Genomic DNA, 54,795 nt, shown 5'->3' with positions numbered 1-54,795 from the left:
CGCACACGGGCCGAGCATCACCGAAATCTGCGGGATCACCCCCGAAGACCGGGTGTTGCGCTGGAAAATGCCGCCGTACCCGGCGAGCGCCGTCACGCCCTCCTGAATCCGCGCGCCAGCACCGTCGTTCAGCGACACCAGCGGCGCACCCGCCGAAGCGGCAAGATCCATCACCTTGTGGATTTTCTGCGCGTGCGCCTCGCCAAGCGCCCCGCCGAAAATGCGGAAATCGTGCGCATACACGAAAACCGTGCGCCCGTACACCGTCCCCCAGCCGCACACCACGCCGTCCGAATACGGCTTCCGGTGTTCGAGGCCGAAGGCGGTCGCCCGGTGCCGGCGCAGGGACTCGATCTCGGTGAACGAGCCCGGGTCGAGGAGCAGTTCGATGCGCTCGTGCGCGGTCAGCTTGCCGCGGTCGTGCTGCCGGGCGGTCGCGGCTTCGTCCGGACCGCGCCGCGCGGCGTCCTTGATCTCCCGCAGTTCCTCGAGTTTGCTGTCGAATCCGACCGCCAATGCCTCAGACATGCGCACGCCCCTTGTCGACAAGCCGATCGGTCAGATACCGGAGGATCACGTCCTGGTGGCGGGTCAGGAAAAAGTGCCCGCCGGCGAGCGGGACCAGCTCGAAGCCCGCCGAAGTGTGCTCGCCCCACGACCGGACCTCGTCGACCGAGGCGACCGGGTCGTCGGTGCCGGTGAACGCGACCACCGGGGCCGTCAGCGGCGTGCCCGGCTGGTACCGGTAGGTCTCCACGGCGCGATAGTCGTTGCGCACCACGGGAAGGATCATCCGCACGACGTCGTCGTCGCCGAGCAGGTCCATTTCGGTGCCGCTCAACCGGCGCAGCTCGTCGATCACGCCGTCGTCGGTGCGGGTGTGCACGTTCTCGTCCCGGTGCCGCGACGGCGCGCGGCGGCCGGACACGAAGAGCGTGTCCACCGCGGTGCCCGCGGCCTCCAGCCGCCGGGTCACCTCGAAGGCGATCATCGCGCCCATGCTGTGGCCGAACAGCGCCAGCGGCAGGTCGTCGCGGCCGCGCAGCAGGCCGGCGATCCGGTCGGCCAGCGCGTCGATGGTGGTGAGGAACGGCTCGTGCCGCCGGTCCTGACGGCCCGGGTACTGCACCGCCAGCACCTCGATGTCCGGCGTCAGCGCCCGCGAAACCGGGAAGTAGAACGGGGCCGAACCTCCGGCGTGCGGCAGGCACACCAGCCTTGCCTTCGCCTCGGGCGACGTGTGGAAGCGGCGAAACCAGCTGTCCTCGTCGGAGTTCGCGCTACCCGTCATGTCGTCCCACCGCCTTTCCGACGTCTGCGCCGGGACGACCCGGCCACGGATCCTTCTTCGCCGACCCACGGTAACCGCGCCCACCAGGCGCAACGACCCCTAACTCCCCCTAGATCCACAATGGACACCACGTACCCGCCGAGACAGGAAGGATCCCCGCACTCAGCCCGTATTCGTCCTCGTGCCCAGCTCGCCTGCACCGCCACCGCGTGCGCGAACACGGGCCGGTCGCCCCCCTGCCGGCTACCGCCGCGGCGGCATCACCACTCCGGAGTGCGATAAACCCCGAACACCATGTCCCGGGCGAACCGGAACCCCAGCTTCTCGTACAGCCGGATCGCGCCGGTGTTCGTCGCGGCGGCGTGCAGGAGCGGCCGTTCCCCGCGCTCCCGGATCACCGCGGCCACCGCCAGCACCAGCCGGGCCGCCAGCCCCTGTCCTTGAAACGCCGGGTCGGTGCACACCGCGCTGATCTCCGTCCAGCCCGGCGGATGCATCCGCTCGCCCGCCATCGCCACCAGCGCGCCGTCGCGGCGGATGCCCAGGTAGGCGCCAAGGGCGATCGTCCGGGGCAGGAAGGGGCCGGGTTTCGTCCGGGCCACCAGGTCGAGCATCTCCGGGACGTCCGCCTCGGTCAGCCGCACCGCTTCCGGGTCGGCGGCCGCGGGAGCCGCCGAGCCGTCCATCTGGACGCCGGCCATTTCGGCTTCCACCGTCCAGCCCGCGGGCGGCGGAATCCGGACGCCGCCGACCACGAGTGCCGACGCCCCAGGACCGACGAGGTCGGCGATGTCGTGCCACACGCGTTCGTCCGGCTGGTCCGGCACGGCCAGAAACGGAGAAATGTCCGCCTGATACCGCAGGACCTGCCCCTTCTGCTCCGCGAAGGACGCGTCCGGGCCGCTCAGCGCGGCCCAGGCGGGGTTGTCGAGCGGGGACGTGCGCATTCTCGCCTGCCATTCCGATCCGGGGTGCCTGATCAAGAATGCGTGCGCCGAACCGCGCCCGGCCACCTTCTCCCACATGCTGAGCGTTCGACCGAGGACCGCAGCTGTCCGCAATAGACCCTAACGTCGTCGGCATCACCGACGAAGGGACCGCAATGAGCACCGTCGACCGCAACCAGCCGCTCGGCACTCCGACCTGGATCGACCTCACCGTGCCGGACCTGGACCGCGCGCAACGCTTCTACGGCACCGTCCTCGGCTGGACCTTCGACGGCGACCACTGCCTGCTCCGTGACCTCCCCGTCGCCGGCCTGCGCCAAGCCGCCGCCCCCCGGCCAGCGTGGACGGTCTACCTCGCCACCGACGACTGCGACGCCACCGCCAAAGCTGTCATCGCCGCAGGTGGCAAGGTCCTCGACCAGCCCCGCGACGAGGGCGACCACGCCCGCGTCGCCGTCGCGGAAGACCCGACCGGCGCGCGGTTCGGGATCTGGCAGGGCCGCAAGCTCCCCGGTGCCCGGCTCGTCAACGAAGCCAGCGCCCTGATGCGCAACGACCTCGTCACACCCGCTCCCCAGCCGGCGCGCGACTTCTACTGCACCGTCTTCGCCTTCACCCTCGACGGCAACGACGACCTGCCCGGCGTCGACTTCACCTTCCTCCGCCGCCCGGACGGCCACGAGATCGGCGGCATCATGGGCGACCCGACGGCCCCGGCTTCGGCGTGGGGCACCCTCTTCCTGTCCACCGACGCGGACGCGGCCGGTGCCCGGGCAGCCGAACTGGGCGGCGAGATCGTCGAAGCGCAGGACAGCCCGTACGGGCGCATGGTGACCATCCGCGATCCGTTCGGCGCGGAGTTCGTCCTGGGCTCCTGAACCGTGGCTCCTGAACCGTTGCCCTGAGCGGGCTTCCTGGCTAAACAGGACAGGTGGACCTCGAAACCCTCCCCGGCGCGACCCTGCACCCGGCGACCCCGGACGACGCCGCCGAACTGATGGTGCTCCAGCGGTGTTGCTGGGTGCAGGAAGCCCTGCTCAACAACACCCTGGAGCACCCCGCGCTGACCGAGGACCTCGCCGAGGTCCGCAAGTCGATCGAGAACTGGCAGAGCTGGGTCGTCCGGCAAGGGCACCGGCTCGTCGGCGCGGTCCGCGCCCGCACCGTCGACAGCTACAGCTGGGAAATCGGCCGCCTGATGGTCGCGCCGGATCTGGCCGGGCGCGGCCTCGGGCGGTTCCTCCTTGAGCACGCCGAGCGCCACGCACCCCCGGAGACGAAGCAGTACGTCCTCTTCACCGGCGCGTCCAGCGAACGCAACATCGCCCTCTACGAGCGGGCCGGTTACCGCCGCACGCCGATGCCGTTCGAAGCGACCGGGCTGCTCCGGCTGGCGATCTACCTGGTGAAACCGGCCTGACGAGAGTTCACAGCTCGTCGAAGACCAGCACGGTGTGCGTCGAGAGCACGTCCGGCATGGACTGCAACCGCTCGAACACCAGGTCCCGCAAGCTGTCCGCGTCGCGGGTCCGCACGAACAGGATCAGGTCGTTGTCCCCGGACACCAGGCCGCCGTGTTCGATCTCCGGGATGTGCTTCAGCTCCGCGCTCACCGTGCGCCACGAGTTCTGCGTGACCTTCAAGTACACGTACGCCGCCAGGCCCTGCCCCATCCGGCGCGGATCGGTCACGGCCGCGTAGCCGGTGATCACTCCCTCGCGGTGCAGCCGCTCCACGCGGGTGTAGCAACCGGCCCGCGAAATGTGCGCGCGTTCGGCGAGGGCGCGCATCGAAGCCCGGCCGTCTTTCTTCAGCTCGGCGATGAGTTTCAGGTCGACCTCGTCCAGCGCCGCTGCCATTTGTCCACCCGGCTGGGACATCCGCGCCACCTCGCAAGCCAATCGTCCAACCCAGACTCCACAACCGAGCCATCATTCCACAGTTCCCGCACAAGTCTGGATCCCTGATCGCCATACAGTGAGTATCAGGGTCTACTCGTCTTCGTCGATGGGAGCTGTCGGTGACCACCACGGAACGCACTGCTGCGTCCTACTTCCTGCCCAGCGACGAGCCGCTCGGCCTCGTGACCGCCGACGGCACGCCGGTGCCTGACCCTGCGCTCGCGATGCCCGCGGACGACGTCCTCCTCCGCCTCTACCGCGGCATGATTTCCGGACGCCGTTTCGACACCCAGGCCACCGCGCTCACCAAGCAGGGCCGTCTCGCCGTGTACCCGTCCGCGCGCGGGCAGGAGGCCGCCGAGATCGGCTCGATCCTCGCGCTTCGCCCGCAGGACTGGCTTTTCCCCACCTACCGCGACTCGATGGCCGTCGTCGCACGCGGCGTCGATCCGGTCGAAGTCCTTACGCTGCTTCGCGGGGACTGGCACTGCGGCTACGACCCGTACCGCGCCAACGTCGCACCGCAGTGCACGCCGCTCGCCACCAACACGCTGCACGCGGTCGGCTTCGCGCACGCTGCGCGCGTGAAGGGCGAGGACACGGTCTCGCTCGTTCTCGTCGGTGACGGTGCCACCAGCGAAGGCGACACGCACGAAGCGTTGAACTTCGCCGCTGTCTGGAAGGCACCGGTGGTCTTCCTCGTACAGAACAACGGCTACGCCATCAGCGTCCCGCTTGAGAAGCAGACTGCTGCGCCTTCGCTCGCGTACAAGGGTGTCGGCTACGGCATGCCGTCCGTGCTCGTTGACGGCAATGACGCGGCTGCCGTACACGCTGTCGTCGAGCAGGCGGTCGAGCGCGCCGCAGCGGGCGAAGGGCCGACGCTGATCGAAGCTCTCACCTACCGCATGGAGTCGCACACCAACGCCGACGACGCGACGCGCTACCGCGACAAGGCCGAAGTCGAGCAGTGGCTCACGCGCGACCCGATCAGCCGCCTCAAGCAGTACCTCACCGACCGTGGCCTCCTCGACGACAAGGCGCAGCAGGAGATCGACGCGCGCGCCGAAGAGGAAGCCGCCGCGTTGCGCGAGCGAATGAACGTCGACACCCAGCTCGACCCGGCGGATCTCTTCCGGCACGTGTACGCCGAACCGACCGCCGCCCTACGGCAGCAGGCCGCCGAACTGGCGAACGAGAACACTGAGGACCAGGCATGACCGCCACCCTGGACACAACGCTGTCCCTCGCCGGCGCGCTCAACCGCGCCCTCGCCGACGCACTCGCCGAGGACGAGCGCGTACTCGTCTTCGGCGAAGACGTCGGCACGCTCGGCGGAGTCTTCCGCGTCACCGACGGACTGGCCGCCCGCTTCGGCGACGCTCGCGTCTTCGACTCGCCGCTGGCCGAATCGGGCATCGTCGGCACCGCGATCGGGATGGCGATGAACGGCCTGCGCCCGGTGATCGAAATGCAGTTCGACGCGTTCGCCTACCCCGCGTTCGAGCAGATCACCAGCCACCTCGCCAAGCTTCGCAACCGAACCAAGGGCCAGGTCGAACTGCCCGTGGTGATCCGCGTGCCCTACGGCGGCGGCATCGGCGGTGTCGAGCACCACTGCGATTCGTCCGAGGTCTACTACACGCACACGGCCGGCCTGCGCGTCGTCACCCCGGCCACGCCGGACGACGCCTACACCCTGCTGCGCCAAGCGATCGACAGCCCGGACCCGGTCATTTTCCTGGAGCCCAAGCGCCGGTACTGGGAAAAGGGAACCGTTGACCCGCAACGTCATTCCCCCGGGCTCGACAAAGCAGTGATTCGCCGCGAGGGCAGCGACGTCACCCTCATTTCCTACGGCGGCGCGCTCGGCACCACCCTCGAAGCTGCCGAAGCCGCCGCCGAAGAGGGCTACAGCGCCGAAGTGATCGATCTGCGCAGCCTCGCGCCATTCGATCTGGAAACGGTCGCCGCGTCCGTTCGGCGCACCGGCCGCGCGGTCGTGGTGCACGAGGCGAGCCGATTCTGCGGTTACGGCGCCGAGGTCGCCGCGCAGTTGTCCGAGACCTGTTTCCATTACCTGGAAGCGCCGGTCCTGCGCGTCGCCGGATTCGACATTCCCTATCCGGCACCGAATCTGGAACAGCACCACCTGCCGGGCGTCGACCGGATCCTGGACGCGATCGAGCGGCTCCAGTGGGACGACGCGGCACCGCTCGACGGGGAGAAGTGATGGCTGTCTTCAAACTGCCTGACCTCGGCGAAGGCCTGACCGAGGCGGAAATCGTCGCGTGGCACGTCGCGGTCGGCGACACCGTCACCGTCGACCAGACGGTCGTCGAGGTCGAGACCGCGAAGGCGAGCGTCGAGGTTCCGGTGCCGTTCGCGGGCCGGGTCGCGACGCTGCACGGAGCGGCCGGCGAGGTGCTGACCGTCGGCAGCCCGTTGATCACTGTGGACAGTGCCGCGGACTTCACCGAACCCGGCGTCGTGACGCCGGAAGGCAGCGGAAACGTCCTGATCGGCTATGGCACCAGCCAAACCGGCACCCGGCGCACGAGGCGACCACGCGGCAGCAAGGCACCCGCAGCACCCCCGACGCCAGCACCAAAGTCCACTTCGGACCGCATCCGCGTAGTCTCGCCTCTCGTCCGCCGCCTTGCCCGAGAGTCCGGAGTGGACCTCCACACGCTGACCGGCACCGGCACGGACGGCATCGTGAGCCGCGCCGACGTCGAACGCGCGATCACCACGCCAACCACTCCCGCGGCAACCCCCGACGAGCAGCGGATCCCGTTGCGCGGCCTGCGCAAAACCGTCGCCGACAAACTCGCCCGCTCCCGCCGCGAAATCCCCGAGGCGACCGTCTGGGTGGACGTCGACGCGACCGAACTGCTGCAGCTGCGCACCGCGCTCAACAGCGATCCGCACGCCCCGAAGATCAGCCTGCTCGCGCTCATCGCCCGGTTCGCCGTCGCGGGCCTGCGCCGCTTCCCCGAGCTGAACGCGCATCTGGACGGCGACGAGATCGTCATCCCGTCCGCGGTCCACCTCGGCTTCGCCGCGCAGACCGACCGCGGCCTGGTCGTCCCCGTGGTCCGGAACGCGCATCAGCAGACCCTGGAAGGCCTGTCCGCCGCGCTCGCCGACCGCACCGGCCAAGCCCGCGCCGGGCAGCTCGCGCCGGCCGATCTCACCGGCGGCACATTCACCGTGAACAACTACGGCGTGTTCGGAGTGGACGGTTCGGCCGCCATCATCAACTACCCGGAGGTGGCGATCCTCGGCGTCGGCCGCATCATCGACCGGCCGTGGATTGTGGACGGACAGGTCACCGCCCGCAAGATCACCGAGCTGACGCTGGCGTTCGACCACCGCGTCTGCGACGGCGGCACCGCGGGCGGATTCCTCCGCTTCGTCGCCGACTGCATGGAAAACCCGGTGCGGCTGCTGCGCACCCTGTGAGGACGGTCAGGCTGGCAGCTCTGCCAGCCTTTCCGTTTTCGCCCACACGTTCCGCTTCAACACGATCCGGAACACGGCTCGCCAGGTCGCCAGCACGCCGAGCAGCAAGAAGGCCGGATAACACAAGCCAGCCAGCAACGCCCGATGCAAGGGCTCGTCACGCAACCGGACAAAGTAGACGATCGCCCACATGATTCCGGGCAGCAGCAACGCGGCCAGCCACCACACCACCGCCTGCGACAGGTTCCCCGTCTCCGCGACCAAGCCGCCGAACGAGTTCCCGGTCAGCACTGCCACCGGCACGATCACCAGCAATGCCACCGCGATCAAAGACAGCGGAACGGTCAGCCACGGCACCACGAGGTAGACAAGGAAGTCGAACAACCCGGTCCCGGCAATGAATCGCGAGGTCGCGAGACTGCGCAAATGCCGCGAACACTGGAGATTCCCTTGCGCCCAGCGAGTTCGCTGCCGCAACAGCCGACGCGTGTCCTCCAGCCCCTGCTGGGTCACCCAAGCCCGCTGCGTGTACCGGATCCGCACCCCGGCGAGATGCAGCCGCAGCCCCAATTCAAGATCCTCGACCAGACAGTCGCTCCACGGCGACGGCCCGAACTTCCGCAGCACCGACAGCCGGGTGAACTGCCCATTCCCGCCCATCCCTACGCTGCCGAGGACGTCGCGCAATGACTGCGACGCATCCGCGATCGCCCCGAACTCCAAGTCCTGCAACAGCGCCAGCAACCGGTGTCTATTGTGGATTCGCACCCGGCACTGCACCGCCCCGACCCCGCGGCTGCGCAGCATCGCCGCGACCTCGGTCAGCAGCCCGGCACTACCGCGCCCATCACCGTCAATAATGCCGACCACCGTCTGCGAAACAGTGCCCTCGCGCGCCGCAATAGCGTCGATGTACCGATAGCCCGCGTTCAGCGCCTCACCCTTGCCTTGTCGCGCATTCGGCAAGTCACGACGCAAAACATGCAACCGGTCGTCAGCGATGCCCGCGACAATCTCCGGCGTCGCGTCGTCGGACCCGTCGTCGATGACCAGCACCCGCACCGGAGTTTCCGCGCTGCCCAGCCGCAGGGCGTTCCGCACCGTGTTGGCGATGACGCGCTCTTCGTTCAGCGCCGGAATGACAATCCAGAACCGCAGAAGGCTCGGCGAACGTTCCGGCGCAGGCCGAGGCGCGCGCCAGGCGAAGGCCGCCAGCACCAGGTTGTGCACCGGCCACCAGCACAGCAGCAGCACGAACCACCACGGCTGCGTCATGCCGCGTGCCGGCCCCGGGATCCGCTGGTGCGCAGCCGGACCGAACGGACCGTCAACGCCATCGCCACGAATCCGACGACGGACAAGACAAACCACAGCACCCCGTGCAACGGCGCGACACCGATCGCGGCAGCGGACACGACCGCGGGAGCGACCCGGGTGACAGACATTTCTTTTCCTTCCAGAAGAAACTCAAGCAGCAACGGCAGCCGGGGACACGAAGCGGTAGCCGAGCCCCTCGATGCCTTCGACCACCTTCCGAAGGTCGCCGATGCCAAGAAACGGGTGATAGAAGAAGCTGACGACGCTGTCGGTCACCACGCGATGGGTTTTCGCGTCGGCCAGGATGTCGTCGGCGGTACGCGCGGCGTGCTGGTTGAACTGGGCCGGAGCCACGTTTCCGACGTTCTCCGGCACCACGACGGTCCCGTAGACGTCACGGACCGGATACGGGAAGAACTGGCCGTACACCTCGCGATAGGACACGTCAGTCCGTCCACATTGGCCGCCGTCGCACTGTCCGGCGTAGTAGCTTCCCCGGTCGTACCGCAGCGGGAAGACCCGGCCAGTCTCCTGATAGTCCACAGCGGACCCGCCGTAGTGCGGAAACTCGAACGCCTCCGGCCGCGGCAGCCCGACCCGGTCGAACTCGGCGAGACCGGTCGCGATCCGGCCGCGGAACCACTCCGGCGAATCCTCCGGAACCGGACCGCCGAGCCGCACATTGTCCTTGTGGTCCACAGTCGCGCGATAAAACTCGTAGTCAGCCCCGCTGGTCGCCGAGTACGGATTGTCCGCCTCGCCGTACTGGTGGCTATACCCGTGCATCACCAAGGTCCCGCCGCGCGCGACCGCATCCCGCAGCGCCGCAACGAGTTCCGGGCTGTCCACCAGCCGCGCGAACGTCGGCTTCCCACCATTCGCCGACCCGCGCGGATCCGCGTAGTACGGGTACACCGCCAGCGAGAACGGCACCCCATGACCACTGAGGTAGTCGGTCATCGCCCGCACTTCCGCAGCCGGCGTACGCGGGCCGATGTCCTCGATCCGCACTAACGCACGCCGACGTTCCGGCGCATCGGGCGCGAGCACGCCGAGAAGAATGTCCGCGGCCGCCAGATAGCGGTCGCCTGCACCGACATAGGAATACGGCACTTCCGCCAGGTAGGTGAAAGATCCACTGTGGACCGCCCACGGAGACGCCACCCCGTCCGCGGACTTCGCCTGCGCCAGCACCTTCGCCTTCGGCGAGGTCACCCGCACTCCCACGACGTCGATCCCCGCGTTCGGGTCACGCCGCAGATCCGTGTCCCGATAGGACACCGTCGTAACCTTTTCCTCCCGGAACGGAGCCCACGTCCAGCCCCATTTTCCGGCCAGCGCCGGCGTACGGTCGAACAGCTGCCAGATATTGCTGCCGATCCACGCCACCGGCAGCCGGGTCCGGCTCACGTCGTCCAGCAGGGCGGGCGGAAGTTGCGCGTCGTAGACCGTTCCGACGTAGACGACCGCCTGGTACTCGTTCAGCTCGCCACGCCGGTAGTCGGCGGCAGGCAGCATTCGCCAAGCGGTGGAACGGGAAACCAGGTTCGCCGTCTGGATCGCGTTGGCCTGCGCCTCCTCGGCGACCTGCGTCGCGGGCGGGCTCGGCCGCAGCCGCCGCCCGTCGTCGAACAGCACCAGCGTGCGCCGATCGTCGCGGCCGCCAGGCCCGGCCATTCCGATTTTCGGTTGCCGCAGAACCGGTTCGGCCGGAGCGGCCGCCGCAGAGCCGGCACCGTCGTCCGAGACGACCACGACGATCCCGCCCACCAAACTGACCACCGCGACGACAATGATCCCGAGCCGCAACCACGCCGGGAACCGTGGGTTCACTGCCCGGCCTCAGCCAGCTCCGGCGCGAACGGTTCCGGCGCTTCCGCCGCCAGACCGAGCATCCAGGCCACCGCCTGCTCAGTGCGTTCCGCGGCGCGGCCGTCGCCGAACGGATTGGTGCGCGCGTTCATCGCCGTTCGCTGCGCCGCATCGGTCAGCAGTTTCGACGCAGTTTCCACAATCAAGTCCGCGTCCGTGCCGACCAGCATCGCGCAACCGGCGTTGACGGCCTCCATCCGTTCCGTCGTGTCCCGCAGCACCAGCACCGGAACCTTGAACGTCGGAGCTTCCTCTTGAATACCACCGGAATCGGACAGCACGAGCGAACTCGCCGCGATCGCCGCCGCGGTCTGCTCGTAAGGCAGCGCCGGGGTCAGCACCACCCGCGAGTTGCCGGCGAGCGCCGCAGTGACCGCCTGCTGCACAGCCGGATTCGGGTGCATCGGCAGCAGAACGCGAACGTCCGGATGACGCGCCAGCAGAATGTCCACAGCGGACAGAATGCGCATCAGCGGCATGCCCCAGGACTCCCGCCGGTGCGCGGTCACCAGAACCAACCGGCACTCGCCTCGCGTCGCCGACTCGACCACATCGGCGACCGCACTGTCGGCAAAGGACACTGGCCGGTCCGTCACCCGGGAAATCGCGTCCACCACAGTATTCCCGGTAACCAGCAGGACACTGTCATCGATGTTCTCCGCACGCAGGTTCTGCGCGGCCACCGGCGTCGGGGCCAGGTGCAAGCTAGCCGTCTGCGTAACGAGCCGCCGGTTCAGCTCCTCCGGGAACGGCGACTGCAGATCGAACGACCGCAGCCCGGCTTCCAAGTGCACCACGGGAATCCTGCGCCAGAACGCGACCAGCGCACCGGCCACAGTGGACGTCGTATCGCCCTGCACCAGCACCGCCGCGGGCGGGCGCTGCGCGGCGAACGCGTCCAGCCCGGTGACGAGCTGCGCCATCAGTTCCGGCTGCCCGCCGTCGGTCCGGTTCAGCGTGAGCCGCAGGTCCGGGGTCAGCGAGAACGCCGCGAGCACCTGGTCGACCAGCTCCGGATGCTGCCCGGTCGCGACGAGCACCGGCTCCAGCCGGCCAGACCGGCGCATCTCCTGCACGACCGGCGCCATTTTGATCGCCTCCGGCCGGGTACCGGCAATCAGCCAGACCACCGGTGCGTCACCCCGGGTCATCACGGAACTCCATTTCCACGAGAGCGGACAACGATCCGGAAACCGCGTCTGGATCGCTCCGACCACGCTAACTACGGCATCCGGAATCAACCTCACCCTCGCGGGTCAAACTCACCGTCAGTAGTCGCCGTCACAAGCCGTCAGAAAGGCACCAAACCGCCGCCCACCAAGCTTTTAAGCATCTGCTTACATTGCCGAACCTCGATACACCAGACAAACCGAGCACGTACGGTAATCAAGCTGGATCGGTTAAGTCACGAGACCAGAAAAAGGGCACCCGAAATCTCGGATGCCCTTTTCCGCTTCCCCGGTCAAACCGCCGGTATGGCCGCCCACGATCCTGCTCACATAGTGGTCCAGACCACCGTCCTAATGCTCCCCCGGCACGTATTCGCCGGGCACCATCCGCGTCGTGACCGCGAACCGGTTCCACGCGTTGATCACCGTGATCGTCGCGATCAACTGAGCCAGCTCGGCCTCCTCGAAGTGCTCCGCAGTGCGCGCGAAGACGTCGTCGGGCACGAAGCCGTCGGTGAGCACAGTGACCGCTTCGGTCAGCTCCAGCGCGGCGACCTCCTTCGCCGTGTAGAAGTGCTTCGAGTCCCGCCAGGCGGGGAGCTGGATGACGCGCTCGGCAGTTTCGCCAGCGGCCAGCGCGTCCTTCGAGTGCATGTCGATGCAGAAGGCGCAGTGGTTGATCTGCGAAGCCCGGATCCAGACCAGCTGCCGCAGGACCGGGTCGAGGCCGTGCCGGGTCGCGGCGTCGAAGCGGATCATCGCCTTGTACGCCTCGGGCGCCAGCTCCGCCATCTTGAGCCGGAGCGGCTGTACCGGAAGTCGTGCTGTCGTGGTCATGCCGTCGACCCTACGAGCGATTGGCACTCTGTTATGGTCCATTTCCGTGCGCGCGGAGTGGGCCAGTTCGCTGAGTGAAGACCTCCACCTCGACCTGCGCGGGCCTCGGCTGCGCGACGGCCTGATGGAGGCGCTGCGGGACGCGATCCGCACCGGCCGCCTGACCCCAGGGGCGAAACTGCCGTCCAGCCGCACCCTCGGCGCGGATCTCGGAATCGCCCGGAACACCGTGGCGCAGGCGTACGCGGAACTCGTGACCGAAGGCTGGCTCACCGCGAGGCAGGGTGCCGCGACCCGGGTCGCCCCGCGCGCCGAAACCGCGCCCGCACCGACCGTGCCGAAGCCCGCGCCGCGCCACCGGATCGTGCACGACCTGCGCCCCGGCCAGCCGGATCTGTCCGCGTTCCCCCGCGCGGACTGGCTGAAAGCCGCGCGCCGGGCACTGACCGGCGCGCCCCACGACGCGTTCGGCTACGGCGGTCCGTTAGGCCGCCCCGAGCTGCGCGAAGCCGTAGCCGCGTACCTCGCCCGCACCCGCGGCGTACGCGCACACCCGGACCAGATCATGATCTGCGCTGGCACGTCACACAGTCTCGTCGTGCTCGGCGAAGTACTGAAGCAACGGAACACTGCGGCGGTCGCAGTCGAGTCGTACGGTCTGCAGGTCCATCGCGCACATCTCGCCAAAGTCGGCTTCGGCACCCCGCAGCTGCCGGTGGACGCCGACGGCGCGATGGTCGAGCAGCTCAACGACCTGCCCGACGTCGGCGCAGTGCTACTGACGCCGTCGCACCAGTTCCCCACCGGCGTCGCGCTGCATCCGGACCGCCGGGCCGCCGTAGTGGACTGGGCGCGCCGGACCGGCGGCCTGGTGCTGGAAGACGACTACGACGGCGAGTTCCGCTACGACCGCAGCCCGGTCGGCGCGATACAGGGGTTGGACCCGGACCACGTGATTTACCTTGGCACCACAAGCAAAGCGCTCGCCCCAGGCCTGCGCGTCGGCTGGATGGTGCTGCCGCCGAGGATCGCCAGGGCGGCCGCCGAAGCGAAGGGCGACCGCGACCCGTACTCCGGCGTGCTCGACCAGCTCACCATGGCCGAGTTCATCACTTCCGGCAGCTACGACCGCCACATCCGCGCGATGCGGCTGCACTACCGCCGCCGGCGCGACCAGCTCGTCGCGGCACTGGCCGAACACGCGCCGAACACGCGGGTGACCGGGCTGTCCGCCGGACTGCAGGTACTGGTGGACGTTCCACGCGGCGAGGAAAGCGCTGTGGTGCAAGGGTCCGCGTGGCAGGGCCTGTCGATGCACGGGCTCAGCGCGTTCCGGCATCCCGACGCGCCCGCGGACCGCGACGCGCTGGTGATCGGCTACAGCACTCCGTCGGCCAGCGCGTGGTCGGGCGCACTGGCCGCGTTGTGCCGGGTACTGCCCTAGCCCGGGCACCGATTTCCGCGAGTTTGCCGCCTCGTGGAGCGGGTAGCCGAAGAGGGAGAAGGGAGGACGCATCGTGAACGACAAGGTCGAGAACAAGGCTGACGAGCTCAAGGGCCGCGCGAAGGAAGCCGTGGGCAACGCCACGGACAACGAGCAGTGGCAGGCCGAAGGCAAGGCCGAGCAGGGCACGAGCCACCTCAAGCAGGCCGCCGAAAAGGTCAAGGACGCGTTCAAGAGCACCAAGGACTGAGCCGCGCGTCGCCGCGAAGCCCGGGGCATCCGTGCCCCGGGCTTCTTCTCGCTCCGTAAACTTGCGCACTGCGCAAACATTGCGCGGCACGCAAGCGGCGCCCTATGCTGGTCCCATGACCGAACGACCCAACCTCCGAGACCGCCGCCGCCACGAGACCCGGGTCGACATCTCCTGGGCAGCGGTCCGGCTCACGGTCGAACGCGGTCTGTCGAACGTGACCATCGAGGAAATCGCCCGCGAGGCGGGAGTTTCGCCGCGCACCGTCAACAACTACTTCTCCAGCAAAGCCGAGGCGATCGTCGCGCGGCACCAGGACCGGGCTCGCGGGATCGCTGATCACCTCCGCGCGCGCCCGGCGGAGGAACCGCTGTGGACCGCGCTCCGGGAGGCCTCGCTCCGGCAGCTCGACGTCGACCGCGGCGACGCTCCCGAGGGCGCCCCGGATCCACAATGGACGGCCGGGGTCCGGGTCATGATCGCGGAACCCGCGCTGGCGGGCGAATTCCTCAAGGCCAACGCCGCCGCCGAAGAAGCACTGGCGGAGGCGATCGCGGAACGTCTCGGCGCGGAGGCCAGCGACCTCCGCGTCCAGCTCATCGCCACCACCGCCGGCGGCGTGCTGCGCGCAGTCATCCAGGAGTGGCTGCACGCCTCGCCGCCGAAGGACCTGGCCGACGTCGTGCACGAGGCGTTCGACACGCTCGCCGACGTGCTTCCCTGATCCCGCAAGGAGATCCCCGTGTCCGAAATCGTCATCGCGGGCGCCGGGCCGAACGGCCTGATGCTCGCCGCCGAACTCTGCCTCGCCGGAGTCCGCCCGATCGTCCTGGAACGGCTCGCCGAACCCGACGGAGTACGCCGCGCCAACGGTCTCGTCGGCCAGGTCGTGCCGCTGCTGCACCGCCGCGGCCTGTTCGAGAAGCTCGCGGACGCGCCCGAACCCGTTCCGGCTCCCCGGTTCGTCTTCGGCGCGTTCCCGATCGAATTCGCCGATCTGCCCAGAAACCCGATGTACCTCCTGCCGAAACCGCAGCACGAACTCGAGCAGACCCTCATCGAGCACGTCCGCGCGCTCGGCGCCGAACTCCGCCGGGGCCACGAGATCACCGGATTCACCCAGGACGAGAACTCGGTGACCGTACTGGTGCAAGGGCCGGACGGGCCCTACGAAGTCGCCGCCGAATACCTGGTCGGCGCGGACGGCGGACGCAGCACCGTGCGCAAGCTCGCCGGGATCGACTTCCCCGGCGTCACCTGGGACGAGTCGGTGTCCCGCAGCGCGAACGTCCGGCTCCCGGAGTCCTTCGTCGATCCCGAGACCGGTGGCCTGAAGCTGGAGACCGGGGTCCTCCCGCCGTTCCAGCACCACCGCACGGAAACCGGGGTGTTCGTGTTCGCGCCGTTCGACCCGGAGAATCCGGCGCTGTCGGCCAGCGAACCCGGCGGAGCCGCCGATTTCGCCGAAGACGAGCCGCTGACCATCGCCGAATTGCGCGCGAGCGTACAGCGGGTGCTGGGCGTCGACCTGCCGCTCGAACCGCCGTCCGGTCCCGGTCCGTTCCTGCTGCGCAGGCTGACCGGCGGCAACACCAGGATCGCCGAGACGTACCGGCGGGGCCGGGTGCTGCTGGTCGGCGACGCCGCCCACGTGCATTCCGCGATCGGCGGCCCGGGGCTGAACCTGGGCCTGCAGGACGCGGCGAACCTCGCGTGGAAGCTCGCCGCGGAGGTGCGGAGCTGGGCTCCGCCAGGGTTGCTCGACACCTACGAAGCCGAACGCCGCCCGGTGAGCGAGCGCGTCGTCATGCACACCCAGGCGCAGAGCGCACTCGTCGCGCCCGGCCCGGAAGTCACCGCGCTGCGCGAATTCTTCACCGAACTGCTGTCCTATCCGGATGCGCGCCAGCACATCGCCGACCTGATGTCCGGCGCGGACCTCCACTACGGCACCGACCCGAGCACCGGCCGCTGGGCCCCCGACCTGCCGCTCGCCGACCCGGGCCCGCTCACCGCCGCGTACCGGGCCGCACGCCCGGTGCTGCTGGACCTGACCCCGGACGCCGTGCTCGCCGACGCGGCCGCGCCATGGCACGACCGTGTGACCACGGTGTCCGCCACGCCGACTGGCGACGCACCAACTGCCCTGCTCATCCGCCCGGACGGCTACGTCGCCTGGTCCTCCACCGACGCCCAACCGGACGTCGAGACGCTCCGCGCCGCGCTCACGCAGTGGTTCGGCGCGCCAGTCAGGTCAGCCGTGTCGTCGCCACGTTGATGCGTGCCCCGGCCGGCAGCGTGCCGTCCGGGGCCACCAGCGGCCGGGAAGCCACCCGGAACGCAGTCCGCAGCCCCATCAGCTGCGTCTCGTCGAGCGCGTCGATCTGGTAGTAGGTGTCGTGACAGGTCTGCCACACCGAATCCGGCGGGCCGGACAGGTCCACCAGCAGCTCGTGCCATTCGACCGGTGCGAATCCGGCCGGGCCGAGCAGCGCGTCGAGGCCTTCGCGGGTGCGGCTGCGCGGATCGCCAGACGTCGGCACCTGCCGGTCCTCGGCCACCACCGCGAAAAGCGGCCGGGCGACCTTCAGGAACACCTCCAGGGCGTCGGTCCCGCCGCCGCCCACGCCGATCACGAAGGTGCCGCCGGGCCGCAGCACGCGGGCGGTCTCGGCGATCACCTTTTCGACGTCGGACATGAGCATCAACGCCATGAGCGACACGACCGCGTCGTAGCTGTCGTCCGCGAACGGCAGCTCTTGCGCACGGCCTGGCCGCAAGTCCGCGTCGGTGAGCCCGGCCCGGCCGCGCGCGACTTCCAGTTGCTTGGCGGAAAGGTCGATGCCGGCGAGCTTTCCGGTACCGCGACCGGCGAGCACGGCCAGCAGCGCGCCGTCCCCGCAGCCGAGGTCGAGCACGCTGCGCGGCTGGCCAACGTGACCGGCGAACGCCTCGTACACCGAGCGCCCGTCGACCCGGCCCCGCTCGGCCAGTTCGGACGCTGCAGCCGGGTTCCGGTCGTGAAAATCGCGCAGGAACTCTTCGGCGGGCGTCATCATGCCCGTGACGGTAGCGCGAACAGTCACTTCAGCAGCTCAGTTTTGGCCAGGTTGACGCACAGCCCCGCCGGAAGCCGGCCGTCCGCGGTGCGCAACTGCTCGGTTTCGGCGAGGAATGCCGAGCGCAGCCGGGCCAGCTGAACGTCGTCCAGGGTGTCGGTCGAGTAATACGATTCACAGCACAACGTCCACACCTCGTCCGGCGCGGCAGTCAGGTCGATCTCGTACGGCTCCCAGGAAACCGGCGCGAACCCGGCCGGAGCGAGCACCTCGTCGATCCCCTCGCGGTTCGACGTGCGCCGTTCGGCGGTGTAAGTGGCCCGCCGCTCCTCCGGCACCTCCCGGAACAACGGCCGGGCCAGCTCCAGGAACACCGGAGTCGCGCCGGTCGATTCGGGACCGCCGACGACCACCGCGAACGCCCCGTGCGGAGCCAGCACCCGCGCCACCTCGGCGGCGACTGCCTCCGCGTCTTCCATGAGCATGAACGCCATATGCGACACGACCGCGTCGTAGCTGTCGTCCGCGAACGGCAGTTCCTGCGCTCGTCCATGATGAAGCTCCGCCCCGGCCAGCTCCGGACGCTGCCGGGCAAGGGCGAGCTGCCCCGACGACAGATCGACACCAGCGAGCTTTTCCGCGCCGCGCCGCGCGCACACGGCCAGCAGCGCACCGTCTCCGCAACCGAGATCAAGCACCCGGCGCGCGGGCGCGACCCGATCGGCGAGCACCTCGTAGCTCGTCCGGCCGTCCCCGGTCACCCGGCCGGACTCGATCAGCACGGACATCGCGTCCGGTTTGCGATCGTGGTACTCGCGCAGGTAATTCTCCGCGGCAGAGGTCATGCTCCGACGGTAGCGAATTCCTGGTACCCCTGTGGCATGGACGAAGAAGCTCTGCTCGGCATCGACGTCGGCACGACCGCGGTGAAAGTCGCGGCGTTCGCGCCGGACGGCCGGGAACTCGCGGCGCACTCCGCGCCGTACCCGATCCGCCGGCCGCGGCCCGGCTGGGCCGAACAGGACCCCGAGGAGTGGTGGCGCGCAACGGACCTCGCGCTCCGCACCGTCCTTTCCGGACTTCCCGCCGGCGCGGTGCGCGCGGCCGGGATCGTCAGCCAGGTCAACACCCATCTCCTCGTCGACCGCGAACTGCGGCCGCTCACCCCGGCGGTGATCTGGCAGGACCAGCGCTGCGCGGAGATCGCCGCGGAACTCGACGCGCGCTTCTCCCCCGACGACAAAAAACGCATCTGGGGCGGGCCGATCGTGCTCGATGCGTCGTTCGCCGGCGCACGCGCCGCGTGGTTCGCGCGCGAGCAACCGGAATTGTGGTCCCGCGCACGATGGATGCTGAGCCCCAAGGACTTCATCGGCGCGCGGCTCACCGGACGGGTCGCGACCGACCTGCTGTCCGGCGTACGCATCGCGGGCGCTTCCGGCTACCTGCCCGAAGCGGTCGCGCTCGTGGACGGGCTCGGCGACCGCCTGCCGGACCTGCTCGCTCCGGAGGACCTCCTCGGCCACGCTGCAATCTTGGGCGACGCTCCGGTCGTCGTCGGCACCATGGACGCGTTCGGAGCCGTTTTCGGCACCCGCACAACGGAACCCGGCCGCGCGATGGTCACCTGCGGGACGTCCTTGGTAGTCGCGGCCGCCTCACACCGCAGCGAATCGGTACGAGGCCTGGTCACTTTCCCGCCGCGCGGCGACGTCGTCGTGCACGCCGGGCCAACGCAAGCCGCCGGCGACGCGGTGCGCTGGTGGAGCCGAGCGTCCGGACTGTCCGTGCCAGAAGTGTTCGCGTCCGCCGCGGAAGGCAAGCCCGGCGTGGTGTTCCTGCCGCACCTGCAAGGCGAACGCGCGCCGCTGTGGGATCCGGACCTACGCGGCAGCTTCCTCGGCCTGACCTCGTCCACAAGCACCGCCGACCTGTCACGCGCCGTGCTGACCGGCGTCGCGTTTTCCGCCCGGCACGTGCTCGAAACCGTCGAAGAAGCCTGTGGCGCACGCCTTCCGTCAGTGACGTTCTCCGGCGGCGGAGCGCGCAGCGACCTCTGGACGCAACTGCACGCCGACGTTCTGTCCCGGCCCGTCGAACGCCTCCGCGTACTCGACAGCGCCGCACTCGGAGCCGCCCTCCTCGGCGCAGTCGGCGCAGGACGGTACCCAGCCGTCGAAACCGCAGCAGCCTCGACAGTCGCCGTGGAACGGACCTTCACTCCCGAGACCGACTTGACCGGCCTGTACGAGGCGTATCGCGCCGCCCACGAAGGGCTCGCGAGAGTGCACGAACGGCTGGCTCGATGGTGATCTAATGGCCAGCATGGAAACCCTCCGCTACGGCAGCGAGCCCAGCCAGTTCGTCGAACTCCACGGCGCCCCGGGCGGGCGGGGCACCGCGATCCTGCTGCACGGCGGCTGGTGGCGCGCCCGGCACGACCTGCACCAGCTCGACCCGATGGCGGCCGACCTCGTCGCCGCGGGCTGGTACGTGGCGAACCTGGAGTACCGGCGCGTCGACGGCGACACCGGCGGCTGGCCGCAAACCCTGGACGACGTCCTGGCCGCGATCGCCGCCGTCGACCGCCCGGCCGAGCTGCCGGCTGTCGCGATCGGACACTCCGCGGGCGGGCACCTGGCGCTGCTGGCCGGACGGGAACTCTCCGGCGTCATCGCGCTGGCCCCGATCACCGACGTCCCGCGCGCCCGAGCCGAAAACCTGGGCGAAGGCGCCGCCGGCCTGTTCCTGACCGGCGACGACCCCGCCGCGTCCCCGATCCGCCAACTGCCGATCGGCAGCCCGCAGCTGGTCGTGCAAGGCGACGCCGACGTCCGGGTCCCGGTCGAGCACGCCCGCGACTACGTAGCCGCGGCGAAGGCGGCCGGCGACGACGTGGAGTACGTCGAACTCCCCGGCGTCGACCACTTCCGCCTGATCGACCCGGCCGACGACCCATGGCAGCCCGCCCGCGCCTGGCTCGACCGGCGGTTCAGCTGACGTCCGCCTCGACAAACCGGTGCCCGGCGGTGTTCTCGATGACCACCGCCGTCACCTGCGCCGGGTCGACGACCGCCGTGCCGTAGAGGTACGCACCGTCGCGCGCCGCCCGCTCGGACACCATCCAGCCGCCCGCGACCTGGCGCTGCCCGTCCTTGCCGAGCACCACGAGCAGGCATTTCTCCCCGGCCGGAATGCCAGTCACCGAGCCGTCGACGCGCACCCACCCCGATTGCGGAACGATGTTCGCGGTCAGCCGGGCCTGCCCGCTGGCCCCGGAAACCACCTTCGTGCCAGGCACCGCACTCGTCGACGGCGGCGCGGTCGGTACCGCCACCGCAGGCCCGGACCAGCTCCGCCCCACCAGCACCCCGACGCCCACCGCGGCCGCGGCCACCACGACCGCGACGGCGACCGCCATCGACCGCCCCCGCCCAGCCCGGGCCCGCGACTCCGCGCGCACCCGGTCCACCGTCCGCTGCATCACCAGGTCCGCCCCCACCGGCGGCCCGTCCAGCAACGCCTCCGGCGGCAGCTCGCCGAGGAAACTCTGCACCTCCCGCAGCGACGCGGCCTCCGCCCGGCAGCGCTCGCACCCGTCCAGATGCGCCTCGACGTCGCTCTGCTCGCCCGAGGAGAGCTGACCGGACAGGTACCCCGCCAGGTCGACGTGTTCGTCGGCAGTGTTCATCCGGCCACTCCTTCCGCTCGCCGGAACTCTTCCCGCAACGCCCGCAACCCGTAATACGAGCGGGACTTGACCGTGCCCGGCGGAATCCCGAGCCGCTCAGCCGCCTCGGCGACGCTGCGTCCCTGCAGATACATCTGTTCAAGCACCTCGCGATGCTCCGGGGAAAGCCCGTCCAGCGCGGCGAGCACCACCATCGAGTCGACGACCTGATCGGCATGATCCCGCTCGACCGGCCCGCCCGCCGGCGCCTCCGCCACCTCATGCGGCCGGGCTTCCTTCGCCCGGACCCGGTCGATCACGAGATTCCGCACCACCGTGAGCAACCACCCGCGCACCGACCCGCGCCCGTTGACCAGGCTGTCCGGACTCCGCCACGCCCGGACGAGCGCCTCCTGCACCACGTCCTCCGCCGCCGCGCGATCGCCGAGCAACCGGGTGGCGTAGGCGAGCATCGCCCGCCCGTGCTCCTCGAAAAGCGCGCGAACGAGCGCCTCGTCCGCAACCGCCCGCCGGTGACGGGCCCTGAACCCGGCCATGCCCCGATCATCCTCCCGACCGGACCCGATTGTCCCGCGCGGGGTACGGCCGCGTGCCCCTCCCGTGCGGGGCGCGGGCCGCCCGCCCCTCCTGCGCGGGGTACGGGCCGCGTGCCCCGATCGATACCCGCCCACCAGCGTGGTTCGGCCGACACGATCGGGGAACGGACCCCCTGCGGGCCCGGGAGCTGGGCTAAGTTCGAAATTGATCCAGCCGGAAGGCTTGCTCACCAGGTCGGCGCACGCCGGTGCCGTGCACTGGGATCACCGCCCCGGCCGCCCGACCGCCCTGGAGCCGCCGGGAGCGCTGCGCACACCGCCCTCCCGGCGGCTCCGGGGCACCCAGGGACTTGCCGGTTCTTGCTGCTTACCTCCGCTGAGCCGCCGACCGGCTCCCTCGCCAGCCGGGCTCTGGGACCGCAACGGACGGCCGTGCCCGCACGGATTCCGCTGAGGCCGAGACAGCCATTGCTCCGGAACCGCGCCCGGAACGTCCGCGGAGGAAGCGCCGCCGCCAGCCGAAACGGCGGGAAACCCGGCCACCACACAAACCGTCCGCAACCACGTTGACCGAGTGCCGACACCGGCAAGTCAGCACCGCACCTCGACGCGAAACCCGGCCCCAGAGCCAGGGCACGCCTGCCTCCGCCCTTGCCACGTCCGCAACCGGCGGCCAGCCTGAATCCCGGCCCACCGGCACCGCACCTGACCCCGGCCTCGCCACCCATCGCGAGACCCCCACAGCGTTCACAACCGCGGCCCCCAGAGCCAGGGCACCCAATTCCCGCAGCGCCCCACCGAGTCCATAAAGGACTCAAGCGGCGGCGACCCCCAGGTCGGTCAGCACCACCGGGCTCGCCGGTGCGCCCCGGCGGCGGGCGATCCGCACCAGGCCCCGGCGGCGCAGGCGGTCCATCGCCACCGTTTCCCACAGCGGGACCCGTCCGCCGACCGACCACAGGTAGCACTCCGCGGCCCCGACGAATCCGTTGTGGACCACCACCATCCCGCGCCGCACGTCGTCCAGTGCGTGTACGTCCTCCTCGACGAGCACCATGACCGGCTCCCTCCGTCCCCTTCATGGTGAAACTTCGGGGGCCCCGGGCACATCCGGGAATCCACCTCAGGGGTCCCCTGGAGAAACGGGGTCGCCACCGCCTCTCGGGTCTGGCAGGATCGGGCAGTGTGCGGCCGCCGGCGATCGCGTGCGACGAATCCGGGGCGGAGGGCGTGAACCTGATCGGCGCGAACACCGCGGTGTTCGCGCATGCCGCCGTCCGGCTGGAACCCGCGGCCGCCGCCGAATGCGTTGCGCGGCTTCGGGAACTCATCGGTTCCCCCGCGCTCGAGTACAAGGCCAACCATCTCCTGCGCGCCAAGAACCGCGCCGCGCTGGAGTGGCTGCTCACCGAACCGCTCGCGGACGCCGCCAGCGTGCTGCTCGTCGACAAAGCCCTCTTCCTCGCGGGCAAAATCGTCGATCTGCTGGTCGACCAGACCCCCTATCCGGAATGCCTGCGCCGCCGTCCGGACGCCCGCGCTCGCGCCCTGCACCGCGACGGCCCGCGCGTCCACGGCACCCGCCGCTGGAACGAGTTCCTGCGCTCGTTCACCGGACTGCTGCGCACCTCGAACCGCCGCCTTCCCGCGACGACTCCCGACGAGTTCTTCGCCCAGACAGACGTCCTCGGCGATCTGGTCGCGGCCCGACCGCACCTCACCGCGCTGCGCGACGAACTCCTCGCCGACCCCGCTCTCGTCCCGCCGCTCGACCCGCTGATGCCCGCCCTCGCCGACACGATCGCGTTCTGGCGTCCGGAAAACGTCATCCACGACGAGCAGCCGTCCCTCACCCCGGCCCGGCTCGCGCAACTGCTCGACCCGGCACCTCAGTGGCGATTCGTCGACTCGAAGTCCGAACCGCGGGTCCAGGCAGCCGATTTCCTGGCCGGCGTCGCCCGGCGGCTGACCGAGGAAACCCTGCACGGCGGCGGGGACGCGGAACTCGTCAAACTGCTGCGGCCGTATGTGCTGCCGTCGTCAGTCTGGATCGGGGAGCCAGCGGACTAGCCCGGCGAGAGCATCACCAGTCCCGCGGATTGACGACGTGCACGGCCGCTTCCTCAGCCGATGCCGCGCCGCCGTCGATGCCGATGTCCGAGGCGTACAACTCGTCTTCGGTGTCCGGCCCGAAGCCCGCGTTGGTGGCCACCAGGCGGCCCGCGCGGCGGTCGCCGACCTCGTCGTCGACCAGTTCGCCGTCGGTGTCGTCCGTGTCGCCGAGGCCGTCGCCGTCAGTCGCGCGGATATCCGGGAGTTCCCGCGCCAGCCGGCCCGACCAGCTTTCCCCGGCGGCCTCCTCGGCGGCTGTGGTGCCCCAGTCGCGAGTCGCGAGTGGACGTTCCGGCGGCGAGTAGCCCTCGTCGTAGGGGTCGGTGTCCTCAAGCGTGTCCTCGGGATCCAGCACGCCGGTGTCGGCGTTGTCCTCGATGTCGTCGTCCACTGCTCCTCCTTCCCGCGTGCCCAGGTTACTGCCGCCCGCTAGCCTGTGCGCTCACACCGGGTGGAGGAACGATGACTCAGTGGAGCGGTCCCACGCTGATCGCCGTGTTCGCCGGATTCGGGCTGGCGTTCGTTTTGGTGGTGCCGTATGTGGCGGTCAGCTATCGCAAACGCGGCGAACTCGGCTTGCTGCGCGCCATCGCCGCGCCAGCCTTCCTCGTGTACTGCTTCGCGCTCGTCACCTACACGTTGCTGCCACTGCCCGACATCGACGGCGCGTACTGCGCGGCGCACGAATCGCTGCGGCATCCGGTCTGGAACCCGCTCCAGTTCTTGGACGACATGAAGCAGTTCAACACCGGACTGCTGGACAACCCCGCGCTGCGCCAGGTGTTGTTCAACGTCGCGTTCTTCGTGCCGTGGGGCCTGTTCGTGCGGCGATTGTTCGAGCGGAGCATTGGATTCGCCATCGTCAGCGGGTTCTTCGTGTCGCTCGCCATCGAGACGACCCAGCTGACCGGCGTGTGGTTCCTGATGGAATGCCCGTACCGGCTATTCGACACCGGCGACCTGCTGGCCAACACCACCGGCGCGGCGGTCGGCGCACTCCTCGCGCCCGTGCTGCGCCGCTCGGGCCGGCTGCGTCCGGCCGACGAACCGCGTCCAGTCCTCGCCCGGCGGCGGCTGCTCGGCATGGTGCTCGATCTGATCGCGGTCACGCTGCTGGGCGTCGTGCTGAGCATGATCGCGCTCGCGGTCCAGTACGTCACGAAGGGCACGCTGCAGAACAACACGCTGATCGACGAGGTCCTCGGCCGCTGGGTGCCGACCGCGGTCCTGCTGCTGCTCGTGCCGCTGGCGGGCAACGGCGCGACGCCTGGCCAGCGCGCGGTCATGCTGACGGTCGTGCGCGCGGACGGGCGTCCGCCGTCGGTGCTGCAGTCGCTCGTCCGGTTCCTCATCGGTTCGGGCGGCTACTTCATCCTGGTCGGGCTGGATTCCGGGTGGACGTCGCTGTGGCTGCTGGCGCATCTGGTGTTCATGATCTTCACCCGGGGACATCGCGGCCTGACCGGGCTGGTGTGCCGGTTGTCCGTCGTCGACACCAGGGCCGCGGTTCGCGAGCCGGTTGCCCCGCCAGGGTGATGTCGTTTTTTCGCGAGGTTTAGCCGGTGCGCCGGGGCAGACTGGTCGGCGTGTATGAGGACACCGAACGCTGCGTCCGCGCGGTGCAGTCCAAGGACGACCGGTTCGACGGGTGGTTTTTCACCGCGGTGCTGACCACGGGGATCTACTGCCGGCCGAGTTGCCCCGTGGTGCCGCCCAAAGTCGAGAACATGCGCTTCTACCCAAGCGCCGCCGCCGCGCAAGCCGCCGGATTCCGCGCCTGCAAACGCTGCCGCCCCGACGCGTCACCCGGTTCGCCGCTATGGAACGAACGAGCCGACGTCGTCGCGCGCGCCATGCGCCTGATCGGCGACGGGGTCGTCGACCGCGAAGGCGTGCAGGGGCTCGCCGCTCGGCTGGGCTACAGCGTGCGGCAGGTGGAACGCCAGGTGCAGGCCGAACTGGGCGCGGGCCCGCTCGCACTCGCCCGGGCTCAGCGCGCCGAGACCGCCCGGCTGCTGATCGAAACCACCAGGATGCCGATGAGCGACATCGCGCACGCCGCAGGCTTCTCCAGCATCCGGACGTTCAACGAGACCGTGCGGGCAGTCTTCGCGCTGACCCCGAGCGAGCTGCGCTCCCGCGTACGCGGCGGGAAGCGGAGCAAGTCGCCGGGCGTCCTTTCGCTGCGGCTGCCGTTCCGCCGACCGCTGTGTCCGGACAACCTGTTCGGCCACCTGATCGCCACCGCGGTCCCAGGCGTCGAGGAATGGCGCGACGGCGCCTACCGCCGCACCCTGCGACTGCCGCACGGCCACGGCGTGGTGTCGCTCCGCCCGGAGCCAGACCACGTCGCGTGCCGCCTGAGCCTCACCGACCTACGCGACCTCGCCGCCGCGATCAGCCGTTGCCGCTGGCTGCTGGACCTGGACGCCGACCCGGTAGCGGTCGACGAGCAGCTCGCCGCGGACCCGACCCTCGCTCCCCTGGTCGCTGCCGCCCCGGGCAGGCGCGTCCCGCGCACGACCGACTCAGCCGAGTTCGCCGTCCGCGCCGTCCTCGGCCAGCAGGTCTCGACCGCAGCCGCCCGCACCCACGCCGCGCGACTGGTTCTGGCGCACGGCACCCCGATCGAGGACCGGGAAGGCGGCTTGACGCACCTCTTCCCGTCGTCCGAGGCGTTGGCGGACCTGGACCCCGAAACCCTGGCCATGCCGAAGACCCGCCGCGCCACCCTCCTGGGCCTGGTGTCGGCGCTGACCTCCGGCGACGTCGACCTCACCGCCGGCGGCGATTGGGTCCACGCCCGCGCACAACTGGCCGCGCTGCCCGGCTTCGGCCCGTGGACGGTCGAGAGCATCGCCATGCGCGCCCTCGGCGACCCAGACGCTTTCGTCGCGACCGACCTCGGCGTGAAGATCGCCGCCGAAACCCTAGGCCTGCCAACGAGTCCAGCAGCCCTGATCGCACACGCCAGCCGGTGGCAGCCGTGGCGCGCGTACGCGGTCCAGCACCTCTGGGCAACCGGCGACCACCCGATCAACCGGATTCCCGCGGTGGAGGAATCGGCATGACCGTGGTGCACACCGTCATCGACAGCCCAGAGGGCCCACTGACCCTCATGGCCCGCGACGGCGGCCTGGCCGGCCTGTACATCGGCGACGAGCAATACCGCCCGCCCCGCGCCGCCTTCGGCGACCGAGACGACCGCCCGTTCGGCGCGGCGACGCGTCAGCTGAACGAGTACTTCGCCGGTGAGCGGGTCGAGTTCGACCTTCCGTTAGCTTTCAGTGGCACTCCTTTCCAAGAAACGGTGTGGCGGGCGCTCCTGCAGATCCCGTACGGCGAGACGACGACCTATCGAGAGCTGGCGGAATCCATCGGCCGCCCGACAGCGTCCCGCGCGGTCGGCTTGGCGAACGGCCGGAACCCGATCGGCATCGTGGTGCCCTGCCACCGAGTGCTGGGCAGCGACGGCTCGCTGACCGGCTACGCGGCGGGGATCGACTGCAAACGGCGGCTGCTGGAATTGGAACGTGGTGGGCGGGTGGTTGCGGGGTGAGCCGGGTCGGGCGGGTCGGCTGAACGACGGCTGGTGTGGGCTGGGCGGCTGGTCACGGGGCGAACCGATCCCGGACTGGGCGGCTGGCATTGGCGGGCCAGTTTGGGCAGGTCGGCTGCCCAGTGACTGGAGTGGGCGGTTCGGGTGTGCGGGCGGTTGGTCACAGAGCAAGAGGACAGGCCAGCTTGACCGGCCCGGCCGCCCGAACCGCCCTCACTCGCCCAATGCCCCTCGGCTCATCCCGTACCGCCGCCCCATCCGTACCCGACAGCAGCCTCACCCCAGACCCAGCAACGGCCTAGTTGAACCAGCCGTTCACCGTCCCAAAGTCCAGTGCTCCAGTCACCTCCCCGTACGTCCCCTGCTTCAGCACCTCGGCCGCAGCATGATGAGCCAGCGAGTACGCCGCCTGGGCAATCGACGTCCCCACGCTCACCCGGCGCACCCCGGCCGCACCCAGGTCCGAGACGGGAGGCGCGCCCGGTCCGGCCATGGCGCTCACCGGGATCGGCGAGGACTTCGCTAGTTCCGCCAACACCTCGACGTCGACCAAACCCGGCACGAAAACACTGTCCGCTCCGGCTTCGGCGTAGACGCGGGCTCGGGTCAGGACGTCGGCGAAGCGGCCGGCGGGTTCTCCGATGCCGAAGAGGTACACGTCGGTCCGGGCGTTGATCCACAGGTCCCCCAGACCGGCCGACGCGGCGGCGGCGCGGGCTGCGGTGAAGCGTTCTGCCTGTTCGTCTGGGGTGAAGAGGGCACCGGCGCGGGAGTCTTCCAGGTTCACGCCTACCGCACCGGCTTCGACGACTCCGGTCACGGTTTCGGCGACGGCGGACGGGGCGAGGCCGTAGCCGCCTTCCACGTCGGCCGTCACCGGGATTTCTACTGCTGCGGCGATCTGGGCGATCACCGCGAGCATTTCCGCGCGGGTGAGGTGCTGGCCGTCGCCTTTGCCCAGCGCCCAGGAGACGCCTCCGCTGGTGGTGGCGATCGCCGGCGCACCGGCGCGTTCGATGGCGACGGCGCTGCCCGCGTCCCAGGCGTTCGGCAGCACCAAGACGTCGGCCGCGTGCAGTTCGCGGAAGAGTTTTGCCTTGTCCTGCAACGAGTTCATGAGGTTCTCCCCAGTGCGGGCCCCGGGCGGGGCGACTGGGACGGAACGTATCAGCGGCCACCGACAAAAACCGGAGCCAAGGAGATCAGGGGAGGTCGAAACCCAGTTCGCGGGCGGCGTCGGCGGGGGTCGGCTGGGTCCAGCGGCGGGCGACGGCCTCGTGGGTGGACAGCGAGCGCAATTCGGCTTGGTCCAGGTACAGGATGCCGTGCAGATGATCGGTCTCGTGCTGGACGATTCGTGCTGGCCAGCCGGACAATTCCTCGTCCAGCGCGGCACCGGTTTCGTCGGCGCCGCGAAGCCGGATCCGGAGGGCTCGCGCGACTACGGCCTGCCAGCCGTGCACGCTCAGGCAGCCCTCGAAGAACGCGGCGGTTTCGTCGCCCACTCGGGTATACGTGGGGTTCACCAGCACGCGGAACGGAAGCGGGGCGATTCCGCGGGTGGCGAGGGTGGACTCGGCGACGCCGGGGCGTTCGCGGGCACCGTCCTCGACCACGGCGATCCGGACGGACAGGCCGATCTGCGGCGCGGCGAGGCCGACTCCGGGTGCCGCGTGCATGGTCTCCTTCATGCCCTCGATCAGCCCGGACAGCAGCTCATCGCTCAACTCGCCCTCGTACGGACGCGCGGCGGCGCGCAGCACTGGGTCGCCTGCCTGCACGATCGGCCACGGCAACGGCTGGGCGAGCAGCTTTTCGACCTGTTCGGCGAGCACCGGCGGACCCCTCTCCAAGGGCAACGGGACAAGCGGCATGATCGCACCCGCGCGGAGCACGACACTCGCCCGGGGATCAGGCAAGCTGGCAGCCGTGGCCTACGACGTGAACGCGATCCGCAAGCATTTCCCCGCGCTCGAGGGCGGCGCCGCCTACTTCGACGGACCTGGCGGCTCCCAGGTACCGGACGTAGTCGGCGAAGCAGTGTCCTCGACCCTCTGCGCCGCTATCGCGAACCGCGGCACCGTGACAGCGGCGGAGCGCCGCGCGGACGGCGTCGTGCGCGAAGCCCGCCAAGCCGTCGCTGACTTGCTCGGCGCGCGCCCTGAAGGCGTCGTATTCGGCCGCAGCATGACCCAGGTGACGTACGACTTCTCTCGCACGCTCGCGAAGAACTGGGGACCAGGCGACGAGGTCGTAGTCACCCGCCTGGACCACGACGCCAACGTCCGGCCGTGGGTACAGGCTGCCGAAGCGCGCGGTGCGACTGTCCGGTGGGCGGACTTCGATCCCGCGACCGGCGAGCTGCCGACGTCAGCGGTCACCTCGCTGCTCACTGACCGGACGCGGCTGGTCGCGGTCACTGCGGCGTCGAACCTGCTCGGCACACGGCCGGACATCCCGGCGATTACCGACGCGGTGCGCGAAGCGGGCGCGCTCAGCTACGTGGACGGCGTGCATCTGACGCCGCACTCGCCGGTCGACATCACGGCTTTGGGCGCGGACTTCTACGCCTGCTCGCCGTACAAGTTCCTCGGCCCGCACCTCGGTCTCCTCGCGGCCGCGCCGGACCTTCTGGAGACACTGCAGCCGGACAAGCTGCTGCCGTCGAGCAACGCCGTTCCTGAGCGCTTCGAGCTGGGTACGTTGCCGTACGAACTGCTCGCGGGCACCACAGCGGCTATCGACTTCCTCGCCGGACTCGTGCCGAGCGAAGGCAGCCGCCGCGAACGTTTGCGTACGTCGCTTACGGCGCTCGAAGCGCACGAAGACGCACTGCTGCAGCGGTTGGAGGACGGGCTCGCCGCCCTGCCGCGCGTCGTGCGCTACGGCTCGCCGACGCGGCACCGTACGCCGACAGTGCTGTTCTCAGTCAACGGACTCACCCCGCAGGCGGTGTACGAACGCCTCGGTGCGCAAGGGATCAACGCGCCTGCTTCGACGTTCTACGCCATCGAATGCGCACGGCATCTCGGCCTTGGCGACGCTGGTGCCGTACGTGCTGGCATCGCGCCGTACACGACTGCAGCGGAGGTCGATCTGCTGCTCGCTGCTGTTGCGGAGCTGTGAATGAGCATCGAAACGACTGTCGACGGACGGGTCACCACCATCACCATCAACCGTCCGGAGAAGCGGAACGCGCTCACGAAGGCGATGTACGTCGCCCTCGCCGACGCCTTCGACGCTGTCCGCACACCTATCGCCGTACTGAGCGGAGCTGGCGGCGCGTTCACCGCCGGCAACGACCTTGGCGACTTCCTCGCGCACGAAGCCGGTGACAGTACGAAGACTCCTGCGAGAGTCTTTCAAGAGGCGTTGCTCGCAACGCAGGCTGTGGTGGTCGCGTCAGTCGACGGTCCGGCTGTCGGCATCGGCGCGACCCTTCTGCTGCACTGCGACCTCGTCTACGCCACCGAGCGCAGCTACCTGCAGTTTCCGTTCGCCCCGTTGGGCTTGGTGCCGGAGTTCGGCAGCAGTTACGCGCTACCGCGCCGCGTCGGTCCACAGCGCGCGACGGAACTACTGCTGTTCGGAGAACGGCTCCCTGCGGTCGAAGCGGCGCAACTCGGGTTGGTCAACGAAGTGCTCCCTGACGCGACAGCGCTGAGTAAGCGGGTCTCGGAACGCGTGGCGACGCTCGCGGAACGATCAGTGCGCGCGTTGACCACGACGCGCACACTGTTGCACGACCGCACCGACACGAGCGTCGAAGAGCGAATGGAGTCGGAGAGCAGGCACTTCGCCGAACTGCTGCACGACCCGGACACTGTCCAGACGTTGCGCGCGAAGCTCGACAGGCGTTAGCGACGGCGGCGCTTGTCCACAGCGGCGTCGAGGACCGGACCGAGTTCCTCGACAACGGTGTCGAGCGCCGAGACGGAACGCTCCACTCGCGCCAACACCACGGCACCTTCGAGCGCGCTGATCATCAACACTGCCAACGAAGCAGCGCGCGCCGCCGGTACGCCCATCCGCTCCAGCGCCGACACGATGGGCTTCCGCCACTGAACGAAAGCGTCGTTCGCACGCTCGCGCAACGGTTCACTCGAAGCTGCCGTGTCGGTGACTGTGGCTACTAGCGGACAGCCGCCGCCGTACCCGATCTCAATGAACTCCGCGCGCCACTGTTCGACGACAGCGGCGAAGAGCGCGGACGGCGTCGGGTCGTCGAGCGAGTCCATCGCGCGTGTTACGCGACGCGCAGCGTACCGGCCCGCCCAGTCGATGGCTTCGCCGAACAGCTGCTCCTTACCGCCCGGGAAGTAGTGCTGCAGCGACCCCCGCGGCGCCTCGGCATGCGCCACTACTTCGCGCATTCCGGTGCCGCTCAGACCTTGCGTACGCAGCAACTGCGCAGCGCTGAAGACCATCCGGTCGCGCGCCGGCCGTTCCGTCATCGAGCGTCTCCTCCGTGACTGTCAGCTCGTACTCGTTCTCGCCGCCGTACCCCGGGACGAAGCGGAACCCGCACGCCCGCAGCAATCCTTCCGCGGCGACGTTGCCCTCCTGCACGGTGGCGTGCAACGTCCAGCCGCACCACTGCTCGGCGGCCAGCCCGACCAGACCACGGCCGATGCCCCTCCGCTGCCATCCGTCGGCGACGAGTAGCCCCAGCTCGACGCGGCGGTCGTCTTCCGGAACCGCGTTCAGCAACCCGGCCGGCGCACCCGAGACCTCGGCGATGAGGGCAGTGCCGGCGAGGAGGAACCGCTGGTACCGGGACAGGACCACGTCCGGTTCGACCGCACCGCCGAGGGTGAAGCGGCGGCTCAGCGATTCCGGCGAGCAGGCCCGGACGAGATCGGCCACGGAACCGGCGGTAGCCGGTCGCACGGCGGTCATGACAGTCGTCATAAACCGAGGGTGGCACAGGGTCGCGGCTATGACAAGCGTCATGGGAGATGTCACGCTGCCGACACGGTCCGCGCGATCCGGGCGGCCCGGTACCGGCGGACGGCCACCGGTTTCGGGTAAGGCGAATTCACTTATCGTATCCGCGATACCCCATCGGCGGTAATTCCACCGATTAATCGGGTGCCGACCACGATGCGTGGTCGCCGGGCCTCTTTGGGTGAAAATGGTTCCCGATACCTGCCGGGAACGCGTTTTTTCCTTATATTTTCCTGGACGCTCCGGCATGCGAGCAAAGGAGATACGGCCATGACCCAGTCGCTCGAGGTTCCGACGAAGGAATTCTGTCTCGACTGGACGATGGACGGGGCCAATGGCGGCCGGGTGCACTTCACCCTGTCCGGCCAGGTGAGCCTTTTGGACGGCAAGCGGTTCTACAAGATCGACGGCGTGCTGTACATCGCCGACGGCAGCGCGTACTGCCGGGAGATCGGGAACCCGCGGCTGCACGTGCGGCGCAACGGCGTCGAGGAGACCGGACGGCAATGGGGCTGGGAATCGATCAGTTCCCGCAAGAGCGCGAACCGGCTCTGCACAATGGACGGTTATTTCGTGCGCACGGGCTACTGGGCGCCCGCCGATCGCAGCATCCAACTCGGAATAGTCGCCGAACACGGAGTCACCCGGCGGCGGACGCACAGCTCGACCGCGACGATTCGGCTCGTCGACTGAATTCTTCTCGGATATCGGGATTGTTCCAGGCTTTGCGATTTCGCGACGGCTCGGACAGGCACGCCTGTCCGAGCCGCCCGCGTTCCGGACCGCAAGATCGCTTACCGCCCAAGGCGAACCGTACGAACCAGACATCCGGCTCCCAGCAAGGCACCCAGCCCCGCGAGGCATTGGCCTGGACCACTCCTCGGGCGGCAACCCCCGCTCGACGTCACCCACATGGGTAAACCCCGGCCCCGGAGGTAAGCAGGAACACACCGGATCCCCAGGAAAAACGTGAAAAACGTTGTGCGGGACACAGCGCTCGCGCGCGCGAAAGAGGACCATGGGAGCCATGCGGAACAGGACTCGGGCAGGCAGACCACCACACCCTGGTAAACGATTGCTCCGACGGCTCGGCGCCGTGCGCAACCCGCTCGTTCGCCGGTCGGATCGGATCGAAGGCGTACTCGCCGCGATCGCCACGCTGATCGCGCTCGTCGCGATTCCGTTCGCCATGACGATCGGCAGCGCGGACATCGCCGCGGAGACCGCCGCATCCGAAGCGCAGCTGCAGTCCCGGCACCAGGTGACCGCGACGGTGCTCACGACCGCGGCGCAGCCGGCCGCATCCGTCGGCGACAGCGCGCCGATCGCCAACACCGCGCGCGTGAACGCGGTGTGGAAGCCGCCGAACGGCGCGCAGCGGACCGGTGTCATCACGGTGCCCAGCGCTTCCGCGACCGAGGGCTCGACCACCGAGATCTGGCTCGACAACTCCGGCAAGCAGACCACCGCCCCGCTGACGCACGCGGACGCGGTCACCAACGGCGTGCTCGTCGCGGCCTTCTGCTGGCTGTGCGTGGTCGCGGTGCTGGCCGGCGCGTTCTGGGTGGCGCGGCGAGTGCTGGACCACCGGCGCGCGGCGCGGTGGGCGGCCGAGTGGGCGCAGCTCGCCGGCCCGGAAGCGGTTCGCTGACCCTCTCCGCGAGATCTTTGTGTCGGTCGCGGTGCCGGTGGGCGATGGCTAGACCACCGGCACCGTAAGCCCAGTCCCGTTGACGTCCGCGCGCACTTGTCCGCTGTGCCGACCAATGCCCCAGTTCGCTGACACCTCCGCAAACTATCCGCGACTGCCGCGCCGACCAGCTCCGCAGTCCGCCGACACTTCCGCCAACCGTGCGCGACCGCCGCGCCGACCAGGTCCGCTGACACCTCCGCAAACCACCCGCGACCGCCGTGCCAACCAGTCCCGCAATCCGCCGGTACCTCCCGCAAACCATGCGCGATCACAGTGCTGGCAGCGACTTTCCGGCCTGGCGAATGCGCGCAGTGCGCCCGGCCCGGAGGCAGTCCGCGGTCAGATGCGCTGCCTCCGGGCCCGGCCCCGGCGGACCGAGCGGGGCGACACCCCCAGCGTCGCCCCGGGCCGGTACTACGCCTGCCGCCCTGCCCGGATGTTGGCGAGTTAGCCACCAGCTATCTCGTCGAGGCACAGTCTTGTGGAGGCCTCCGGCGATTGTCAACTGTGAGCTAATCTGAGATAGTCGCCTTAGCTGAGAGCAATCAGCTGCAACTGGAGGGGCGTAGCAGCATGTCCGAAGACACCCGGCCGGAGGATGCCCGGCCCACCCTGGCCTCCAGACTCGACGACCTCTTCCGCACCGTCCGCCCGCAGGGAAGACACTGGACGAACGCCGAGGTGGCAGCCGAACTGAAGCGGGTTTCGCCGGAGCTGAAGGTCGGCTCGGTGTACTTGTCGCAGCTGCGCACCGGCAAACGGACCAATCCCTCCCAGGAACTGCTTGCCGCACTGGCGAAATTCTTCGGCGTGTCCGTCGCGTACTTCTTCGACGACGAGGTCGCCGGCTCCGTGCTGTCCGAGCTGGCCGCGGTGGAGGCGATGCGCCAGGCAGGCGTCCGCGCGGTCGCGATGCGCGCGGCGGGCATGCGCGAGGAAAACCTCCAGGCGATCACCACGATCATGGACCAATACCGCAAGATGCAGGGGCTGCCCCCGGTCACGGACGAAGCGGCGCGGTGACCGGCACCCCGTCCGAAGCCCCGCAACGGCGCGAACAGCTGCGCCGGATGCGAGACGAAGGCGCCCAGCGGATCGCCGAACTCGACCTTCCGCCGAAATACGACCTGGCCACGCTCTGCGCGCGCCTTGGCGAGATCCGCGAACGGCCGATCACTCTGGTGCCGTTGCCGATGCCCGCGTCACACCCGTGCGGCATGTGGGTAGCCGCACGGGGCGAGGACCTGATCTTCTTCGACGCCAACACCACCGGGGCGCACCAGGAGCACATCATCTTGCACGAGCTGGGTCACATCATCTGCTGTCATCGCGGCTCGGGTCTCCTTGACGACGAGAGCGCCCGCTCGCTGTTCCCCAACCTGGACCCGGACATCGTCCGGGACATGCTGATGCGCGCCACCTACGACGACGCACAGGAGCAGGAAGCCGAGATCATCGCCTTCCTGCTGTCCGAACGCATGGGCACCCCCGCGAAACCCATCGCGGAAACCCCGAAGGCAGGGGAAAAACCGATGGACCGCATCGAGCGATCCCTCCTCTAGCCCGCACCCTTCCGAGCGAGCGCAGGTCCGTGAGGGCCACCTTCACAGACCCTGATTCCCTCAGGGTTCCCCTCACGACCCACCGCCACCGCCCGGAGTCCGTGAGGGGCCCCTTCACAGACCCAGATTCCCTCAAGGAGTCCTTCACGGACCGCCCCCGCCCGCCGGAACGCACCCAATGTGGCGTTCGGTGCATCTGACGCAACCAACGCCACATTGGGTGCATGCGACGCACCCAATGCCACATTGGGGCGCTAGCCCCACCCCAACGAGAACCGCCGCCCACGCACCCAACCCACCAGCGCACCCACACCACCCCCGCACCCCGATACGAAGCCCAAATGCGGTCTGAGGGTGCTTGTCAAGGCATCTTTCCCGCCTTGACAAGCACCCTCAGACCGTCGTCACAATTGGCTTCGGGGTGCCCCACGCCAGACAGCCCGCGATGTCGCCGCCAGGCGACGAGCAGACCCCCTCACCGCCCCCGCAACCGAGCCAGCTCCGTAGCCACAGTCCCCACCGCGTACCGAATCTGATCCTCCCGATGCTCGCTGGTCACGAAAAACCGCAACCGAGCCTGCACTTCCTCCACCGCCGGATACAAAATCGGATCGACCACGACCCCCCGCTCATACAACGCGGTAGCCAGCCTCAACGTCGTATCCGAATCCCCCACCACACAAGGCACAATCGGCGTATCCCCAGCCGACCCGGTCGGCAGCCCAATCTCCGTGGCCAACCGCAAAAACAACCGGGAATTGTCCCGCAACCGCACCAACCGCTCCGGCTCCTCCTGCAAAACCCGAAGCGCGGCAAGGGAAGCAGCAGCATTACCCGGCGTAATCCCCACACTGTAAACAAACCCGGGCAGCGAATACCGCAACCACCGCACCGTCCGAGCCGACCCGGCCAGATACCCCCCACACCCGGCCAGCGACTTGGACAACGTCCCCATCCACAGATCAACCCCGGACCGGTCAACCGCGAAATGGTCCCCGATCCCAGCCCCACGCGGCCCCATCGTGCCGATGCTGTGCGCCTCATCCACCATCAGCAACGCCCCATAACGCCGCTTCAACTCAATAAGACGAGGCAGATCAGCAACATCGCCATCCATGCTGTAAACGCCTTCGACCACAATCAACACCCGCCGGAACCGCGACCGAGACCGGCGCAGCACGTCCTCCAGCCGCGCAGTGTCATTGTGCGGAAACGGCTGCCGCGTAGCCCCGGACAGCGCACACCCCTGCAGAATACTGTCGTGCGCCAGCGAATCATGCACGATCAGATCGCCAGGCCCGACCAGATGTCCAATCGCCCCAACGTTAGTCGCGTGCCCGCTCACCAGCACCAGACTGTCCTCGACACCGAGGAAAGCAGCCAGCTCCGTTTCCAAGTCACGCGACAAGTCACGATCACCAGCGAGCAACCGGCTGCCAGAAACCGAAGTCCCATAACGCTCGACAGCCTCATGCACCGCCGCGGTGACCGTCGGATGCCCGGCCAGTCCGAGATAGTTGTAGCTGGAGAAGGACAAATACTCCCGCCCGGAAACCGACGTCGTGGCGTCCATCCGTCCCTGATGCTTGCGGAAGTACGGATTGGGCACGCCGAGGCCCTCGAACTCCTTCAACCGCGCCTCGATCGCCGCAGCCTCCGGGAACTCCTCGATGGCCGCACTCGCCGGGTCCCACGCCGGAGCCGGAGGGGCCACCGGAGCCGCGGCGGGCACCAAAGCTGTTGCGGGAGCGATCATCCCGGCGACCGCGCCCACCGTCAGCACCCCGGACTGCTCGACGTCCAACGGCAGGCCCGGGAACCGCTTGCGCAGCCGGCCTTCCAGCTCAGTGAGCATCAGCGAGTCGAAGCCGAGGTCGTCCACGAGCAGCTGCCCGGCGTACAGCTCGCTGACCGGGAACGCTGTCGTCCGCGCGACTTCTTCGAGCACGACAGCCAGGACGTCCCGCGCGGACGTCGTCTCTTCCGTCTCCTCGACCGGCGCGGCGGTGGCGCCGAGCGGCTCCAGCGTCTGCGCTTTGGCGAGCTTCACGTCGTCGACGACCCAGTGCCGGCGCGGGCTGAGCGGGCTCGGCGGCAGCGTGCAGCGCGGCAGGCCGTCGGCGACCGGTCGGAGCCCTGTGCCGGTCACCGCGCGCGGAGCCAGCTCCGCCGGTGCGCCGTCCTCGACCTGCTCCTCCCCCGGTGACACGACGCCGGCGAAGACGCCCGGCTCCAGCTCGCCGGACTGCCCGGATTCGAGCGCGACCGACGCGTCGACCAGCTTGGCGACCGCGTCCGCGATGTCGTCCGCGGCAACCGCCAGCCGTTCCGGGAAGAGCGTCCGTCGGGCGAGGGTGCCCGCGACCGCGGACAGCGGCGGGTTCTCGCGAGCGAGCGTTTCGGCCATCTCACGGGCGTGCCGCGCAAGCCCGGCCCGGTCCCGTGCGGTGAGCAGCAGCAGCCGGGGCGTCTCCGCACCCGGAGTTTCCTGCGCCGCCTCCTCGACGACCACGTGCACATTGGAGCCGCCGAAGCCGAACGCGCTCACTCCGGCGCGGCGCGGTCCGTCGCTCTCCCACGGCGTGACCCGCCCGGCCACCTGGAGCCCGGCGTCCCGCAGCGGCAGATGCTCGGCCGCCTCGAACTCCGGCTGCGGCAGGATCTGTCCCTTGTGGACGGCCAAAATGGACTTGATCAGCCCGGCGATGCCAGCGGTGCCAAGGGAATGGCCGACGACCGACTTCGCCGCCCCGAGATACGCGGAGGTTTCCGCGCCGCGGCGCAGCTCGGTCAGCGCGCTGATCTCCACGTCGTCGCCGACCGCGGTCGCGGTGCCGTGCGCCTCCAGGAAGCCGACCGACGCCGGGTCGACCCCCGCGTCCTTGTAGGCCCGGCGCAGCGCCAGCAGCTGGCCGGATTCCTGCGGCATCATGCCGCCCTTCACCGTGCCGTCGTTGGACAGCCCGACGCCGCGGATCACCGCGTACACCCGGTCGCCCGCCGCCCGCGCGTCCGCCAGCGGACGCAGCACCAGCACCCCGGCCCCCTCGCCGAGCACGAAGCCGTCGGCCCGGCGGTCGAACGGACGGCATTCGCCGGTGCGCGAGATCGCGCCGATCCGGCACAGGCCCACGAACAGGTCCGGGGCCAGGATCAGCTGCGCGCCGCCGGCGACCGCGATCCGGCACCGGCCCGCGCGCAGCGCGAACACCGCGTTCGCCACCGCGGTGAGCCCGCCGGAACAGGCCGAATCGAGCGCGTAGCTCTCCCCGTGCAGGTCGAAGACGTTGCTGATCGAACTCGGCCCCATGTTCAGCAGCAGCCCGGCCATCGCGGTGGCGTGCAGCCCGCTGACCGCGGACGCCGCCTCGGCCATCGCCGGATCGCCGGGACGGCCGAACTCGCCGCCGATCAGCTGCTTGAGCCGCAGGTGCAAGGTGCTCATGTCGCGGTAGCCGCTGTCGCTGAGCGACATGATCACCGACGTGTCGTCGCGGTCGAACCCCTCGGCCTCCCAGCCCGCGTCCTGCAGCGCCTCGCGGGTCAGGTCGACCAGCAGCCGATGCTGCGGGTCGAGCGATTTGGCCCGCCGCGGCGGGATCTTGTAGTGCCCGGCGTCGAAGTCCCCGACGCCGTCGAGCAGCGCCATCCGGTCCGAGTAGACCGCCGCGCTGTCCCGGAAATCGTCGTTGTAGAACGCTTCGCGCCGCCACCGCGAATCCGGCACTCGCCGAAACTGCGGTTTGGGCTCGCTCAGCAGATCCCAGTACTCGTTGACGTTGCGCGCTCCCGGAAAACGGCAGCCCATTCCGACAACGGCGATGTCCTGGTTATTTTCGGATTCTTCCCACCCAGATCTGACAGACCCCATGGCATGACTTCCTCGTGCCGATCCCCACCCAGTCGACACCGAGATTGCCCGTTCTTACCCGGTTTTTCAAGGGCATTGGGCAATTTGCAGAGGAATGCACAGAGAACTCAACTCACGGTAGCCAAGCGATCACGCCACCAGATCACCGTCTCGGCGAATTGATCTTTCTCCTTCGTCGGCGTGATATCGAAACATTCCTGCGCCGCACGGGAATCGAGCACGTACGGGCGGTCGAACTGGTAGCGGACCTCCCGCAGCTCGCGTAACATCGGCGAAACAAGCGCGCCCGCCCGCAGTAACGCCGGGGAAAGGCGTTGCACAGCCACCGGAGCGACTCCGGCCGCCTCGCACAGCATCGCCACCATCACGCGAGCGGACCGCGGCGGACCAGTCGGCACATGCCACGTCCGGCCCCACGCCTTTTCTTCCCGCGCGGCCGCGACCAGGGTCCGCGCGACATCGGGAATGTACGTCCAACTGTGCGGGGCGTCCGGATCGCCGAACACCTGCACCTTCTGTTCACGCAGCACGTTAGGCACGACGCGGGCCGCGAGATGGCCGCCGTCGGTCACTCCGGGACCGAAGAAATCGGAGGCGCGCACCTCGACCATCCGGATCCGGCCCTCGTCGTGCAATGCGTGCAGCTGTTCGGACAGCAAAGCCCGGACCCTGCCCTTGGTCCCGGTTGCCGCGAGCGGCAGATTCTCGGTGAGCGGACCGTCGACCGGCCCGTAGCCGTACAAATTCCCCAGCGACACGAGCAGCGCGTCGTTCGCCTCGGCCGCGGCACAGATCGAGGCCTGCAGCGGCGGCCAATCGGTCGCCCACCGAGGATACGGCGGGCTCGCGCAGTTGTAGATCGCCGCCGCGCCCTTGGTCGCCTCGACGAGCGCGGCCTGGTCAGCGGCGTCGAGCGCGACGTGCTCCAGCCCCGGTTCGTCATCCCTCGGCGAACGGCCGATCACCCGGACTCGTTCCCCGCGCCCGGCCAGCAGCGCCGCCGTGGCCGCTCCCGCCGGTCCGAACCCGATCACCACCTGAAGAGCCATGGCCGACACCCTAGCCAGCGGCGCATCCCGTTGCGGCCGTTCACGACCCGGTCGCCCGCCGTTCACCGGCCAGTCCGCACCAGCGGATCTCGAGCAGGCCGCCGACACCGGCTGTCCACTCGGAATTACCCCAGGCCAGGACCAGTTTTCCGGCCCTAGTTCCGTCACTCGCGGTGGTGTATGGTCGCCGATCGTGGACACTTCCGCCAACGCCGCCCCGCACACCGTTCCGCCCGCCGGGCGCTGACCGCATTCCGGGGGCGCGAGTGAACACCCTGAAGATCATCCTGTTCTCGTTGTCGGCGGTCTCCTCGTACGCGGCCTTGCTGTACAAGCTTTTCTCGATGCGCCGCTCGTGGCGCGACCCGGCCTACATCGTGCTGATGACGACGCTGATCCTGCAGTGCGTCACCTTCACCCTCGGCGCGATCTCGCTCAGCATCGGCTCGCTGTTCGGGGTGCCCAATCTGGCCATTTTGATCTTGCACCTGGCCGCGGTCGCGTACTGCATCAGCGCGCAGCTGCTGCTGATGCTGTGGGCGAATCCGCCGTCGGAGATCCGCACGCCGATCCGGGCGTGGATCTTTTCCGGCGCGGCCCTTTTCGTGGTGCTGATCGCGCTGTTCTTCATCGGCAACAAGCCCGGCACGCCGGGGACCGCGTTCGCGGTGGGCAGCAGCGACCCGGTGATCCTCACGTATCTGCTGCTGTTCATCATTTCGCAGGCAGTGCCGTGCGTGACGATCTACCTGCAGTGCCTGCCGTACGCGCGGAGCACGTCGAGGGTGTGGCTGCGCCGGACGTTGCGGACGCTGGCGGTCGGCGCGGTCGTGCTGTTCCTCTACTGCGCCACGCGCGCGCTCAACATCGTGAGCCCGATCCTCGGCTGGCATCTCGGCGCGTGGGCGATCCTGCCGTCGGTGTTCAGCGCGGTGGGCATCGCGATCGTGTCGTTCGGGCTGACCATGCCGTCGTGGGGCGAGCACGTGTCGTCGGTCGCGCGGTGGCGGCGCAACTACCGTTCTTACCGCGCGCTCTACCCGCTGTGGCATTCGCTGTACGAATCCTCGCCGGACATCGCGCTCGAGCCGCCGACCGCGGGCGACACCGACCGGCGCTGGTCGGACCTGCACTACCGGCTGCACCGCCGGGTGATCGAGATCCGCGACGGCTGGCGCGCGCTGCGGCCGTACATGGACCGCGCCGACACCCCGGACGGCGACCAGGCGATGGCCGAGGCCCGCAAGATCCGGCAGGCGCTCGAGGCGAAGACCTCCGGCGTGACCCCGGCGGAAAGCCAGGACAACGGCGCGTTCGACGACCACGACGCGAAGACGTTCGCCGCCGAGGTCGCTTGGCTCACCCAGGTTTCGGAGGCTTACGGCAAGCTCGGCTGAGCCTGCTGCTGGTCGCCCAGCAACGTCTGGCCCTTCGTCAGCCAGGCGAACCCGAACGCGAACACCGCCAGCGACTCCAGCCAGAGCGTCGGATGCAGGTCCGCGGTGGCAGCGCTGAAGAACAAGCCGTTGACGACGATCAGCACCAGGCACGCGAGCATCACGATGCCGCAGGTCCGGTAGACGGCGTTGCGCGAGCGTTTGCGCTTGGTCGGCGCGCCGTCGGCCTTGGTGAACAGGAAGAGGCAGAAGAACGCGAGGGTGAGGAAGAAGACCGCGGCGAACACGAGGTGCGCGACGCCGATCGCGTGCTCGGTGGGCGTCGGCGAGACCGGCTGGGTCGGGAACAGCGCGACGCCGATGCCGGCGATCGCGGCGACGTTGGCCGCGATGTCGTCGACGCGGCCGTAACCGCGGTAGGCGATCAGGAACACGCCGATCGCGCACAACGTGCCGACGAAGACGTTGCGGAGATCGCTGTAGTAATAGCCGCTGAGCGAACCGAGCAAGCCGCCGCCCTCCAGCAGCTGCTTGCCGGCGATCACGACGATCGGCAGCAGGATCCCGAGCACCCCGATGGCGCGGCGGAGGAACAGGTAAGAGCGCACGAAAGCGGTCATGGCACGGCTCCCCGAAGTCGTGCACTCTTTGTACCTGTTCCGTCACCAGGCCACCGGGCAAACGCGGAAATCCACCGGTTCAGCCCAGAAGATCGTCCAATTCCGCGAGAAGTTTCGCCTTCGGCCGGGCACCGACGAACTTCGCCACCGGAGCGCCGTCGCGGAACACCATCAGCGTCGGCAGCGCCATCACCTGGTAGGCACGCATGGTTTCGGGGTTCTCGTCGGTGTTCAGCTCGCGCAGGGTGAGCCCGGGCCGTTCCGCGGCGACCTCGGCGAGCACCGGCGCGATCATCCGGCACGGCGGGCACCAGTCGGCGGTGAAATCGACTAGGACGGGCTGGTCGTGCTCCAGGACTTCGGCGGCGAAGGTGGCGTCGGTGGTCATCGGGACTCCTCGGGTTCGGCAGTGCATGGGTCAGCCGGGCGCGTAGCGGCGGCGGCAAGCTTGTCGAGCAAGGCGGCCCGGACCGCAGCGAGGTCGCGCATACAGGCCTCGACCTCGGCCAGCTTCCGCCGGTACACCTCGACTGAGGCTGGACACTCGTCGCCCGCGTCGTGGCCGGTACGGAGGCAGTCGACGAACGGGCGGGTGTCGTCGAGGCTGAACCCGACCGTGCGCAGCGTCTGGATTTCAGTGACCAGCCGCAGGTCGTCCTCGTCGTACTCGCGATAGCCGTTCGCCGCGCGCGCCGCGGGGAGCAGGCCCTGCGCCTCGTAAAACCGCAGGGCCCGCGTGGTGGTCCCGGCCCGTTGGGCTAGTTCGCCGATCCGCATGTCTTCGACGCTAAACCTTCTCCTCAGCGTCAAGGCAAGGCGTGCGCGCGAGGTTGCGGGTACTCGCGGAACTTGACCGCGTTGGCCGCGCGGTTGCCCATGTACTCGAAGACGCGGCGGCCGATGGGGCCGGACAGCCGCCGGTACATCTGATTGCGCTTGCGCAGCTTCTCCTCGGTGGCCGGGACCAGGAAGTCGCCCGAACCGGCACCGTTGCGCTGTCCGACGCGGGCGGGCTTGCGCAGCCGCTGCTCGTAGCGGGCGAACGCGGTCGTGTGGTCGCCGCCGGCCGCGGCGAGTTCCCCAGCCAGCACCTGCGCGCCCATCATCGCGAGACCGGTGCCGGACCCGCCCGGCCCGGCGCACCAGGCGGCGTCGCCGAGCAGCACGACCCGGCCAGCCGACCAGCTGTCGAGCTTGATCTGGCCGACGGTGTCGAAGTACAGGTCAGGCGCGTCGGCGACGGCGGTGAGCAGCCGCGGAAGTTCCCAGCCGGCGTTGGCGAAGACCGTCGTGACGATGTCCTTCTGCCGGGCCAGGTCGGGGCGGCCGTACCCGTCCGGGTCGCCGCGGAAGGTGAGGCCGACGGTGACCGTCCCCGGGTCGCGGTGGCTGGTGACGATCGCGCCGAGGCCGGGCTCGTTGTAGAGGAGGCCGGCGTGGTCGAGGCGGAGGTGGTTGGGCGCGGTGAAGCCGGCGACGTGGTAGCCGAGGTCGGTGCGGAACTTCGTCTCCGGGCCGAACGCGGCCGTCCGCACGCCGGAGTGGATGCCGTCCGCGCCGACGACCAGGTCGAACCGGCGCGGAGCACCGTGGCGGAAGGTGACGTCGACGCCGTCGGCGGTCTCAGCGAGCGAGGTGACGCGGTCGCCGAAGACGTACTCGGTGTAGTCCTTGGTGTGGTCGTAGAGGACGCGGGCGAGGTCGCCGCGCAGGACTTCCAGCTCGCCGTTGGTGAACCCGCTGGGCAGGGTGAAGGCGGGCTGCCCGGACGCGTCGAGCTGGACCTGCTCGCGCAGCGCGGTCTCGTGTTCCCGCAGGTCGTCGAGCAGGCCCATCGCGCGGACGAGCTTCATCTGCTCGCCGCGGAAGTCGACCGCCTGCCCGCCCGGCCGCAGCTGCGGCGCGGCCTCGACGACGGTCACCGAATAGCCGTAGCGGTGCAGCCAGTAGGCGGCGGACGGGCCCGCGACGCTGGCGCCGGACACGAGAACGGTCTTGCTGGTCATCTCTGCTCCCCTGGGTCGGTAGGCGATGCCGCAAGACTGCGGCGCACCGCTTACCGCGCCCGCACGGAGCGCTGACGGCCTCGGTCAGTCCTCGGCCAGCCGGGTGAGCATCCGGGAGAAGACACGGCCGAGCAGCTCCAGCTCGGGACCGGTGACCTGGTCGAAGAAATACCGGCGGACGAGTTCGCCGTGCTGCTCCCGCGCCGCCGCGACCGCCGCGCGCCCGGCGTCGGTGAGCCGGACGTTCGCCCCGCGCGCGTCCTCGGTGCAGTTCTCCCGCGTGACCAGCCCGCGCTTGCACATCCGGCTCACGTGATGCGACAACCGGCTGCGGTCCCATTCGACGAGCGCGCCGAGTTCCCGCATCCGCAGCACGCCGGCGGGCTCGTTCGCGAGCGGGACGAGGAGGGCGTAATCGGCCCCGGAGATGCCGGCGTCGCGCTCCAGCTGGCGGTCGAGCGCGCTCCCGAGCACCCGCTGCACGCGCTGGTAGGCACACCAGACCTCGGCCTCGCGCCGATCGGGAACCACGTCAGCCATCCGGCGATTCTACAAAGAGCGAGCGGGTTTCCGCGCCGGTGCGTAAGTTGGGAGAGTGACGAGGTCTGGGCGAGAAACCTTCTTTCGTGCCTTCCACGCAAGCCATCCGGCGGTTACCTCGCGCAGTTTCGGCAGCGGGCGAAGCGCGGACGGGCGGTCGAGCTACGAGCTGCTGTGCGACGAGATCACCGGTGCCGGACGCGTGCTCGACCTGGCTTGCGGCGACGGATTCCTGCTTGACCTGCTTACCAGGCGCGGATATCCGGCGACGGGGATCGACCTGTCGAGCGCGGATCTGGCGCTGGCCAGACAACGTTTCGCGACGGTGGTGGAGGGACGGGCGCAGCAGCTGCCGTTCGCGGACAACACGTTCGACACGTGCGTGTCGCACATGGCGTTCATGCTGATGTCCGAAATCGACCAGGTCGCCGCGGAGCTGGCGCGCGTCCTGCGGCCAGGCGGGCAGCTCGCGCTTGTGCTCGGCGGCGGGCCCGCGGGCGACGAGGCGTACGCGCTGTTCGGCAAGCTGCTCCGGGAAATCCTCGCCGAAGTCCCGGCCGAGCAGCAGCTTCCCCGGCTCGGCGACAAGCGCGCCCGGAACCAGGCCGGATTGGACGAAATCCTCGCCCCGGCCGGATTCGCCCCGGTGCGGTGGCGCACCGAGGAGATCGACCTCAGCGGGTCGCTCGAGCAGGTCTGGGACTTCGTTTCGGTCACCTACAACCTCTTCCCGCTCGGCGAATCCGCCTCCCGGAAGCTGAAAACCGCCTTTTTCGCCGAAGCTCCCGCGCTGGCCGGCCCCGATGGACTGATTCCGCTTGCCTTCCAGGTGCATCTGGCGAGCACTCGAACAGTCCACAAAGGACACTAAACCCGCACTAGTGGCACCGGTCACCTTCTGGCAAGATCGAGGACTCGGACGTCTCCAGTTCACGCCGAAGGGGCAGGGCATTGGGTCTGGGCAGGAAACTGGCCGCCGCCGCGACCGCGGTCAGCGCGGCGACGGCGTTGTTCACCGCGGCGCCGGCGAGCGCCGCGGCCGCGCCGATCGACTGGAAGCCGTGCCCGACCGGGCAGGGCGTGGAATGCGGGAAGCTCACCGTGCCGCTCGACTGGGACCGGCCCGGCGACGGCACCGTCCAGATCGCGCTCGCGCGGCGCAAGGCCACCGATCCCGCGCACCGGATCGGTTCGGTGCTCATGGATCCCGGCGGGCCGGGCGGTGCGGGCGCGGGCGAGGTGCAGGGCGGCTGGTCGCTGTCGCCGAAGGTCGCCGCGCGGTTCGACACCGTCGGGTTCGATCCGCGCGGGGTCGGGGAAAGCACCGCGATCAAGTGCGGGCTCGACGAGATCACCGCGAAGAATCCGGTGCTGCCCAAGGATTCCGCCGAATTCCGGCAGCTGCTCGCGTACAACCGCGCGCTCGGGCGCAGCTGCGAGCGGATCACCGGCCCGCTCGCCACCCATTCCGACACTCGCAGCGTGGTGCGCGACATGGACGCGATCCGCGCCGCTCTCGGCGACGAGAAGCTGACCTACTACGGCGTTTCCTACGGCACGCTGATGGGCCAGCAGTACGCCGAGGCGTACCCGGACCGGGTGCGCGCGCTCGTGCTCGACAGCAATATGGACCACTCGATCCGCAGCACCTGGGAGTTCCTGAAGACGGAAACCCAGGCCACGCAAGAGTTGTTCGAGCAGTTCTCCGACTGGTGCGACCGGACGACGTCGTGCACGCTGCACGGCCAGGACGTCAGCGCGGTGATGGCCGGCCTGTACGCCCGCGCCGAACGCGGCGACCTCGGCACGCCGGACGACAAGCTCGACCCGATGGCGCTCGTCGGGCTCGTCTCGCAGAATTTCTACGGCCCCACCTGGGGCAAGCTCGCGAAGAGCATGGTCGACCTGCGCGACGGGAAGCCGGCCGAGGCGTCCTTCGCCAAGGACGACCTTCCCATTCCGAACCCGTTCACCAGCATCTTCTGCTCGGACTGGCGGCTGCCGGTCACCAGCTACCCGCAGCTCGACAGCTACCGTCGCGCGCTCGCGAAGGTGTCGCCTGACCTGCACTTCTCGCCGCTGGGCTGGAGCGCGGCGGCCGGGTGCGCGAGCTGGCCGGGCCCGGTGCGCAACCCGCAGCATCCGCTGTCGGTCCGGCCGGGCGTGCCGATGCTGCTGCTGAACAGCCGCTACGACCCGGCCACGCCGTACAGCTGGGCGGTGCAGGCGTCGCGGCAGTCCGGCGCGCCGCTGGTCACCTACGAGGGCTGGGGCCACGGGGCGTACTTCAAGAAGAGCCAGTGCGTCATCGACACCGCCGACTCCTTCCTGATCGACGGCACGAACCCCGGTCGCGGCAAGCATTGCCCGGCGGTCGAGCCGAGCGTTCAGTCCAGGATGGACGGTCCGAGGGCTCCGGTTACGCAGCTGTACTGAGCCAGCGAAAAAGCGGGCCCTGATCGGATCAGGGCCCGCTTTTTCGGGGTCTGCGCGGCTCAGTAGTCGTCACGGCCGGTGAACTGCTGTTCCAGCAGCTCGGCCGAACCGGCGACGAGTTCGAGCGGATCGGTGAACTCGTTGAGGTCGAGGTTCAGCAGCGGCAGCGAATGCCGCAGCACGACGTGCTCGCCCATCACCACGAGCCCGCCGACCACCAGCGACTGGCCTACCTCGGTGAGCACGGCGTGCAGATCCACCTCGTCCACCCGGGCGAACGGGGTCGCGATCTGCACCCAGTCCTCGCGCTGGTCGAAGATCTCGCGGGCGATCACCACGACCTGCGCCCGCCCCGTCGTCTCCGCGTCGTCGCCGAACAGGACCCGGATCCGGATTTCGCCCGGGTCGTCCCGGATCACCTTGTAAGCCTGCCTGATGTAGGCGACCAGGTCATTCCACTGCGCCACGCGCTTCCTCCCGTTGGTAGGCAACGAAGATCAGCGTAGCGGGACCCGGCCGTCCGTGAAGGGAACCTTCACGGACGGCCTATCCTCGCGACATGAAGATCATTTACGAATGGCGCGGCGGATTCGAAAACACCACCCTCAACGCGCTGCACGCCGAAGGCTTCGACCACCCGGTCCTGGACATCGACTGGCTCGCGCAGGTCCACCGGCACAGTCTCGGCTGGGTCTGCGCTCGGCGTGACAGCGACCTGGTCGGTTTCGTCAACGTCGCGTGGGACGGCGGGGTCCACGCCTTCATCCTGGACACGCTGGTCCGGACTGATCTTCGCCGGTTCGGAATCGGCGCCGGACTTGTCGCCGCAGCAGTCCGAGGCGCCAGGGAAGCGCAGTGCGAATGGCTGCACGTCGACTTCGATGACGACCTGCGGACGTTCTACTTCGACGCCTGCGGATTCAAGCCGACAGACGCGGGCCTCATCGCGCTGTGAACAGCCGAATTTCGGTCAGAGCAATTTCCACGCTCCGGTGAGCGCCTCGCGGAGAATCTGCTCCATCTCGTCGAACTGCGGCTGGTCGCAGATCAACGGCGGCGACAGCTGCACCACCGGCTCGGCGCGGTCGTCGGCGCGGCAGTAGAGACCGCCCTCGAACAGCGCGTTCGAGAGATAGCCGCGCAGAATCCGTTCCGATTCCTCGGCGGTGAAGGTCTCCTTGGTCGCTTTGTCCTTCACGAGTTCGATCCCGTAGAAGAAACCGGTGCCGCGCACGTCGCCGACGATCGGCAGATCGGTCAGCCGGTCGAGGGTCGCCCGGAAGGCGGTTTCCTTTTCCAGCACATGGCCGTAGATGTTCTCGCGTTCGATGAGGTCGAGATTGGCCAGCGCGACCGCACAGGAAACCGGGTGGCCGCCGTAGGTCGAACCGTGCATGAAGGTCGCCTCGCCGCCGGCGAACGGCTCCATCAGCTTCTCGCTCGCGAGCACCGCGCCGAGCGGCGCGTATCCCGAGGTCAGGCCCTTCGCGGTAGTGATGATGTCCGGCTGGTAGCCGTAGCGCTTGGCCCCGAAGTCGTAGCCGAGCCTGCCGAACGCGCAGATCACTTCGTCGGACACGAGCAGTACGTCGTGTTTGTCGCAAATCTCGCGCACCCGCGCGAAATAGCCCGGCGGCGGGACGAAACAGCCGCCGGTGTTCTGCACGGGTTCGAGGAATACCGCGGCGACGGTGTCCGCGCCCTCGAATTCGATGGCCTGCTCGATTTGGTCGGCGGCCCAGCGGCCATACGCCTCGTAGTCGTCAGCGTGTTCGGGCGCCCGGTAGAAGTTCGTGTTCGGCACGCGCATCGTACTCGGCACGAGCGGCTCGAAATCGGCTTTCGCGCCCGGAATTCCGGTGATGGACAGCGCGCCCTGCGACGTGCCGTGATACGCCAGCGCGCGGCTGATCACCTTGTGCTTTGTGGGTTTCCCGGTCAGCTTGAAGTACTGCTTGGCGAGTTTCCACGCCGTTTCCACGGATTCGCCGCCGCTGACGGTGAAGAACACGCGGTTAAGGTCGCCCGGGGACGCGTCCGCGAGACGTTCGGCCAGTTCGAGCGCGGGCGGATGCGCGTGGCCCCAAAGCGGGAAATAGGCGAGCTGTTTCGTTTGCCGCGCCGCGGCTTCGGCCAGTTCCTCCCGGCCGTGGCCGACCTGAACGGCGAACAGCCCGGCGAGGCCGTCGAGGTAGCGCTTGCCGGTGTCGTCCCAGATGTAGGCGCCTTCGCCGCGCACGATCACCGGGATGTCGGCGGTGTCGGCGCGGCTGTGGCGGGTGAAGTGCAGCCAGAGGTTGTCGCGTGCGGCAGTGCCCGAGCCGGTGGTGCTCCCGGCGGGTTCGGCGGTCGTGGTCATGGCTCCTCGAAACGGGCCTCGAAGCTGCCGGCACGCACCGTGGCGCACCGGCCGGACTTCTCGGTTATCGCACGAGCCGACACCAGTTGGCAAGCAGATCAGTCGTCGGCACCACCCACAACGACTAATTTCAGCAGTCTCATCGGGATAGACCTTCGGATTTCGTCGTCACCGCCGGTGCGAGCCCCACTGGTACGACTGCTTCCGCAGCTTGAGGTACACGAGCGTCTCCGCGGTACGCACTCCGGGCAGCGTCCGGATGCGGTTGGAGATCACGTCGAGCAGCGCCTCGTCGTCGGCGCACAGCACTTCGCACAGCACGTCGAAGCGGCCGGCGCAGAGCACGACGTACTCGATTTCGTCCATTTCGGCCAGTGCGTCGGCGACCGGATCGAGCGGGCCGTCGACCGTGATCGCGACCATCGCCTGACGGAAAAGCCCGATCTGCAAGGGATCCGAGACCGCCACGATCTGGATGACGCCCGAATCGGACAGTCGCTGCACCCGCTGCCGGACCGCCGCCTCGGACAGTCCGACCGCTTTGCCGATCGTGGCGTACGGCCGCCGTCCGTCCTCTTGCAACTGGGCGATGATCTGCTTCGAGATGTCGTCGACCACCGGCGGCGCGGGCCGGTTCGGGTCCTGGCTCTGCATCTCGGGATCATCGCGGGTCCGACCCCGAGCGGGCAAGCCGGACCGTGGCGAACAGGGGTCCACAGTGCCCAGATGGACCGTCCACTCGGGTCCCGGACAACGGATTTCGTCGTCTTTGCGGCGTTGACAACGGCAAACCCGTCCTGTTCCATCCGTCGAATTCCAGCGCCGCCGACGGAGGGATCCCCATGCCGCCTCATCCGGTCCCCGTCCAGACCGGCACCGCCGCCGGTTCGCCCGCGCCCCGCTCGCTGACCAGATCGATCGGCGTCGGCGGCGGCACCCTGCTGACGCTGAGCTGCGTGACGCCGGCGTCGTCGCTGTTCGTTCTCGTCCCGCCGCTGTTCGGCGCGCTCGGCACCGGCACCGCACTGGCCATCGGGCTCGCCGTGCTGCTGTGCGTCGGGATCGCGTTCTGTTACTCCGAACTCGGCACGCTGGTCCCGAGTTCGGGTGGCGAGTACGCCATGGTGACGACGGTGGTCAGCCGCTTCGCTGGCTGGATCACGTTCATGCTGTCCTTCATCGTGATCCTGGTGGTGCCGCCGATCATCGCGATCGGAGTGGCCGACTACCTGGCAGTGGCAGTGCACGTCGACCCGTCGGTGGCGGGTGCGCTGGTGATGCTGGCGTCCACCGGGATGGGCCTGGTCAACCTGCGCTCGAACGCTTGGCTGACCGGGATCTTCCTGGTCATCGAGGTCGTGGCGATCATCGTGGTGTCGGTGCTCGGATTCGCGCACGCCGACCGCCCGGCGACCGTGCTGGTGCGGCCCAGCCTCGACGGCGTGCACCCGATCGCGCTGGTTTCGGTGATCGCCGGGCTGGCGGTGGCGTTGTTCGTGGTGCAGGGATTCTCGACCGCGGTGTACCTGGCGGAGGAAATGCGGGAGCCGCACAAGACGGTGTCGCGGACGGTGCTGTGGACGCTCGGCATCAGCGCGGTGGTGATCCTGGTGCCGGTCGTGGCGATCACACTGGGCGTGCCGGATCTCGCGACGCTCGGCAGCCTGGACCTGACCGCGCTCGTGGTGAGCTGGAGCAGTTCGACGTTCGGCACGATCGTAAGCCTGTGCATCGCGGCGGCGATCGTGAACGCGGTGATCGTGATGGTGATCCAGAATTCGCGCGTGCTGTATGCGTCCGGGCGGGATCACGCTTGGCCGGCTCCGGTGAATCGCGCGCTGAGTGTGGTGAGCCCTCGGTTCGGCGCACCTTGGGTGGCGACGCTCGTGGTCGGCGTTTCGGAGGCGGTGCTGTGTTTCGTGCCAGTGGAAACGCTGAGCGGTGTGACCGGGGTGGCCGTGGTGGCGCTGTACCTGGCGATTTCGGTGAGCGTGCTGTGGGCGCGACGACCGGCTCACCGGCGCCCGCGAGTGTGGCGAATGCCGGGGTGGCCGGTGGTGCCGGTCGTGGTGGTGCTGGCGCTGGGGTACGTGCTGGTGTCGCAGAGCCTGCTGGATCTGGCGATTACGGCGGGGGTGCTGGTGGTTTCGGCGGGGTATTGGTGGGGGTATTTGCGGCGGCGTTCGGATCGGTGGCTGGTTACGGTGCCGTGACACGTGCCCGCGCGAAGACGTGCGATTCCGTTTCGGAAACGGAGGCTTAGTCGCCGAGGGAGATTGCGTAGAGGGCGAACGGTTCGCCGCGATGGAGGAAGTCGTGGCAGTACGTGAAATCGAGACGTTCCATCACCGCGCGGGAGCGCACGTTGTGCACCTCGGTGAAGGCTACGACTTCCTTCGCGCCTAGTTCTCGCGCGAGCGCCAGGCCAGCGAGGCCGATTTCGGTTGCGTAGCCGCTTCCCCAGTGTGCCTCGCGTACCGCCCAGCCGATCTCCAGCCGTCGTGCGCCATCGACGTCCTGATAGGACAATCCGCCACGGCCGAGGAGTTCTCCGGACTGCCGGTGGTGGGCCAGCCATTTGCCGACGCCGTCGCGTTGCCAGCTTCGGCCGATCTCCGCGGCGCGAGCCTCCGCTTCGGCGCGGGTCCATTCGCCGTACCAGCGGGCGATGCCGGGATCCAGATGCAGGCGATACAGCGCGTCGGTCAGATGTGGGCCGATCGGCGAAAGCCGGAGGCGTTCAGTCTCCACTCAAGCGGCCACAGTGGACGGCACCGCCAGCGAAGCGTTCACCCTGGCGACGAACTCCGCATTCGACCTAGTCGTGCGGACCTGTTCCAGGAACTGTTCCGCGGCCCGCTTCGGGTCCTGGGTGGCCAGTGCTCGGCGGACCTCGTTCATCACGGCCAGTTCCTGCGGCGGGACGATCAGTTCGTCGCGGCGGGTGCCGGAGCCGAAGAAGTCTACGGCGGGGAATACGCGGTGGTCGGCGAGAGTGCGGTCCAGGCGGAGTTCCGAGTTTCCGGTGCTTTTGAGTTCCTCGAAGAATACCGTGTCCGCCAGCGAACCCGTGCCTACCAGTGCGGTGGCGATGATCGTGAGCGAGCCGCCGTCTTCGATGTTCCTTGCTGCGCCTAGGATTTTCTTCATCGGGTGCAGCGCGCTGGCGTCGACGCCGCCGGACAGGATGCGGCCGGACGTGCGGGCTGCCAGGTTGTACGCGCGACCCAGGCGGGTCAGGGAATCCAGTAGCAGCACGACATCGCGGCCGGTTTCGACCAGGCGTTTCGCGCGTTCCAAGGCCAGTTCGGCGACAGCGGTGTGTTCGGCGGGCTTGCGGTCGAAAGTGGACGCGACGACCTCGCCGTGCACCGAGCGGGTCATGTCGGTGACCTCTTCGGGGCGCTCGTCGGCGAGCAGCACCATCAGGTGCGCCTCCGGGTGGTTGACCGCCACCGCTTGCGCGATCGCTTGCAGCACAGTGGTTTTACCGGTGCGCGGCGGGGCGACGATGAGGGCGCGCTGACCTTTTCCCAGCGGTGCGACCAGGTCCAGGACACGCGTGGTGAGCTGGTGCCTGCTGGTTTCCAGGGTTAGTCGCTGGTTCGGGTGAATGGGGGTGAGTTTGTCGAAATCGGGGCGCTTTTCTCCGGGCGGTCGGCCGTTGACGGAGACTAGTTCGCCCTCGGAGAGGACGAGTTCGTCGCCGCGGCGCAGGCTGTGCGTGCGGATCAGCGAGAGCGGGACAGTGGGACCGCCGGGGGTGTAGCCCAGTGTGGCGGTCTTGCCGTGGATGTCGAGAATTCCTTGCTGTGTCATGGTTTGTGGCTCCTTGAGCGGCCGTGGCGGTCGACGCGGGAACGCGGACCGCCGGATGCGGCGAAGCGGGTCAGGCGACGGGCTTCGGGAGAGACGCCCGATCCTCGTCGCGTGAACTCACGCTGGCGGAGGGGGCGGAACCCCGGGGCGGCGGGGCCGACTTCCTGGGGTATGCGGTGAGAGTAGCGCATCCGATCCGGCCGCACAACTGAAAGGGGCCTCGCGAGTGGTCACCCGGTGGAAAACCGGCACTCACAAGGCCCCAACGAACCCGGCCGCGGATCTATTCCCGGCGGCCCGCGGCGGTCACGGCATCTCCCACGGCGCCTGCGGCAGCACGTGCCCGGTCTCCAGCAGCGACTTCAGGTTCGACAGCACCGCCGACCAGCCGCCGGACACGTCCTGGTGCGCCTTCTCGTCGGGCAGGTCCTCGTGCGTCACCGTCAGCCGGACGATGCCCTCGTGCTGTTCGATCTCGAACGTCGCGCGCGAGGGCTCCTGGTCCTTCGGGCCGTTCGGGTCGAACCAGGTGGTGACCAGGCGCTTCGGCGGGACCGCCTCGATCACCTCGCCTTCGACATCGGCCACTCCGGACCCGTCGGTCCGCACGTGCGCCCACCGCGAACCCACCTTCCAGTCGGATTCGTTGTAGTGGCCCCAATACTGCCCGGTCAGCTCGCGGTCGGTGAGCGCGTGCCACACCTTTTCCGGCGTGCTTTCGATGTAAGTCACGTACACAAAGCTCGGTTTCATGGCTTCCTCTGCTCGACGTTTGACGGCGCTGAGCACCCGCAGCCGCGGCTGCTCGAACCGGTCCACCCACCGCTCCTGCATCTCGTGCAGCGGCACCGGATTCAGGTAGTGCAGCTTTTCCCGGCCCCGGCGCACGCTGCTCACCAGATTCGCCGCCTCCAGCACGGACAGGTGCTGGGTCGCGGACTGCCGCGTCATCTCCAGCCGGCGGCACAGCTCGCCCAGCGTCTGCCCGTTGTCCTCGCGCAGCTGGTCGAGCAGGTACCGGCGGGTCGGATCGGCCAGCGCCTTGA

Annotated in this window: 58 protein-coding genes (2 of these 58 cut by a window edge); 26 read left to right on the top strand and 32 right to left on the bottom strand. The window is 69.1% G+C overall.

Translation table 11 applies throughout. The features are described 5' to 3' along the window. The 3 genes from ACFSVL_RS44195 to ACFSVL_RS44185 form a co-directional block, all read right to left on the bottom strand. Positions 1-528, bottom strand: the beginning of a protein-coding gene (locus ACFSVL_RS44195; RefSeq protein ID WP_378313780.1) for an acyl-CoA carboxylase subunit beta. It extends 1,041 nt beyond the left edge of the window; the window shows 528 of its 1,569 coding nt (coding positions 1-528); it begins with the start codon at positions 526-528; its stop codon lies beyond the left edge, outside the window. After that, a complete protein-coding gene (locus tag ACFSVL_RS44190) occupies positions 521-1,291 on the bottom strand; it encodes a thioesterase II family protein (protein ID WP_378313778.1) in 771 nt (256 codons plus the stop codon). Before ACFSVL_RS44190 ends, ACFSVL_RS44195 begins: the two co-directional genes overlap by 8 nt. A gap of 260 nt (positions 1,292-1,551) precedes the next feature. Next, positions 1,552-2,238 (bottom strand): GNAT family N-acetyltransferase, encoded by a 687-nt coding sequence (locus tag ACFSVL_RS44185; protein WP_378313777.1) that lies wholly within the window; start codon positions 2,236-2,238, stop codon positions 1,552-1,554. A 155-nt stretch (positions 2,239-2,393) separates the two neighbouring features. Between ACFSVL_RS44185 and ACFSVL_RS44180 the strand changes: the two genes are divergently transcribed. Both ACFSVL_RS44180 and ACFSVL_RS44175 read left to right on the top strand, forming a co-directional pair. Then, positions 2,394-3,116 (top strand): VOC family protein, encoded by a 723-nt coding sequence (locus ACFSVL_RS44180; RefSeq protein WP_378313776.1) that lies wholly within the window; start codon positions 2,394-2,396, stop codon positions 3,114-3,116. 53 nt (positions 3,117-3,169) lie between these two features. Then, the gene (locus tag ACFSVL_RS44175) at positions 3,170-3,658 is read left to right on the top strand and encodes a GNAT family N-acetyltransferase (RefSeq protein WP_378313774.1); all 489 of its coding nucleotides are present in this window, start codon (positions 3,170-3,172) and stop codon (positions 3,656-3,658) included. 7 nt (positions 3,659-3,665) lie between these two features. Here ACFSVL_RS44175 and ACFSVL_RS44170 read toward each other — a convergent pair whose 3' ends face one another. After that, positions 3,666-4,097, bottom strand: a complete 432-nt coding sequence (locus tag ACFSVL_RS44170; protein ID WP_037363909.1) for an Lrp/AsnC family transcriptional regulator — start codon at positions 4,095-4,097, stop codon at positions 3,666-3,668. A gap of 161 nt (positions 4,098-4,258) precedes the next feature. Here ACFSVL_RS44170 and pdhA point away from each other — a divergent pair, with 161 nt between their 5' ends. The 3 genes from pdhA to ACFSVL_RS44155 are packed head-to-tail and all read left to right on the top strand — an operon-like array spanning position 4,259 to position 7,604. Continuing rightward, a complete protein-coding gene (gene pdhA / locus ACFSVL_RS44165; protein ID WP_378313771.1) occupies positions 4,259-5,359 on the top strand; it encodes a pyruvate dehydrogenase (acetyl-transferring) E1 component subunit alpha in 1,101 nt (366 codons plus the stop codon). Beyond that, positions 5,356-6,372 carry an alpha-ketoacid dehydrogenase subunit beta gene (locus tag ACFSVL_RS44160; RefSeq protein ID WP_378313769.1) on the top strand — a complete coding sequence of 339 codons (1,017 nt, stop codon included), beginning with the start codon at positions 5,356-5,358 and terminating at the stop codon, positions 6,370-6,372. Before pdhA ends, ACFSVL_RS44160 begins: the two co-directional genes overlap by 4 nt. Then, positions 6,372-7,604 carry a dihydrolipoamide acetyltransferase family protein gene (locus ACFSVL_RS44155; RefSeq protein WP_378313767.1) on the top strand — a complete coding sequence of 411 codons (1,233 nt, stop codon included), beginning with the start codon at positions 6,372-6,374 and terminating at the stop codon, positions 7,602-7,604. Before ACFSVL_RS44160 ends, ACFSVL_RS44155 begins: the two co-directional genes overlap by 1 nt. Before the next feature lie 6 nt (positions 7,605-7,610). On the opposite strand, the gene ACFSVL_RS44150 is transcribed toward ACFSVL_RS44155, so the two are convergent. The 5 genes from ACFSVL_RS44150 to ACFSVL_RS44130 all read right to left on the bottom strand — a co-directional run bounded on the left by ACFSVL_RS44150 (position 7,611) and on the right by ACFSVL_RS44130 (position 12,799). Further along, positions 7,611-8,879: a glycosyltransferase family 2 protein gene (locus ACFSVL_RS44150; protein ID WP_378313765.1), complete on the bottom strand. Its 1,269-nt coding sequence runs from the start codon at positions 8,877-8,879 to the stop codon at positions 7,611-7,613. Beyond that, the gene (locus tag ACFSVL_RS44145) at positions 8,876-9,049 is read right to left on the bottom strand and encodes a hypothetical protein (RefSeq protein WP_378313763.1); all 174 of its coding nucleotides are present in this window, start codon (positions 9,047-9,049) and stop codon (positions 8,876-8,878) included. The genes ACFSVL_RS44150 and ACFSVL_RS44145 overlap by 4 nt, the downstream gene beginning before the upstream one ends. Before the next feature lie 22 nt (positions 9,050-9,071). Further along, on the bottom strand, positions 9,072-10,754 hold the full coding sequence (locus ACFSVL_RS44140; protein ID WP_378313761.1) for a DUF2334 domain-containing protein: 1,683 nt from the start codon (positions 10,752-10,754) through the stop codon (positions 9,072-9,074). Continuing rightward, the gene (wecB, locus tag ACFSVL_RS44135) at positions 10,751-11,944 is read right to left on the bottom strand and encodes a non-hydrolyzing UDP-N-acetylglucosamine 2-epimerase (RefSeq protein WP_378313759.1); all 1,194 of its coding nucleotides are present in this window, start codon (positions 11,942-11,944) and stop codon (positions 10,751-10,753) included. The genes ACFSVL_RS44140 and wecB overlap by 4 nt, the downstream gene beginning before the upstream one ends. A 369-nt stretch (positions 11,945-12,313) precedes the next feature. Continuing rightward, positions 12,314-12,799 (bottom strand): carboxymuconolactone decarboxylase family protein, encoded by a 486-nt coding sequence (locus ACFSVL_RS44130; protein ID WP_378313758.1) that lies wholly within the window; start codon positions 12,797-12,799, stop codon positions 12,314-12,316. A gap of 46 nt (positions 12,800-12,845) precedes the next feature. Between ACFSVL_RS44130 and pdxR the strand changes: the two genes are divergently transcribed. From pdxR to ACFSVL_RS44110, 4 genes are all read left to right on the top strand, one after another. Then, positions 12,846-14,243 carry a MocR-like pyridoxine biosynthesis transcription factor PdxR gene (gene pdxR / locus ACFSVL_RS44125; RefSeq protein WP_378313757.1) on the top strand — a complete coding sequence of 466 codons (1,398 nt, stop codon included), beginning with the start codon at positions 12,846-12,848 and terminating at the stop codon, positions 14,241-14,243. A 73-nt stretch (positions 14,244-14,316) separates the two neighbouring features. Continuing rightward, positions 14,317-14,493, top strand: a complete 177-nt coding sequence (locus tag ACFSVL_RS44120) for a CsbD family protein (protein ID WP_378313755.1) — start codon at positions 14,317-14,319, stop codon at positions 14,491-14,493. A gap of 115 nt (positions 14,494-14,608) precedes the next feature. Next, positions 14,609-15,217, top strand: coding sequence for an acyl-CoA-like ligand-binding transcription factor (locus tag ACFSVL_RS44115; protein ID WP_378313753.1), 609 nt, complete (start codon positions 14,609-14,611; stop codon positions 15,215-15,217). 18 nt (positions 15,218-15,235) lie between these two features. Continuing rightward, complete coding sequence (locus tag ACFSVL_RS44110; RefSeq protein ID WP_378313751.1) at positions 15,236-16,771, top strand: FAD-dependent monooxygenase; 1,536 nt, start codon at positions 15,236-15,238, stop codon at positions 16,769-16,771. On the opposite strand, the gene ACFSVL_RS44105 is transcribed toward ACFSVL_RS44110, so the two are convergent. Next, entirely contained in the window at positions 16,743-17,552 is an 810-nt protein-coding gene (locus tag ACFSVL_RS44105; RefSeq protein ID WP_378313749.1) for a class I SAM-dependent methyltransferase, read from the bottom strand. The two genes, ACFSVL_RS44110 and ACFSVL_RS44105, sit on opposite strands and share 29 nt — an antisense overlap. Positions 17,553-17,575: 23 nt before the next feature. Beyond that, positions 17,576-18,397: a class I SAM-dependent methyltransferase gene (locus ACFSVL_RS44100; protein ID WP_378313747.1), complete on the bottom strand. Its 822-nt coding sequence runs from the start codon at positions 18,395-18,397 to the stop codon at positions 17,576-17,578. 36 nt (positions 18,398-18,433) lie between these two features. Between ACFSVL_RS44100 and ACFSVL_RS44095 the strand changes: the two genes are divergently transcribed. Both ACFSVL_RS44095 and ACFSVL_RS44090 read left to right on the top strand, forming a co-directional pair. Then, complete coding sequence (locus ACFSVL_RS44095) at positions 18,434-19,864, top strand: xylulokinase (protein ID WP_378313746.1); 1,431 nt, start codon at positions 18,434-18,436, stop codon at positions 19,862-19,864. Positions 19,865-19,868: 4 nt separating this feature from the next. Continuing rightward, complete coding sequence (locus ACFSVL_RS44090) at positions 19,869-20,552, top strand: alpha/beta hydrolase family protein (RefSeq protein ID WP_378313744.1); 684 nt, start codon at positions 19,869-19,871, stop codon at positions 20,550-20,552. Here the strand turns inward: ACFSVL_RS44090 and ACFSVL_RS44085 are convergent. From ACFSVL_RS44085 to ACFSVL_RS44075, 3 genes are all read right to left on the bottom strand, one after another. After that, a complete protein-coding gene (locus ACFSVL_RS44085) occupies positions 20,545-21,243 on the bottom strand; it encodes an anti-sigma factor family protein (protein ID WP_378313742.1) in 699 nt (232 codons plus the stop codon). The two genes, ACFSVL_RS44090 and ACFSVL_RS44085, sit on opposite strands and share 8 nt — an antisense overlap. Then, a complete protein-coding gene (locus tag ACFSVL_RS44080) occupies positions 21,240-21,779 on the bottom strand; it encodes a sigma-70 family RNA polymerase sigma factor (protein WP_378313740.1) in 540 nt (179 codons plus the stop codon). The genes ACFSVL_RS44085 and ACFSVL_RS44080 overlap by 4 nt, the downstream gene beginning before the upstream one ends. 814 nt (positions 21,780-22,593) lie before the next feature. Continuing rightward, positions 22,594-22,836 (bottom strand): hypothetical protein, encoded by a 243-nt coding sequence (locus tag ACFSVL_RS44075; protein WP_378313738.1) that lies wholly within the window; start codon positions 22,834-22,836, stop codon positions 22,594-22,596. Between the two features lie 128 nt (positions 22,837-22,964). On the opposite strand from ACFSVL_RS44075, the gene ACFSVL_RS44070 reads away from it, so the two are divergent. Further along, on the top strand, positions 22,965-23,849 hold the full coding sequence (locus ACFSVL_RS44070; protein WP_378313737.1) for a DUF3800 domain-containing protein: 885 nt from the start codon (positions 22,965-22,967) through the stop codon (positions 23,847-23,849). A gap of 13 nt (positions 23,850-23,862) precedes the next feature. On the opposite strand, the gene ACFSVL_RS44065 is transcribed toward ACFSVL_RS44070, so the two are convergent. After that, complete coding sequence (locus ACFSVL_RS44065; protein ID WP_378313735.1) at positions 23,863-24,282, bottom strand: DUF5709 domain-containing protein; 420 nt, start codon at positions 24,280-24,282, stop codon at positions 23,863-23,865. A gap of 71 nt (positions 24,283-24,353) precedes the next feature. On the opposite strand from ACFSVL_RS44065, the gene ACFSVL_RS44060 reads away from it, so the two are divergent. The 3 genes from ACFSVL_RS44060 to ACFSVL_RS44050 are packed head-to-tail and all read left to right on the top strand — an operon-like array spanning position 24,354 to position 27,450. Continuing rightward, entirely contained in the window at positions 24,354-25,427 is a 1,074-nt protein-coding gene (locus tag ACFSVL_RS44060; protein WP_378313734.1) for a VanZ family protein, read from the top strand. Between the two features lie 50 nt (positions 25,428-25,477). Then, positions 25,478-26,962: an AlkA N-terminal domain-containing protein gene (locus ACFSVL_RS44055; protein ID WP_378313942.1), complete on the top strand. Its 1,485-nt coding sequence runs from the start codon at positions 25,478-25,480 to the stop codon at positions 26,960-26,962. Beyond that, positions 26,959-27,450: a methylated-DNA--[protein]-cysteine S-methyltransferase gene (locus ACFSVL_RS44050; protein ID WP_378313731.1), complete on the top strand. Its 492-nt coding sequence runs from the start codon at positions 26,959-26,961 to the stop codon at positions 27,448-27,450. The genes ACFSVL_RS44055 and ACFSVL_RS44050 overlap by 4 nt, the downstream gene beginning before the upstream one ends. Positions 27,451-27,748: 298 nt before the next feature. Here the strand turns inward: ACFSVL_RS44050 and ACFSVL_RS44045 are convergent, their stop codons facing one another. After that, positions 27,749-28,567, bottom strand: a complete 819-nt coding sequence (locus ACFSVL_RS44045) for an isocitrate lyase/PEP mutase family protein (protein WP_378313730.1) — start codon at positions 28,565-28,567, stop codon at positions 27,749-27,751. 85 nt (positions 28,568-28,652) lie between these two features. Further along, positions 28,653-29,285: a peptide deformylase gene (locus ACFSVL_RS44040; protein WP_378313728.1), complete on the bottom strand. Its 633-nt coding sequence runs from the start codon at positions 29,283-29,285 to the stop codon at positions 28,653-28,655. 94 nt (positions 29,286-29,379) lie between these two features. Here ACFSVL_RS44040 and ACFSVL_RS44035 point away from each other — a divergent pair, with 94 nt between their 5' ends. Beyond that, on the top strand, positions 29,380-30,576 hold the full coding sequence (locus tag ACFSVL_RS44035; RefSeq protein ID WP_378313726.1) for a cysteine desulfurase-like protein: 1,197 nt from the start codon (positions 29,380-29,382) through the stop codon (positions 30,574-30,576). Next, positions 30,577-31,311: an enoyl-CoA hydratase-related protein gene (locus ACFSVL_RS44030; protein WP_378313724.1), complete on the top strand. Its 735-nt coding sequence runs from the start codon at positions 30,577-30,579 to the stop codon at positions 31,309-31,311. It begins immediately after the preceding gene. Here ACFSVL_RS44030 and ACFSVL_RS44025 read toward each other — a convergent pair. Then, positions 31,308-31,823: a TetR/AcrR family transcriptional regulator gene (locus tag ACFSVL_RS44025; protein ID WP_378313722.1), complete on the bottom strand. Its 516-nt coding sequence runs from the start codon at positions 31,821-31,823 to the stop codon at positions 31,308-31,310. The two genes, ACFSVL_RS44030 and ACFSVL_RS44025, sit on opposite strands and share 4 nt — an antisense overlap. Further along, positions 31,756-32,361, bottom strand: a complete 606-nt coding sequence (locus ACFSVL_RS44020) for a GNAT family N-acetyltransferase (protein ID WP_378313720.1) — start codon at positions 32,359-32,361, stop codon at positions 31,756-31,758. The genes ACFSVL_RS44025 and ACFSVL_RS44020 overlap by 68 nt, the downstream gene beginning before the upstream one ends. A 306-nt stretch (positions 32,362-32,667) precedes the next feature. Here ACFSVL_RS44020 and ACFSVL_RS44015 point away from each other — a divergent pair, with 306 nt between their 5' ends. From ACFSVL_RS44015 to ACFSVL_RS44000, 4 genes are all read left to right on the top strand, one after another. Next, entirely contained in the window at positions 32,668-33,090 is a 423-nt protein-coding gene (locus tag ACFSVL_RS44015) for a hypothetical protein (protein WP_378313718.1), read from the top strand. Positions 33,091-33,493: 403 nt separating this feature from the next. After that, positions 33,494-34,048: an Rv1733c family protein gene (locus tag ACFSVL_RS44010; RefSeq protein WP_378313716.1), complete on the top strand. Its 555-nt coding sequence runs from the start codon at positions 33,494-33,496 to the stop codon at positions 34,046-34,048. Positions 34,049-34,663: 615 nt separating this feature from the next. Continuing rightward, on the top strand, positions 34,664-35,113 hold the full coding sequence (locus ACFSVL_RS44005; RefSeq protein WP_378313714.1) for a helix-turn-helix domain-containing protein: 450 nt from the start codon (positions 34,664-34,666) through the stop codon (positions 35,111-35,113). Beyond that, on the top strand, positions 35,110-35,652 hold the full coding sequence (locus tag ACFSVL_RS44000; protein WP_378313712.1) for a toxin: 543 nt from the start codon (positions 35,110-35,112) through the stop codon (positions 35,650-35,652). Before ACFSVL_RS44005 ends, ACFSVL_RS44000 begins: the two co-directional genes overlap by 4 nt. A gap of 475 nt (positions 35,653-36,127) precedes the next feature. Here ACFSVL_RS44000 and ACFSVL_RS43995 read toward each other — a convergent pair whose 3' ends face one another. Then, positions 36,128-39,523 carry an aminotransferase class I/II-fold pyridoxal phosphate-dependent enzyme gene (locus ACFSVL_RS43995; RefSeq protein WP_378313710.1) on the bottom strand — a complete coding sequence of 1,132 codons (3,396 nt, stop codon included), beginning with the start codon at positions 39,521-39,523 and terminating at the stop codon, positions 36,128-36,130. 107 nt (positions 39,524-39,630) lie between these two features. Next, positions 39,631-40,572: an NAD-dependent epimerase/dehydratase family protein gene (locus tag ACFSVL_RS43990; protein WP_378313708.1), complete on the bottom strand. Its 942-nt coding sequence runs from the start codon at positions 40,570-40,572 to the stop codon at positions 39,631-39,633. A gap of 266 nt (positions 40,573-40,838) precedes the next feature. On the opposite strand from ACFSVL_RS43990, the gene ACFSVL_RS43985 reads away from it, so the two are divergent. Next, positions 40,839-41,969 carry an MAB_1171c family putative transporter gene (locus ACFSVL_RS43985; RefSeq protein ID WP_378313706.1) on the top strand — a complete coding sequence of 377 codons (1,131 nt, stop codon included), beginning with the start codon at positions 40,839-40,841 and terminating at the stop codon, positions 41,967-41,969. Here the strand turns inward: ACFSVL_RS43985 and ACFSVL_RS43980 are convergent. From ACFSVL_RS43980 to ACFSVL_RS43960, 5 genes are all read right to left on the bottom strand, one after another. Then, complete coding sequence (locus ACFSVL_RS43980; RefSeq protein WP_378313704.1) at positions 41,951-42,589, bottom strand: DUF998 domain-containing protein; 639 nt, start codon at positions 42,587-42,589, stop codon at positions 41,951-41,953. The two genes, ACFSVL_RS43985 and ACFSVL_RS43980, sit on opposite strands and share 19 nt — an antisense overlap. 79 nt (positions 42,590-42,668) lie before the next feature. Next, entirely contained in the window at positions 42,669-42,977 is a 309-nt protein-coding gene (gene trxA / locus ACFSVL_RS43975) for a thioredoxin (RefSeq protein WP_378313702.1), read from the bottom strand. Further along, positions 42,974-43,366 (bottom strand): MerR family transcriptional regulator, encoded by a 393-nt coding sequence (locus tag ACFSVL_RS43970; protein WP_378313700.1) that lies wholly within the window; start codon positions 43,364-43,366, stop codon positions 42,974-42,976. Before ACFSVL_RS43970 ends, trxA begins: the two co-directional genes overlap by 4 nt. A 29-nt stretch (positions 43,367-43,395) precedes the next feature. Further along, positions 43,396-44,595, bottom strand: a complete 1,200-nt coding sequence (locus ACFSVL_RS43965; protein ID WP_378313698.1) for an FAD-dependent monooxygenase — start codon at positions 44,593-44,595, stop codon at positions 43,396-43,398. Between the two features lie 84 nt (positions 44,596-44,679). Next, positions 44,680-45,135 carry a MarR family winged helix-turn-helix transcriptional regulator gene (locus ACFSVL_RS43960; RefSeq protein ID WP_378313696.1) on the bottom strand — a complete coding sequence of 152 codons (456 nt, stop codon included), beginning with the start codon at positions 45,133-45,135 and terminating at the stop codon, positions 44,680-44,682. Positions 45,136-45,190: 55 nt separating this feature from the next. Here ACFSVL_RS43960 and ACFSVL_RS43955 point away from each other — a divergent pair, with 55 nt between their 5' ends. Beyond that, positions 45,191-46,006: a class I SAM-dependent methyltransferase gene (locus ACFSVL_RS43955; RefSeq protein ID WP_378313694.1), complete on the top strand. Its 816-nt coding sequence runs from the start codon at positions 45,191-45,193 to the stop codon at positions 46,004-46,006. Positions 46,007-46,086: 80 nt separating this feature from the next. Beyond that, positions 46,087-47,571 carry an alpha/beta hydrolase gene (locus tag ACFSVL_RS43950; RefSeq protein ID WP_378313692.1) on the top strand — a complete coding sequence of 495 codons (1,485 nt, stop codon included), beginning with the start codon at positions 46,087-46,089 and terminating at the stop codon, positions 47,569-47,571. A gap of 59 nt (positions 47,572-47,630) precedes the next feature. Here the strand turns inward: ACFSVL_RS43950 and ACFSVL_RS43945 are convergent, their stop codons facing one another. Then, entirely contained in the window at positions 47,631-48,038 is a 408-nt protein-coding gene (locus ACFSVL_RS43945) for a hypothetical protein (protein ID WP_378313690.1), read from the bottom strand. A gap of 92 nt (positions 48,039-48,130) precedes the next feature. Here ACFSVL_RS43945 and ACFSVL_RS43940 point away from each other — a divergent pair, with 92 nt between their 5' ends. After that, on the top strand, positions 48,131-48,526 hold the full coding sequence (locus ACFSVL_RS43940) for a GNAT family N-acetyltransferase (RefSeq protein ID WP_378313689.1): 396 nt from the start codon (positions 48,131-48,133) through the stop codon (positions 48,524-48,526). Positions 48,527-48,541: 15 nt separating this feature from the next. Here ACFSVL_RS43940 and ACFSVL_RS43935 read toward each other — a convergent pair whose 3' ends face one another. Both ACFSVL_RS43935 and ACFSVL_RS43930 read right to left on the bottom strand, forming a co-directional pair. Continuing rightward, on the bottom strand, positions 48,542-49,930 hold the full coding sequence (locus tag ACFSVL_RS43935) for an aspartate aminotransferase family protein (protein WP_378313687.1): 1,389 nt from the start codon (positions 49,928-49,930) through the stop codon (positions 48,542-48,544). Between the two features lie 168 nt (positions 49,931-50,098). Next, a complete protein-coding gene (locus ACFSVL_RS43930) occupies positions 50,099-50,584 on the bottom strand; it encodes an Lrp/AsnC family transcriptional regulator (protein WP_377875728.1) in 486 nt (161 codons plus the stop codon). Between the two features lie 188 nt (positions 50,585-50,772). Between ACFSVL_RS43930 and ACFSVL_RS43925 the strand changes: the two genes are divergently transcribed. After that, positions 50,773-52,143 carry an APC family permease gene (locus ACFSVL_RS43925; protein ID WP_378313685.1) on the top strand — a complete coding sequence of 457 codons (1,371 nt, stop codon included), beginning with the start codon at positions 50,773-50,775 and terminating at the stop codon, positions 52,141-52,143. 46 nt (positions 52,144-52,189) lie between these two features. Here the strand turns inward: ACFSVL_RS43925 and ACFSVL_RS43920 are convergent, their stop codons facing one another. The 3 genes from ACFSVL_RS43920 to ACFSVL_RS43910 all read right to left on the bottom strand — a co-directional run. Next, positions 52,190-52,681: a GNAT family N-acetyltransferase gene (locus ACFSVL_RS43920; protein WP_378313683.1), complete on the bottom strand. Its 492-nt coding sequence runs from the start codon at positions 52,679-52,681 to the stop codon at positions 52,190-52,192. Then, positions 52,682-53,749 carry a transcription termination factor Rho gene (gene rho / locus ACFSVL_RS43915; protein ID WP_378313682.1) on the bottom strand — a complete coding sequence of 356 codons (1,068 nt, stop codon included), beginning with the start codon at positions 53,747-53,749 and terminating at the stop codon, positions 52,682-52,684. A 306-nt stretch (positions 53,750-54,055) separates the two neighbouring features. Then, a protein-coding gene (locus ACFSVL_RS43910) for an ArsR/SmtB family transcription factor (RefSeq protein WP_378313680.1) crosses the window boundary here: on the bottom strand, positions 54,056-54,795 show its 3' portion. 25 nt of this gene lie beyond the right edge of the window; 740 of the gene's 765 nt are visible here — the last part of the coding sequence; the start codon falls outside the window, past its right edge; it ends in the stop codon at positions 54,056-54,058.

It is taken from the genome of Amycolatopsis silviterrae (assembly GCF_042684085.1).
GTDB classification, from domain to species: Bacteria; Actinomycetota; Actinomycetes; order Mycobacteriales; family Pseudonocardiaceae; genus Amycolatopsis; species Amycolatopsis silviterrae.
Note: the sequence above shows the minus strand (reverse complement) of the source record. Positions and strands in the feature narration are given on the sequence as shown.

Excerpts from the sequence above, each read along its gene's own strand:
- ACFSVL_RS43925 (WP_378313685.1), top strand. The coding sequence starts at position 50,773 with ATGCCGCCTCATCCGGTCCCCGTCCAGACCGGCACCGCCGCCGGTTCG.
- ACFSVL_RS44080 (WP_378313740.1), bottom strand. The coding sequence starts at position 21,779 with ATGGCCGGGTTCAGGGCCCGTCACCGGCGGGCGGTTGCGGACGAGGCG.
- ACFSVL_RS44050 (WP_378313731.1), top strand. The coding sequence starts at position 26,959 with ATGACCGTGGTGCACACCGTCATCGACAGCCCAGAGGGCCCACTGACC.
- ACFSVL_RS44005 (WP_378313714.1), top strand. The coding sequence starts at position 34,664 with ATGTCCGAAGACACCCGGCCGGAGGATGCCCGGCCCACCCTGGCCTCC.
- ACFSVL_RS44075 (WP_378313738.1), bottom strand. The coding sequence starts at position 22,836 with ATGGTGCTCGTCGAGGAGGACGTACACGCACTGGACGACGTGCGGCGC.
- ACFSVL_RS44085 (WP_378313742.1), bottom strand. The coding sequence starts at position 21,243 with ATGAACACTGCCGACGAACACGTCGACCTGGCGGGGTACCTGTCCGGT.
- ACFSVL_RS44100 (WP_378313747.1), bottom strand. The coding sequence starts at position 18,397 with ATGACCTCTGCCGCGGAGAATTACCTGCGCGAGTACCACGATCGCAAA.
- ACFSVL_RS43960 (WP_378313696.1), bottom strand. The coding sequence starts at position 45,135 with ATGGCTGACGTGGTTCCCGATCGGCGCGAGGCCGAGGTCTGGTGTGCC.
- ACFSVL_RS44180 (WP_378313776.1), top strand. The coding sequence starts at position 2,394 with ATGAGCACCGTCGACCGCAACCAGCCGCTCGGCACTCCGACCTGGATC.
- ACFSVL_RS44095 (WP_378313746.1), top strand. The coding sequence starts at position 18,434 with ATGGACGAAGAAGCTCTGCTCGGCATCGACGTCGGCACGACCGCGGTG.
- ACFSVL_RS44185 (WP_378313777.1), bottom strand. The coding sequence starts at position 2,238 with ATGCGCACGTCCCCGCTCGACAACCCCGCCTGGGCCGCGCTGAGCGGC.
- ACFSVL_RS43990 (WP_378313708.1), bottom strand. The coding sequence starts at position 40,572 with ATGGCTCTTCAGGTGGTGATCGGGTTCGGACCGGCGGGAGCGGCCACG.
- ACFSVL_RS43965 (WP_378313698.1), bottom strand. The coding sequence starts at position 44,595 with ATGACCAGCAAGACCGTTCTCGTGTCCGGCGCCAGCGTCGCGGGCCCG.
- ACFSVL_RS44130 (WP_378313758.1), bottom strand. The coding sequence starts at position 12,799 with ATGACCACGACAGCACGACTTCCGGTACAGCCGCTCCGGCTCAAGATG.
- ACFSVL_RS44025 (WP_378313722.1), bottom strand. The coding sequence starts at position 31,823 with ATGCGCGAAGTAGTGGCGCATGCCGAGGCGCCGCGGGGGTCGCTGCAG.
- ACFSVL_RS43980 (WP_378313704.1), bottom strand. The coding sequence starts at position 42,589 with ATGACCGCTTTCGTGCGCTCTTACCTGTTCCTCCGCCGCGCCATCGGG.
- ACFSVL_RS44045 (WP_378313730.1), bottom strand. The coding sequence starts at position 28,567 with ATGAACTCGTTGCAGGACAAGGCAAAACTCTTCCGCGAACTGCACGCG.
- ACFSVL_RS44115 (WP_378313753.1), top strand. The coding sequence starts at position 14,609 with ATGACCGAACGACCCAACCTCCGAGACCGCCGCCGCCACGAGACCCGG.
- ACFSVL_RS44015 (WP_378313718.1), top strand. The coding sequence starts at position 32,668 with ATGACCCAGTCGCTCGAGGTTCCGACGAAGGAATTCTGTCTCGACTGG.
- ACFSVL_RS44150 (WP_378313765.1), bottom strand. The coding sequence starts at position 8,879 with ATGACGCAGCCGTGGTGGTTCGTGCTGCTGCTGTGCTGGTGGCCGGTG.
- ACFSVL_RS43995 (WP_378313710.1), bottom strand. The coding sequence starts at position 39,523 with ATGGGGTCTGTCAGATCTGGGTGGGAAGAATCCGAAAATAACCAGGAC.
- ACFSVL_RS44160 (WP_378313769.1), top strand. The coding sequence starts at position 5,356 with ATGACCGCCACCCTGGACACAACGCTGTCCCTCGCCGGCGCGCTCAAC.
- ACFSVL_RS44020 (WP_378313720.1), bottom strand. The coding sequence starts at position 32,361 with ATGACGACTGTCATGACCGCCGTGCGACCGGCTACCGCCGGTTCCGTG.
- ACFSVL_RS44105 (WP_378313749.1), bottom strand. The coding sequence starts at position 17,552 with ATGATGACGCCCGCCGAAGAGTTCCTGCGCGATTTTCACGACCGGAAC.
- ACFSVL_RS44155 (WP_378313767.1), top strand. The coding sequence starts at position 6,372 with ATGGCTGTCTTCAAACTGCCTGACCTCGGCGAAGGCCTGACCGAGGCG.
- ACFSVL_RS43970 (WP_378313700.1), bottom strand. The coding sequence starts at position 43,366 with ATGCGGATCGGCGAACTAGCCCAACGGGCCGGGACCACCACGCGGGCC.
- wecB (WP_378313759.1), bottom strand. The coding sequence starts at position 11,944 with ATGACCCGGGGTGACGCACCGGTGGTCTGGCTGATTGCCGGTACCCGG.
- ACFSVL_RS44190 (WP_378313778.1), bottom strand. The coding sequence starts at position 1,291 with ATGACGGGTAGCGCGAACTCCGACGAGGACAGCTGGTTTCGCCGCTTC.
- ACFSVL_RS44060 (WP_378313734.1), top strand. The coding sequence starts at position 24,354 with ATGACTCAGTGGAGCGGTCCCACGCTGATCGCCGTGTTCGCCGGATTC.
- ACFSVL_RS43940 (WP_378313689.1), top strand. The coding sequence starts at position 48,131 with ATGAAGATCATTTACGAATGGCGCGGCGGATTCGAAAACACCACCCTC.
- rho (WP_378313682.1), bottom strand. The coding sequence starts at position 53,749 with ATGACACAGCAAGGAATTCTCGACATCCACGGCAAGACCGCCACACTG.
- ACFSVL_RS43935 (WP_378313687.1), bottom strand. The coding sequence starts at position 49,930 with ATGACCACGACCGCCGAACCCGCCGGGAGCACCACCGGCTCGGGCACT.
- ACFSVL_RS43930 (WP_377875728.1), bottom strand. The coding sequence starts at position 50,584 with ATGCAGAGCCAGGACCCGAACCGGCCCGCGCCGCCGGTGGTCGACGAC.
- trxA (WP_378313702.1), bottom strand. The coding sequence starts at position 42,977 with ATGACCACCGACGCCACCTTCGCCGCCGAAGTCCTGGAGCACGACCAG.
- ACFSVL_RS44145 (WP_378313763.1), bottom strand. The coding sequence starts at position 9,049 with ATGTCTGTCACCCGGGTCGCTCCCGCGGTCGTGTCCGCTGCCGCGATC.
- ACFSVL_RS44170 (WP_037363909.1), bottom strand. The coding sequence starts at position 4,097 with ATGGCAGCGGCGCTGGACGAGGTCGACCTGAAACTCATCGCCGAGCTG.
- ACFSVL_RS44030 (WP_378313724.1), top strand. The coding sequence starts at position 30,577 with ATGAGCATCGAAACGACTGTCGACGGACGGGTCACCACCATCACCATC.
- ACFSVL_RS44090 (WP_378313744.1), top strand. The coding sequence starts at position 19,869 with ATGGCCAGCATGGAAACCCTCCGCTACGGCAGCGAGCCCAGCCAGTTC.